Origin of the sequence: Pseudomonas sp. PDM03 (assembly GCF_014852385.1) — a bacterium.
Lineage (GTDB): Bacteria > Pseudomonadota > Gammaproteobacteria > Pseudomonadales > Pseudomonadaceae > Aquipseudomonas > Aquipseudomonas migulae.
Genome location: NZ_JACVBM010000020.1, coordinates 1 through 57,453, shown reverse-complemented (window position 1 = coordinate 57,453; position 57,453 = coordinate 1). Strand labels below are relative to the sequence as shown.

The following is a 57,453-nucleotide window of genomic DNA, read 5'->3' as shown; positions in this document are numbered from 1 at the left end:
AGTCTTGCGGTTCGATGTCGGCCAGCAACTCACGGGCGATCACCGTAGGGAGGTTGCTGAAGGCGTCCTGGAGCGCCAGCACCTGCCGGTTGTCTGTCTGCTGCAAACGGCGATTGAGCGCGTCAAACAAAGGTCCCGGATGACTGCCCGCCCGCCCCGCGAGTTTGTTTTTCAAGGCGTCGATGCGGATACGCTCGTCAGTGGAAATACTCTGTCCGAACAACGCATGGATGTCGGCCTCATTGACAAACTTCACGGCCAGCTCCGGAAGTTTCCCGGCACTGACCTCGGCACGGCTTATCTTCAGCGTATTGGCCGGCGATGCGTCGAGATTGCCGTATTTGATCGAGCGCCCCGACTGCCCGGCGCCGTCAAAAAGCTCGATGCTTTTTTGCTCAGGCCAACCCGGCAGTTCGACCAGCAAACGCGACACCTGCTCGATGAACGCTTCGGGAACCTCATCAAGCACTATCTGCCCGGGGAGTTTTTGCACGTCTGCCCAGTTCTTGAAGCGTTCGATCGTGTCGGTCAGCAGCGCGGGCGGTGGCTCGTTGACGACATGCAACCGGCGCAACAGGTCTTCTTCGACACCGCTGGCGATACGAATCTGCTCCAGCGTGGCCTCGGACAAGTCCTCGACCGCCAGCCCCAGGCGCCGCATGAGCGTGGTTTTGTCCCACTCGACAGGTCGGTCGAGTTCTGTCTTCCACACACCGGCACCGTCGTGTTCGAGTGTGGGCTGATACGCCTGCGGCCGATCCGGATGTTGCACGCGAGGCTGGCCCGTACTCGGATCGTTTCTGACTTCGAAGTATTTGTTTTCATGCTTCAGGATGGCTTTTTCGCTGTGCCGGAACAGCCCCTGTTCGCCTGGCTTCGCCGCTTTGGGCAACGTCAGGTCATGGGCGTAGGGCGACAGGTCTGGCTTCCACAGGCGTGTCTTGCCGTCAGGCAACTCAACCTTTTTCAATTGATCGATAAAGGCCGACGGTTTGACCGACGCCGCCGCACCGGCGGGCAAAACATGCCCTGCCGCCATGATTGCCAGTTGCGCGAAATTGATCATGACACCGGTCAGATGGGCCGCCGCTTCGTCTCTGTCGCCCTTGCTCCACTCCTCGATGCCCTCCATGGTTTCGAACAACATCTGCCCAACCATGACCGCCAGCATCGCTTCGCCCAGGCCGGGAACCAACATCGCGCCGAAGTTGAATACGTTCCAGCCGATGCTCAGATAGCTGGTCAACCGATTCCAGCGGGTGGTAGCGTCTTCATCGTCGGTCGGCACCGCGATGTGCCGCGCATCCGCAATCGCCTTGTCCCTGCGCCAGCGACCGATTTGCGGCCAGAGATCGCCACTAATGATGTTGGTGATGGGCTCTGCGTTGGCGTTTTCAACCGCGGTCTCTCGCCACCACGGCCCCATGTCCAGCGGCTCACGTTGCGTCCAGGTGAACGTGGTGAAACGCTCGCGAACCCGGGCAAAGAATTTGCCATGGTCTTTTTGTGCCACGAATCGGCTGAAAAACTGTTGATAGTCTGGCGAGCGCAACTGGCTCGTCAGCTCCTTCATGAAGTCCGTGAGGGACGCATACTCTTTGAAGGGATGGTCAGGATCATCCGGGACATAAACGATCAACGTTCCGTCGAGACGGCTTTGTTGAAAACCGTCTTCCCTTCGCAACATTGCGTCGACAAGACCGCAGGGACCATTGGCGAAAAACGCTTCGAGTAATTTGAACTGCTCAAACTCCTGGCCCGGTAGCAGCGTCAGACGTCTGGACCATTCCATCAGTGTGCGTTGGTGCCGGGGAACCAGACTGTCGTAAATTCTTTTAACTTCAGTGGGGTCTGCCACTGCACTGAACAACAGGATGCCGGACAACCTGAAGCCCATTAACGAAAGTCGATGGCATTGCAAAGGACGATGATTCCACGCAATGCCTTTTTCATTGTCACGAATTTGCTGAAGTTTCCCGTAGCCATAGGAACTGATGTCGTTTTTCAAATACGCGATCAGCGCAGATTCGTTGAAGATGGCTTTTTCACTGGCCATGCAGTGCCGCTCGATTTTTGCCTTGGCCGCGATATCTTCGGGCATCATTGCTGCCTTGATGTGACGCTGATAGTGCGCGCCGATATCAAGCGTCCGGCACAGGGCCGCGAATTGTTCGACCGTCAGTGCATGCCGCTGTAACTCGTTTTCGTGGTCCCGGGTGAAGATGCCGGAGCCATCGCGAAACGCGCCGGCCTGCGTTTCAGGCGCCTCGAAATTGTGAAGCGCCGCTTCCAGCAACGTCGATTGCCTGAGCCGACTGGCATTGGTATCGATGCCAAAGCCCAGTTTTGCCGGGGTATACAGGCGAATAAGCGTCGTATTGACGTCCAGTTCCAGATTCAGCTGATCCTTTAATGCTTTAACGAGCAAAGGTTCGGCAAAGGCAAGAATGTCACGCTGTACATTCTCCAACACGTCGTCCAACGGGACCTGAACGCGCCAGCGCTCATCCGTCAGTTGCTTGAGGTACTGACGGTCGATGGCGCGTGCATTCAAATACCACGGCGGAACTTCCACGGTCGAATCGGCCATCGCAAGCAGTCGTGAAACAGGTGCGTCTTTTAGCGGCAAAGGCAGTTTGCCCAGCAGATATTCACGATGAACATTGGCTTTGCTTCTTCCATGCCCGGTAATGACTTGCAACGCCGGAGCGTCCGATAGTTCGTTCATTTCGCAAATCCTTATGCGATGAAAAGAACCACCAGACTATTGAGTGCGGTTAAAAACAAAAGACTAAAAAACCACTTGGAAAACCGCACCAGACCGACAATGCATTCAATTTCAGGATCTAAAAAATATTTAATTAGCACCCTGAGGCCACTAAAGAATGGTCACCGGCGCAGTGGTAGTTTTTAGGGAATGCCAAAGGAGCTAAGATGCCTCGGATTGCCATCAGGAAACCGACCATGCGCCTATCCGAATTCATCAGGCAACACGTAGACCGTATCGTCGATGAATGGGAGCAGTTCGCCAGAACGATTACCCCGGCGGCCGAGAATATGGATCGAGTGGCCTTGCGTGATCACGCCAGGGAAATCCTGTTGGCGGCAGCGCGGGACATGACCACCGCGCAAACCGCCAGCGAGCAACTCGCCAAGGCCAGGGGCGAAGGTCCGGAGAAAACCCCGAGCCTGGACGAAGCCGGCGCCAGCCATGGTGAACTGCGCCATACAGTGGGCTTCGATCTGTTGCAGATGACCAGCGAGTTCCGTCACCTGCGCGCCTGTGTGATCCGGTTGTGGGTCAATAGCCTGGAATCACCGGACCTCGCTTACTTCCAGGACATGATCCGTTTCAACGAAGCCATCGACGAAGCCCTTGCCGAATCCACGGCGGCCTATGCCGAACAGGTCAATCATTCGCGGGATATCTTCCTGGCTATTCTCGGCCATGATCTGCGCGCACCCTTGCAGGCTGTGAGCATGTCCACCGAATTGCTGATGCGTAAAGCCACGCTTGAAGGCGATGCCCTGGCTTGTGCGATCAACATCAAGCGCGGCGCGCGGCACATGGCGGTGATGGTCAGCGATTTGCTGGAACTGGTGCGCAGTCGCCTGGGCAAGAGCCTGCCGATTGAACCGCGGCCGATGGACCTGGCCGATGCCGCCCACGCAGCGATTGCCGAAGCCTGTGCCGGTAATCCCGAGTGCGATCCGACGGTTCATGCAGAGGGCGACACGACAGGCGTGTGGGATGCCGGACGCCTGGCTCAACTGCTGCAAAACCTGATCGGCAATGCCTTGCAGCATGGGTCGAACAAACGTGATGTGACGGTGACCCTCACCGGCGAACCAGACACCGTTCGTCTTACGGTGCATAACTTCGGAGCGCCGATTCCCGAGGACGCGATCGGCACGATCTTCGATCCGCTGATACGCAGCGCCGATGAAGAACTCGGCCAGCCGTCCACCAGCCTTGGCCTGGGGTTGTTCATCGTCAAGGAAGTGGTCGATGCGCACGGCGGGACGATCGAGGTCAGCTCGAACGAAACTGACGGGACGCTGTTTACCGTGGTGTTGCCCAGATAGACGGCCGTGCACGGTGATGAACTGTAGGAGCCGGCTTGCTGGCGATGGCGATCATGAAGACGCCATCGCCAGCAAGCCGGCTCCTACAGGAATCGAATTGGCTTCAGCTATTCGACCACTAACCGCGCCAACCGCTGCTTGAGCATCCGGTTCTCGGCCCGCAGTTGCTGCACCTCTTCAAGCAGGTCGAGCGCCAGGGCGACGCCTTCCCACTCCAGCTCCAGATCGTGCCGCAGCTTGGCGGCACGCTTGGCCAGCGCCAGCTCATAATCGGTGAAACGCCAATCCTTGGGCTGCTTGCCCTGAGGTTCGAGGATGCCGTGCTCGACGATTTCGATCACGTAGACGTCCGACAAATCGGTCGCCTCACAGAATTCTGCCATGTCCAGTTGAACGATCAGGGGGTTGCTCATGATGGGCTACTCCGTCTCTTGGATCAGAAGTTTTCTCTCGGGTCGAATGCGGCTTTTTTCGCCAGTTCCTGCCACAACGCCTTGACCTCGTCGCTCGAGGTTTTTGGCATGACCGCCTTCAATTGCACAAACAGATAACCGCGATGACCGGCCTTATTCAGCAAGCCGTGGCCTTTGGCGCGCATACGCTGGCCGTTCTGGCTACCGGCCGGCACCTTGAGGTTGATCTTGCCTGTCAGTGTAGGCACGGCCACTTCGGTTCCCAACGCCAATTCCCACGGAGCCAGCGGCAGCGTAATGATCAGGTTCTCGCCTTCGACGTCGAACTTCGGATGCGGCGCAAAGCGAATGATCAGGAACAAGTCGCCGTTGGCGCCACCACCGATGCCCGGTGCACCCTGGCCTTTGAGGCGGATGCGCTCGCCGTCGGTCACGCCGGCGGGGATTTTCACGTTCAGGCTTTTGCTGGTGTTGCTGACGTGCTGGCCGGCAGCGTTGTACTGCGGCACCTGGAACGTGACCTTCTTCGATTCGTTCGAGAGGGTTTCTTCCAGAAAGATCCCAAGTTCCATTTCCACGTCTTGCCCTCGACGTCCGGCACTGCGACGCGACTCTCCACCACCAAACCCAGGACCGCGGTTACCGAAGATCGAACTGAAGAAATCCGAAAAATCGCCCGCGTCCTGACCGCCACCAAAACCACCGCCGCCACGCCCCTGCCAACCTGGCGGGCCCTGGAACGGTTGGCCGTGCTGGCCGTATTTGCGCAAGTCGTCGTATTCGGCGCGCTTGTCGGCGCTTTTCAGCGCTTCATAGGCTTCGGACGCGTCCTTGAATTTGGACTCGGCGTCCTTTTCCTTGCTGACGTCGGGGTGGTATTTGCGCGCCAGCTTGCGATAAGCCGCCTTGATCGTCTTATCGTCCGCGGTCGGTTCCACACCGAGAATCTTGTAATAGTCTTTGAAGTCCATCGTGGAATCACCATCCATTATCAAAATCGCGCCATCAGCCTCAGCATGCTCTTAATTGCCGCACGAGGTTTGACCGATCTCAAGTTTGTGACCGGACAGCGCATTAGAAGTTTATCGGCAGCGGCGGGCGGTTCTTTTGACCATCCCAATGGCTGCCAGGGCCAATGCAGACAAGTTTGGGGCATCGGGCCGTCTTATCAAGGCGCTAATTACCGAGATTTAGCGGATAGTCGGCCTTCGAATCTGCGCCGCACTGGCATACACTGCGCGGCCGTTTTTTAACCGGAACCTGATAGACATGAAAAACGCATCTCCAGCCCGTGCCTGTGGTATCGACTTCGGCACGTCCAACTCCACCGTCGGCTGGCTGCGCCCCGGCATGGAAACGCTGATCGCGCTGGAGGACGACAAGATCACCCTGCCCTCGGTGGTCTTCTTCAATATGGAAGAACGCCGCCCGGTGTACGGCCGACTGGCGCTGCACGAGTACCTGGAAGGCTACGAAGGCCGGCTGATGCGCTCGCTCAAGAGCCTGCTGGGTTCCAAACTGATCAAGCACGACACCAGCGTTCTCGGCACGGCGATGCCGTTCAAGGACCTGCTCGGGTTGTTCATCGGTCAGTTGAAGAAGCGTGCCGAAAACGCCGCCGGTCGCGAGTTCGATGAAGTGGTGCTGGGTCGTCCGGTGTTCTTCGTCGATGACGACGAAATGGCTGACCAGGAAGCGGAAAACACCTTGGTGGACGTGGCCCGCGCCATCGGCTTCAAGGATGTGTCGTTCCAGTACGAGCCGATTGCGGCAGCGTTCGACTATGAGTCGACCATCGAAAAGGAAGAGTTGGTACTGATCGTCGACATCGGCGGTGGTACGTCTGACTTCTCGCTGGTGCGCCTGTCTCCTGAACGCCGCAATCACGACAACCGTCACGAGGACATCCTCGCCACCGGCGGCGTGCACATCGGCGGGACCGATTTCGACAAGCAGTTGAGCCTGCAAGGCCTGATGCCACTGTTCGGCTACGGCAGCCGCATGAAGAGCGGCGCCTACATGCCGACCAGCCACCACATGAACCTGGCGACCTGGCACACCATCAACTCGGTGTACTCGCAGAAGTCGACCCTGGCCCTGGGCAGCATGCGCTACGACATCGAAGACACCGGCGGCATCGACCGTCTGTTCAAGCTGATCGAGCAACGCGCCGGGCACTGGCTGGCGATGGAAGTGGAAGAAACCAAGATCCAGCTAACCCACGCCGACAGTCGCCATGTGCCACTGGACCGCATTGAGCCAGGCCTGAGCGTGGAGTTGAGCCGGGCGTTGTTCGAATCGGCCATCGACAACTTGCTGGAGCGCGTGCGCAACAGCGTGACTCAGATGTTGAACGACGCCAACGTGCGGGTCGATCAGGTGGATACGGTGTTCTTCACCGGTGGTTCGAGCGGGATTCCGGCATTGCGCAACAGCGTCTCGGCGATGTTGCCGAATGCGCGGCATGTGGAAGGCAACATCTTTGGCAGCATCGGCAGTGGTTTGGCGATTGAAGCGGCCAAGCGTTATGGGCCGATGGACTGATCCGAAACCGAGGTGAGCCCTTCGCGGGCAAGCCTCGCTCCTACAGGAGATCACATTCCAATGTGGGAGCGAGCCTGCTCGCGATAGCGTCAGATCAGGCAATACATATCGACCGGATCAAACCATCCCCACCTGCTTCAACTCACTCTTCAAATACGCGTAATAAATCGGCCCCGCCACCACCCCCGGCAGGCCGAACGCGGCCTCGAACACCAGCATCGCCAACAGCAACTCCCACGACTTGGCACTGATCTGCCCGCCGACAATGCGCGCGTTGAGGAAGTATTCGAGCTTGTGGATAACAATCAGATAACCCAGCGCGGCCACCGCCACCCAGATCGACAGCGACAAGCCGACGATGGTGATCAGCGTGTTCGACATCAGGTTGCCGATCACCGGCAACAGGCCGAGCAGGAAGGTCAGTACGATCAGGGTTTTGGTCAGCGGTAGTTTGATGCCAAACATCGGCAGGACCACCGCCAGGAAAATCCCGGTGAAGAAGGTGTTGAGCAGGGAAATCTTGATCTGTGCGAACACGATGTTGCGGAACGCCTGGACCAGCAGGTGCAAGCGATCAAACAGTGCGGCGGCCAGCGGCTTGCGCTTGGTCAGGTCCGGCACCCGTTGCAGGGCGATGATCGCGCCGAGCACCATGCCGATCAGCAACGTCACGAACATGTGCGCCGCGTCCTTGCCCACCAGTTGCAGGTCGCTGAGGTGTTTGCTCATCCACTCGCCAATCGCCACGCGAAACTCGGCGGCGCTGGCCGGCAGGTAAGCGTCGATGAACGGCGGCAACTGACCGCGAGCGCGGTCGACCACGAGCATGAATTTATCGAGGGAAGCGCCGGGGTTTTCCGCCTCATGCAGCAGGAAACTGAAGGCGCCGGCAAAGATCAGCGTCAGCACACTGACCACTAACGTCCCCAGTAACGCCACCGCCAGCCAGCGCGCACGCCGACCTTCGATCAGTCGCTGCAATTGCGGGGTGAGCATGTTGACCAGTTCGAACACCAGCAGACCGGCCAGCAGGCTTGGCAGCAAGCGCAACGGAATCACCAGCAGCAAACCACCAAAGATGATGACCCAACTGATGAGCAGCAAGACTTGGCGTTGAGAAAACGTTGGCATACAGCCTCAAAACGAACGGCGTAAAAGGATTGGCAGTCTGCCAGCGTTCGGGTGTCAGCACTAGGGATTGTGTGGGGCGACGTTGGTCGGGGGCCGACCTGTTTTTTTCAGTGCCCTTACCGGCCTCATCGCCGGCAAGCCGGTCTCGCTCCCACAATGGATCTGCATACACAGGACAAATGTGGGAGCGAGCCTGCTCGCGATGGGGCCCTCACAATCCCCGCAAATCCGTTTATTTTTTCTTCAGGCAATCACTCATGAACGCCTTGCGCTCATCACCCTTGAGGGCCTTGGTCGCGGCATCGGCATTGCATGTTTTCATCTTCTCTTGCTGAGGGGTCAGGGCTTTCGCGTCATTGGCGGCGGGCGCGGCTTTAAGGCAGGTGCTCATGAAGGCTTTGCGCTCATCGCCCTTGAGGCTTTTCGCGGTAGCGTCGGCATTGCAGGTGGTCATCTTGTTCTGTTGGGCAGTGGCGGCGAAGCCCTGGGAGCAGAGCAGCAAACCGATCATCAACAAAGGGACACGCAACATCGTCATGGAGTTTTCTCCTTGTTGCCGCACCGAGGGGCACGGCCTCGCTCTGGAGTGTAGACAAAGCCTGTTACAGCTTCCTGCCCGGCAGATGGCTTCGGCGATACTGCTCCGGCGTACACCCGGCCTGGCGCTGGAACATGGCGATAAACGCCGACCCGGTGCTGTAGCCCATGTCGAAGGCGATTTCCTGAATGCTGCGATGACTGTCCAATGCTTCAATCGCCGCCAGAAAGCGCAGGCGCTGCCGCCATTCGCCGAAACTCATGCCCAACTCGCGCACAAACTGCCGCGCCAGGGTGCGCTCGCTGACGTGAATCTGCTCGGCCCATGCCGACAACGGCCGGTTATCTCCGGGCTCAACCTGCAAGGCTTCCAGAATCCCGAGCAGCCCGGGACTGCTGGCGTAGGGCAAGTAGCATTGGTGAATGGGCGCCTGCTGCAGCTGATCCACCAGCACCTGGGCCAGGCGTTGGTCGGTCTCTTGCTCGGGAATCTTCACGTCACGGGCAGCGAAGTCCTTGAGGATTGCCTTGAGGATGTCGCTGATCGCCAGGGTGCAGGCCTGCTTCGGCAGCTCGTGGCACAGCGCCGGCGCCAGGCAGACGGCGCGGTAGTTGATCGGTTGATTGCTGTAGAAACTGTGCTCGATCTGCGGCGGCACCCACACGGCGTATTGCGGCGGCGACATGAAACGGCTGCTGCCGATTTCCATGTGCAACACACCGTTGGCCGAATACTCCAGGGTGCCCCAGGGGTGACGGTGGGCCGAGGCATATTCGTGGCTATTGAAGTCGGCGTAGCGGAAGTACACCGGCGCGGGCAATTCGCTGAAATCCAGCAGGTCGATGTGTTTGCTGCTCATGCTGTCTGTCATCAGGGTCAGGTTGTCTGGATCGCAGTATAGGCTTGCATCCGGACAGGCGATAATTCTCCCTCATTAACGTTCTGGTTGTTCCTGATGCAATACGCTTATCCCCTGCTGGCCATTTTCATTTGGGCTGGCAACACCGTGATCACCAAAATGTCGGCCGGGGCGATCTTCCCGGCGGAGATCGGTTTTTACCGCTGGCTGCTGGCCGGATTGTTGTTCACGCCCTTTATGCTCAAACCGGTGATCGTCCATTGGTCGGCCATCCGCCCGAACCTGGGCAAGATTTTCATCCTCGGCGTGCTGGGCATGGCGGTTTATCAGAGCCTGGCGTATTTCGCGGCGACGCTGACCTCCGCCACCAACATGGGCATCATCCTGTCGCTGATGCCGTTGATGTCGCTGGCCATGGCGATCGTCAGCCTCGGCCAGCGCCTGACCGCCGGTGCGCTGGCCGGTGCGGTGTTGTCGTTTGGCGGTGTGTTGGTGGTGGTGTCGTCCGGCAGCCTCAGTGCATTGCTTGAGCACGGGGTGAACCTGGGCGATGCAATGATGCTGATCGCCACACTGGCCTATGCGATTTACAGCACGCTGCTGAAAAAATGGCAGCTGCGTTTGCCACCGCTGGTGTTGTTGTATCTGCAGGTGTGGGTGGCGGTGGTGGTGCTGTTTCCGTTGTTCGCCGTGTCGCCGAAAATCGGCCCGACGCTGCAGAATATTCCGCTGGTTCTGTATGCCTGCCTGCTGGCTTCGATGGTTGCACCGCTGGCATGGATGCAAGCCGTGGTGCGTCTGGGACCGAGCCGGACGACGCTGTTTTTCAATTTGCTGCCGGTGATTACCGCATTGATTGCCGCAGTGGTGTTGCATGAGCAATTGGCGATGTATCACCTGGTGGGCGGGATGTTGACGTTGGGTGGGGTGATTGTTTCGGAGCGTTGGACAACGGTGTTGGGACGTAAGATTAGCGTCGCCTGACCTGACGCCATCGCGAGCAGGCTCGCTCCCACAGGGGAGCGCAATCCAAATGTGGGAGCGAGCCTGCTCGCGATGAACGATGATGCGGTTTAACTGACGTTATACCCCCGCCGCTCTCAATCGCGCCGCATGCTCCACAAACAACCGGATCGGCTCGGCCCCCTTCCCCACCAACCCCAACGATTGGTTGACGATGTCAAAGTGATCCAGCGGATACTCATCGCCAATCACCGTCCCCAGATGCGAGCTGTAACGCCCGACCATCCCGTCGCAATGCCCGACTTCACGCACGAAGGTTTTGGCAAACAGCCGACAACTGCGGTTGGTCCCGTCGAACAGATTGCGCCCGCGATCGGTCTTGCCTGGCTGCAACGTGCCGGACCACGAGTAATAGCGCACGCCGTTGACCTCTTCCGGCCCGTGCCCGCCCCATGTTTCAGGCAAGCCCTGTGGATAACGTTGGTTGAACAACGCCACACCCGCCGTCGTCAGCGACTCATGGGACGCGTGGATGTCCACCGGCAGCTTCGGCCCGCGATAGCCGGTTTCCAGCAAACTCATCAACGCACCGATGATCCGAAGAAAAAACGCCAGCAGCCGCCCCCTCGCGCTGTCCGCCGGGTAATGTTTGTGCAAGTAATCCGCCAGTTCCGAGCCGTGATTGGGGCCTGCCACCGAGGTCACGGAAGCCACGCGATCCGGGCGTTTGGCGGCGGCGTAACGGGCGGTCAGCGAGCCTTGGCTGTGGCCGATCAGGTTGACCTTCTCGGCACCGGTTTCGCGCAGGATTTCATCGATCCGCGCCAGCAATTGTTCACCGCGCACTTCAGTCGAGTGCAGCGGCGACACCTGAACCGCAATCACCGTCGCCCCTCCCTGGCGCAACGCCGCCACGATCCCGTACCAGTACGGATAAAGCACCAGACGGATAAACCCGAGCATTCCCGGGACCAGCACCAACGGATAACGCGTGGCAGAACCTTGCGACATGGGCAAACGTCCTTGTGATCGGTGAGGTGACGCAAGGCTGAAAGCAAGACATCAGCCCAGCATCGACATCGAATGTGACAGCTCGACGACCAGTCTATGACATCCGCTCTATTTCAGCCCCGCCACCCCCGCCACGATCAATCCGACCGATACCAGTTTGACCGCCGTCAGGCTTTCGCCGAGCAACGCAAACCCGAGAAACACTGTGCCCAGCGAACCGATGGCGGTCCAGATCGGGTAAGCGATGCTCACCGGCAATTCGCGCATCGCCAGGGTCAGGAAGTAGATCCCGCCCACCGCCGCCACTACCGTGATCAGCGACGGCCAGAGCCGGGTGAAGCCTTCGGCATACTTCATGCCCATGGCAAAGGTGACTTCGAACCCGGCGGCGATCAGCAAAAACACCCAGGCCATCTAGCACTCCCTGGCCAGCGTCAGCAAACGCTGCTCGGCCTCAGCGACTGAGATTTCAAAGGTGCGCTCGGCGGATTCTTCGCCCTCGGCGGCGACCACGGTGACGTCGGTGATGCCGATGAAGCCCAGCGCCGTGCGCAGCAAGGTATCGGCATGGTTCAGGGCTTCAAGTTCACCCCCGGGACCGAAGCCGAATCCGCCACGGCTGGTGACGATCAGCGCTTTCTTGCCGTGCACCAGCGGCTCGTATTGCGCGACGCCATTGTCCAGCGTGTGATTGAAGGTCAGCCCGAGCCGCACGATTTGATCGATCCACGCCTTGAGGCCGCTGGGCACGCTGAAGTTGTGCATCGGCGTGGAAATCAGCAGCAGATCGTGGCCCAGCAACTCGGCGACCAGTTCATCGCTGAACGCGAGGTCGGCCTGCATCGTCAGCGGCCGCGCCTCGGGCTCGGGGTAAAACGCGGCGGCCACAAACGCTTCATTGACCGGAGGAATCAATGCCCGTCCGACTTCGCGGCGAGTCAGTTGCGCTTGCGGATGGCGGGCCTGCCAGGCGCCGAGAAACACCTCGGCCAGGCGACGGGAGTGGGAACGTTCGCCCCGTGGGCTGGCGTGAATCGCAAGAATTCTGTTCATCTGAATCTCCTGAGGACTAAACTCAAACGGCGTGTGGCATGCAGCTTGTGCTCGTGACCGTCTCGCCTCAAATGAGCAAAAATCAGCTTGGATGAATTCATTTCACCCATGGAGTGTTCAATGTTTGCCTCGCTGCCACTGACCGCCCTGCGCGCGTTCGAATCCGCCTCACGCCTGCTGAGTTTCAAGGCCGCCGCCGAAGAATTGTCGGTGACGCCAACGGCGGTTTCCCACCAGATCCGTTCGCTGGAAACCTGGCTCGGCGTGCCGCTGTTCGAGCGACTGCCACGGCAAGTGCGCCTGACCGAATGCGGCGAGCGTCTGTTCCACAGCCTGCACGGCGCTTTTCTGGAAGTGGCGCAAAGCGTCGACACCTTGCGCCCGCAACGCAGCGGCACCAGCCTGACAATCTCCACCACCGCGGCTTTTGCCGCTTTGTGGCTGGTGCCGCGACTGGGGCGTTTTTACGCCGGGCATCCGAACATCAGCGTGCGATTGGACACCCATTGCGAAGTCATCGATTTGCATCAGGACGCCAGCGTCGATCTGGTGGTGCGCTATAGCCTCGATGACTACCCGAACCTTTATGGCCTGTGCCTGTTCGATGAGTCGTTCGGCGTTTATGGTTCGCCGGAACAGGTTGCCCAGGCCCGCATCCGCGCACCGACGTTGATCAGCGTGCGTTGGCACAACTCGAAGCTGTACGCCCATGGCTGGGAGGCGTGGTGCTCGCAGTCAGCAGAAACCTGGCTGACGGCAAACCCGGCGGTCCGCGAATACGACGAAGAGCATTACGCGCTGCAAGCAGCGATCGCCGGACAAGGCCTGGTGCTGGCGAGCAATATTCTGGTGTCCGAGAGCGTGGCCAGTGGTTTGTTGGTGGCTTACCGGAGTGAAATCCAGGTGAGTGGCGCCGGTTACAGCGCGCTGTGCGTACCGGGTCGAGAACGCCATCCGCCGGTGCGGGCATTTTTTGCGTGGTTGCAGGAGGAAGCTCGATTGTCTGGCCTGTTGCCAAGATCGCAAATCACATCAAACTTTTCGCCGCGCACGTCACTCACACTGGAGTAGCGATCACTTCCCTGTGGCAAACATCCTGAAAGATTTGTAGCGCCTGTCAGACCGTCATCGGTTTATTTGGTGGGCTTAACGGTGACGGGTGCCTTGCCCGCCTTCATCTGCTCCAGCAACGGCGCACACTGATTCGGCTCACCCCCACTCGGCGCCACCAGCGCCAGCAACCCCGCCGCCGGCGCCGCAATCACGCCCAAGGCCACCATCCCCGCCCCGCGCAATATCAGCGGCACCGCCTTCACGCCCGCATCCGGCTTGATGAACTTGCCTCGCACGTACAGCGGCGAACGCAGGGAAATCAGGCGCCAGCCCTTGGATTCCGGGGTGATGGTCAGGTCCAGTTGCTCAGTCGCCATGTTCGCCGTGCCATCGATGTAGATGATCGCGTTCTCGGTATCGAAGACAAACAACCGAGTGGTCGCCAGGCCGGTCTTGATGTCGAAGTCGGCCGCCGCGCAATTGATCTTCACTTCTTTGTCGCCAAAGATTTTGCCGACCACGTAGTTGCCAACATTCAACCCGGCCAGCTCCATCAACTCGCGACTGATGGCACCGTCGTTGATCAGCATCTTCAGATTGCCATTGGCCGTGCCCAGCAACTTGGCCACCGAGTTTCCGTGACCACTGATGTCGGCATCGCCATTGAGCTCGCCGAAACTGGTCTTCATCGGTTCAAAGGTCGGGAATAGCTGCTTGAGTTTGAAACCGCGCCCGGTCAGCTTGGCGTTGCCTTCCAGCGGCTCGGTGCGACCGTTCAGGCGAATCTGCGCATCCAGTTTGCCGCCGGCCACGCCGAAACGCAGGGGTTCGAGGCTGAGCACGCCGTCGGTCAGCACCAGGTGCGTGTAGAGATCGTTGAACGGCAGTTTTTCACTGTGGACGATGCGCTTGCCGGTGAATTCGACGTCGGCGTCCATGTCGCGCCAGCGCTCGGTCTTGAACTCTTCGACCGGTAACACCTTGTCCGCCGGCTGCTTGCTTTCGCCGCCCCGAGCCTTTTGCTTGGCATTGGAGTCGGCGCCGATCAAGGGCGCAAGGTCGGTAAACAACAGTTGATTGGAGAGCAGCGAACCGCTGAGTTTCGGCCGAGGCTGGCTGGCTACGTAGGCCAGGCTGCCATGGATGTCGCTCTCGCCGATCTTTCCGTTGAACGCTTCGTAATGGAACACCGCGCCGCCCGGCTCATGCAGCTTGGCGATCAAGTGGCCGTCGGTGGCGTAGGGCGGTGTATCCGGCAGGGTCACGCCGGTCAGCGGATAGAGGTTGCCCAGGCTGCTGCCGGCCAGTTTCAGCCGCAGGTCCAGCGCACCAAGGTTAAGCGGGTCGGTCAGCGTACCGGCGAGCTCGACGCTGGTGTCGGCAATCTTGACCTGGGCTTGGAGCGGGAACGGCCGGGCCGAATCCTGCAAGGCCAGCAGGCCGCCGATCTTGCCTTCGCCCGTCAGTTTCTGGCCGTGGTATTGGCCTTTGACCTTCAGTGCAAACGCGTAATCCTGGGGAGCCGCGCCCTTCTCCTGCGCAGTTTTCGCGGCTTTGTCGCCGACGATGTCGCTGAACGGTATCGGCTTGCCCAGCGGGTCGATGATCAGGTCGAGCTGCGTTTTCAGGCTCTGGTCGTCGAGGTTGACGTGGCCTTTGTCGAAGCCGATCGCACCGATGTCGACCACCCAACTGGAAGGTTCGGCGTTTGGGTCTTTGGGGTCGAACTTGAAGGTCCAGTTGGCGCGGCCATCGGCCAGGCGCTGGAGGTCTGCGTTCGGTTCGGTCAAGTCAATGCGCGGGATCGTCACCCGTTGCGCCAACAGAGCCAGCGGCGAAATGCGCAGCTCGACGCGTTTGAGCGTGGCCATTTGCGGCTGCTTCGACCAGTCCGGGTTGCCGAGGCTCAGGTCCTGCGCCACCACATGCGGCCACGGCACCCAGGCGCGCCACCCACCTTCGTCAAGCTCACGCCGCCAGACCACCGCGAGGTTGCCATTGATGGCAAACGGTCGATGCAGCTCTTCGGAGACTTTGGCGTTGAGGGTCGGTTTGATCCGGTTCCAATCGAAGAACGCGATGATCAGAACCAGTATCGCCAGTAACACAACCAGGCTGGCAAAGGTCCAGGCAAAAATTTTCGGGGTGCGCGTCATTGCACAGGGCTCCTGAATACGACTGAGCGCCCTGACCGCGACGCGCGTGTGAAACCTCAGGCCAGAACCGGCCTGGCATGAAGCCTAGGACTGGGAAACGGCGCGCAGGTTTAATCGAAATGCGGCTTAACGTTCAAATAATCGGTCGGGGACACCCTGCACTCGAAATCCGGCGTTACCGACCCCGCACTTTTGTGCGACGCACGTGAGTAGAAAATACCCACATCAGTGCAAAAACATCCGCCGGAAAGGCCCGATCTAGAGCCTTCGCACGGAACAATCAATTCTGTTGATTATTACCATTGCGTTTATGAACTTTTATATCGACTTATCGAGAGTAGCATTGGCCTCGTACCCACTTTGCCGCCCTCCCACGGAGCACATGATCATGAAACGCCAACTACTGTTTAGCCTTACCCTCTCCATGCTGGCCAGCACCGCTTTCGCCCTGCCAGCCGCTGACCAGGCCACCCCACAAGTGAAAGACAGCCACTCGGTGTTCAGTCAAACCGTTGCCGAAGGTGGTAATGATCGCCTGAAAGAAAAAGGCCTGATCACTCAAGATGGTTCAGACCGCACTCCACAAGGTCAAACCCTGGCCGCTGACGGCTCCGACCGCACCCCACAAGGCCAAACCCTGGCTGCCGACGGTTCCGACCGCACTCCACAAGGCCAAACCCTGGCTGCTGACGGTTCCGACCGCACCCCACAAGGCCAAACCCTGGCCGCTGACGGTTCCGACCGCACTCCACAAGGCCAAACCCTGGCTGCCGACGGTTCCGACCGCACTCCACAAGGCCAAACCCTGGCTGCCGACGGTTCCGACCGCACTCCACAAGGCCAAACCCTGGCTGCCGACGGTTCCGACCGTACCCCACAAGGCCAAACCCTGGCTGAAGGTGGTGGTGACCGCGTAATCGAACGCAACAGCGCTGTGAGCTAAGCCCATGGCGGCCTTGAAAAAAAGCCCAATCCACGGATTGGGCTTTTGACTTTATAGAAGCGACACATTCCCTCGCATCACTCCCGATAGTCGTTCGACGCCGGCAAAGCCGATTTGCTAGAGTGCGCCGCTGTCTTGTCCAGAAAACACCCTTGCGATGCTGCCCCGCGCCGAACAGAAACAACAAACCCGCAATGCCTTGATGGACGCTGCCCGCCATTTGATGGAGTGCGGCCGAGGATTCGGCAGCCTGAGCCTGCGCGAAGTGGCGAAAACCGCCGGCATCGTCCCCACCGGTTTCTACCGGCATTTCGCCGATATGGATGAACTGGGCCTGGTGCTGGTGAGCGAAGTCGGACAAACCTTCCGCGAAACCATCCGCCTGGTGCGTCACAACGAATTCGTCATGGGCGGCATCATCGATGCCTCGGTGCGGATTTTTCTCGACGTGGTGTCGGCCAATCGTTCGCAATTCCTGTTTCTGGCCCGCGAGCAGTACGGCGGTTCGCTACCGGTGCGCCAGGCCATCGGCCGCTTGCGCGAAGACATCAGCTCGGACCTCGCGGCCGATTTGTCGCTGATGCCAAAGCTGCAACATCTGGACATCGCCGGTCTGAGTGTCATGGCCGATCTCATCGTCAAAAGCGTGTTTGCGACCCTGCCGGAAATCATTGATCCGCCGGCCGAGGCGTTGCCCGCGCATTTGACACCACAAGCGAAAATCACTCAGCAACTGCGCTTTATCTTTATCGGCCTCAAGCATTGGCAAGGCCTGGGCAGCACGGAATAACCCTCCTGCGCGCCGATCCCCTGTAGGAGCCGGCTTGCTGGCGATTCAGACAACACGGTGCGTCTGAACCACCACCTCCTTGTAGGAGCTGGCTTGCCAGCGATGGCGCCCTTCAGCCAATAAAGATGTCGTCTGGTCGACCGCTATCGCCGGCAAGCCGGCTCCTACAAGGTTTGGTGGTGAATGCGGGATCGCGAACAATCTGGAGCACACCCTGCGCCGTCATTTGGTGCGCCCATCACAGCCTCGCACCAAATTGCCGCAACAAACTGAAACGCCATCCATGCGCCGACAGGCATTTCCTACACTTGCGCCGATTGGCAAGCCCCTTGCTCTAGCCTGACTATTGTCCATAGCTGGAAGCTTTCCGATGCTGGTGATTCATCGCAGAATCGACCCTCAACCCGTCTGGGCCGCCGAGTTGCACCTGACCTTCGAAGCCCGGAGCAAAAGCCGTTTGCGCTGTTTCAGTGCCGAGGGTGAAGACGTCGGGTTGTTTTTGGAGCGCGGTCAGTCGCCCCTCACTGATGGCGAATGCCTGCAGGCTGAAGACGGTCGCATCGTCCGCGTCTGCGCCCGCCCCGAACAACTGCTGCACGTCACCTGCGCCAACGCCTTCGAACTCACCCGCGCGGCCTATCACCTGGGCAATCGCCACGTCGCCCTGCAAGTCGGTGATGGCTGGTTGCGTCTGCTCGACGACTACGTGCTCAAGGCCATGCTCGAACAACTTGAAGCCAAGGTCGAAAACATCGAAGCACCGTTCCAGCCGGAGCACGGCGCCTATGGCGGTGGCCATCACCACTCGCGGCATGGCGACGAAGACTTCAACTACCCGCCAAAACTGCACCAATTCGGCGTGCGCCAATGAACCCGGCCTGGGCGCTGTTGCGCCTGGCCAGTCCGCAATTGCCGATTGGCGGCTACAGCTATTCCCAAGGTCTGGAAATGGCGGTGGATAACGGCCGGGTGAATGATTCCGACAGCGCCCGTCGCTGGATCAGCGATCAATTGCTGCTGAACCTGGCACGCTTCGAGGCGCCCCTGCTGCTCGCCCACTGCGTGGCCGCCGCCGCAGAAAACTGGGCCGAACTGCTGCAACGCTGCGAAGAACACCGCGCCAGCCGGGAAACCCGCGAGTTGCATCAGGAGAGCCGACAGATGGGCTACTCCTTACAGCAACTGCTCAACGGTTTGCCGGAACTCGATGCGCCGGCCCGCGCCTTTCTCGAACAACGCCCCGAACCGCACTTGGCCCTCGGCTGGGCGCTGGCCGCACGCGCCTGGCACATCAGCCCGCAAGACGCGCTGGCCGCGTGGCTCTGGAGCTGGCTGGAAAACCAGTTGGCGGTGCTGATGAAAACCCTGCCGCTGGGCCAGCAAGCCGCACAACGCCTGACCAGTGAACTGCTGCCGCTGCTGCAACAAGCCCAGCAGGACGCCACCCGAATCAACCCCGACCACTATGGCAGCGCCGCTTTCGGCCTGTCGCTGGCGTGCATGGCCCATGAGCGCCAGTACAGCCGTCTGTTCCGTTCCTAGGGCCTGTTATTTTGGAGAATCACATGAACACACAACCTCTGCGCGTCGGCATCGGCGGCCCGGTCGGTTCCGGCAAAACCGCCCTGACGCTGGCCCTGTGCCTGGCGCTGCGCGAGCGCTACAACCTGGCGGTCGTGACCAACGACATCTACACCCGCGAAGACGCCGATTTTCTGGTGCGCAACCAGGCTTTGGCGCCGGAACGGATCATCGGCGTGGAAACCGGCGGCTGCCCGCACACTGCGATCCGCGAAGATGCCTCTATCAACCTCGAAGCCGTGGATCAACTGAACCGACGCTTTCCGGGGCTGGACCTGATTCTGGTGGAGTCCGGAGGCGACAACCTTTCGGCTACGTTCAGCCCGGAATTGTCCGACCTGACAATTTACGTAATCGACGTCTCGGCGGGCGACAAGCTGCCGCGCAAGGGTGGGCCGGGGATCTGCAAATCCGACCTGCTGGTGATCAACAAAGTCGACCTCGCTCCGCTGGTAGGCGCGTCGCTTTCGATGATGGACAGCGACACGAAGCGCATGCGCAACGGCAAACCGTTTGTCTTCAGCAACCAGAAAACCGGGCTGGGCCTGGAAGAAATCATCGCGTTCATCGAGCGCCAGGGCCTGCTGACCGCAGCCTGATTACGATCAAACTTATCAACAAGGAAGCTTATCCATGACACTTAAACGCATCCTGGGCGCCATGGCCCTGCTGCTGACGCCGGCCATCGCCTTCGCCCACCCCGGTCACGGCGACAATGGCTTGATCGCCGGCATCAGCCACCCGATCGGCGGCCTCGATCACTTGCTGGCGATGGTTGCCGTCGGGCTGTGGGCGGCACAGCAGAAAGGCGCTGCACGCTGGGCGCTGCCGTGCACGTTCGTTGGCACCATGCTGATCGGCGGCCTGCTCGGTTTTGAAGGGCTGAACCTGCCTGCGCTGGAAAGCGGGATTGCAGCGTCGGTACTGGCGCTGGGGCTGGCGGTGGCGCTGGCGGTACGTCCGCCACTGAGCGTGGCGGTGGGTGCGACGGCGTTATTTGCATTGTTCCATGGCGTTGCGCATGGGCTGGAATTGCCGGACATGTCGAGCCCTTGGGCGTATGCCGCGGGGTTTGTGGCGGCGACGGCGGCATTGCATGCGGCGGGTTATGCGCTGGTTCGCGTGTTGCCGCAAGCAGCGGCGCCGCTGGTTCGTCTGGCGGGTGCGGCGTCGGCGGCGACCGGTGTGTGGTTGTTGGCGGGTTGATTGGGTTTTGCCTGTGATGGCCTCTTCGCGAGCAAGCTCGGCTCCTACAGGATTTGCGTCGTTCACATTATCGCGATCCGACGCAAATCCTGTAGGAGCCGAGCTTGCTCGCGAAGGCGGCCTGACAGACACCACATCTCTCAGGCCTGATAACATGTCGCGCATTCGACCCTGCCGTGACGACGCCAGCCAATGCCTCATGCTCCCCGCTCCGCTTCCCAGCCTGAATTGACCGCTCTGTTTGCCGCGGTGCAACAGCATTTCCAGGACGTGATCGTGCCCCTCTGGCAAGGCCCCGGCTGGAATGCCGAACTGGCGCTGCCCTACGAAGCACTGGATGCCGAGCATCATCCCTTGCCACCGCAACGCTACCGGGCCATGGCCTGCGCGCGGCAGCTGTATCTGTTTTCCAGCCTGATCGGCCAGGTGCCGGGCGCGAAAGAGCGTGCGGCTGCGTTGTTCCGCTCGTTGCAGCAACATTTCCACGATGCCGAACACGGTGGCTGGTTCTACAGCATCGACCCGCAGGGCGCGCCGCTGGATCAGCGCAAAGATCTCTACACCCACGCCTTCATCCTCTTCGCCTGCGCCCATTACTGGCACAAGGTTCGCGAACCGCTGGTGGAGTCAGTGCTCAACGCGGTGCTGGAAGTGCTTGATCAGCGCTTCAGTTCGGGCGACGGCTTGTATGAAGCCTGCCTTGAGCGTGATTGGTCGTTGCTGAACACCGGGCCGCTGCAAAACCCGCTGATGCACCTCGCCGAAGCGTTTCTTGCCACGCTATCCGTGCGTGAAGACCTCGCCGTGCAGCGTGCGCTCGTCGAGTTATGCACAGCCATGCAACAACGCTTTATCGATCCGCAACACAGTGTGTTGATGGAAAAGCCGCTGGGGTCTGTGGATAACTGGTTTGAACCGGGACACCAGTTTGAATGGTATTTCCTGCTGGAGTCTTCGCCGCTGTTGCGCGGTTCGAAACTGCACGCCTCTGTGGAGCGCGCCTTTGCGTTCACCGAGCAACTGGGCGTCGATCAATCGAGTGGCGCCGTGCGCGCGATGCTCACGCTCGACGGGCATTCGAAAGATGCCACTCAACGCATCTGGGCTCAGGCTGAATACCTGCGTGCGTTGACGCTACGCCCGGACAGCGGGGCATCGGTACTGCACCAGTTGCAGGCGCTGCAACAGCGTTCTCTGCATGCGCGCGGCTGGTATGAGTGTCGTGACGAGAACGGTGAAGTGAGCCGGCAGGATATGCCGTCGACTACGCCTTATCACTTGGCGACCTGCTATGGCGGGTTGGCCGACTATCTTCGTTGACTGAAAGATCGCTATCGCCGGCAAGCCGGCTCCTACAAAGGTGAACCTGTAGGAGCCGGCTTGCTGCGGGCGGCGTTCCGACGATTGGCCGTTACGCGGTCTTACGTCTTGTTACGCTCAATCGCAAACCCGGCCCACGTCTGGCTCACCGGCATCAACTCGAGGCTGTTGATGTTGATGTGCGCCGGCGCATTGAGCACCCAGAAAATGGTCTCGGCGATGTCTTGCGGCTGGATCGCCTCGGCACCGGCGTAGGTCGCGTTGTAACGCTCCTGGTCACCGGCAAAGCGCACCAGCGAGAACTCACTCTCACACAGGCCCGGCTCGATGTTGCTGACGCGAACGCCCGTGCCTTGCAGGTCGCAGCGCAGGTTCAGGGAGAACTGTTTGACGAAGGCCTTGCTCGCGCCATACACGTGGCTGCCCGGATACGGGTAGTTGCCGGCAATGGAGCCGAGGTTGATGATGCCGGCGCCACGGCCATGGGCGATCAAACGCGGCAACAGCAAACGAGTGCTGTACATCAGGCCCTTGATGTTGGTGTCGACCATGGTGTCCCAATCATCAAGATCGCACTTCGGCGCCGGATCCACGCCGAGTGCCAGGCCAGCGTTGTTGATCAACCCGCGCAGCTTGGCGAAGGATGGTGGCAGGTTGGCAATCGCCTCCTCCATGGCCTTGCGATCACGCACGTCGAGCACCAGGCCATGGACCTCGGTCTGCTTCGACAACTCGGCGCACAAGGCATTGAGGCGCTCTTCACGACGACCTGTCAGCACCAGTTTCCAGCCAGCCTCGGCAAAACGACGGGCACAGGCTTCGCCAAAACCGGAAGTCGCGCCGGTAATAAACAGGGTGTTGGACATCGTGTTCTCCTTGCTTCGGCCGACGGGCCGCCATTGGATTAGAAAATCAGCTGGCAGCATGCCCGGCCTTGCCGACAGCGGCAACCATCAGAAAATCTGTACGAAAAACAACCAACGCGAGCAACGCCATATACACCGTGGCCTGTAGCTATGTACGCGCACGTTATCCACAGGCCGGTCCACAGTTTCCGGGGGCAAGTGAAAAAGCTGGAAGCCGCTGTGCACAAGGCTTTGCGGGCAGATCATAAAGTTTTTCGCTTGACCCTGAAGTGCTGGCTGTGTAGCCCAAGGCGTTTTGCACGATTGACCGGGTTAGCCAACGATGGCGCCAAGCCAGTAACTACGCACCTTAGCCGAGTCTTTCCAGAGTTTAACCACAGACTTATCCACAGGCTGCCATCGTGTGTTTCAGGCCACTTTCGCAACCAATAAAAAGGTTGACAACGCTGACCTCAAGCCCGGCAAAAACGCCTGATCAAAAAACAACCACATCGCTACAAGCCACGATTTCAAAGGCTCTCAGCCAGCTACTCCCACGTTATTCACAGCCAGTTCCACAGCAAACGGGGACAAGTCAAAACCGTGACAAAACAACTATTTGCAGCGGCTTTATGTCGCGCTTTGAGAGCTTGTGAATATTGTTTTCCACAATTTCCCGAAAGCACACCACAGGCACCTGTGGGAGCGAGCCTGCTCGCGATGGCGGCGGCACAGTCAGCATTGCGGTGACTGACCCACCGCCATCGCGAGCAGGCTCGCTCCCACAGGGTTTGGTGGTGTATTGGAGGCGTAAAAAAGCCCCGGCGATTGCTCGTCGGGGCTTTGGGTATTTCAACAGGACTCAATGCCCGCCGAGATAAGCGTTACGCACCTCTTCGTTCACCAGCAACTCCTTGCCGGTGCCACTGAGGCGGATCTCGCCGTTGACCATCACGTATGCCCGATCCGACAACCGCAGGGCGTGGTTGGCGTTCTGCTCGACCAGAAAGATGGTCATGCCGGTCTTGGCCAGTTCCCGCAGGGTGGCGAAGATCTGTTTCACCACAATCGGCGCAAGCCCCAGGCTCGGCTCATCGAGCAACAGCAGTTTCGGCCGGCTCATCAACGCACGGGCGATGGCGAGCATTTGCTGTTCGCCGCCGGACATGGTCATGGCCCGCTGGGTCCGCCGCTCTTCGAGACGCGGAAACAGCTCGAACATGCGTTGCATGTCTTCCTTGGCGTACTTGTCACCAATCGGGATGGTGCCCATCTGCAGGTTTTCCTCGACGGTCATGTCGGGGAACACGCGCCGGCCTTCCGGTGATTGCGCAATGCCGTTGGACGCAATGTAGTGCGACGACTTATGGGTGATGTCCACGCCCTGATAGATGATCTGCCCGTCTGCCGCGCGCGGCTGGCCGAAGATCGACATCAGCAGGGTCGACTTGCCCGCGCCGTTGGAGCCGATGAGGCTGACGGTTTCCCCTTCGTTGATGTGCATCGAGACTTTTTTCAGGGCCTGGATCGGGCCGTAAAACACGTCCAGGTCTTTGAGTTCGAGGATCGGTTTGCTCATAGCACCACCTCCTCTTCATCGGCGCCCAGATAGGCTGCAATCACTTTCGGATCGTTGCGAATCGCCTCGGGGCCACCCTCGGCGATGACGACGCCGTGGTCCAGCACCACGATGTGGTCGGAAATGCTCATAACCATGCCCATGTCGTGTTCGATCAGCACCACGGTCAGATCGTGCTCGTCGCGCAGCAGCCGGATCATCGCGCTCAGCGCTTCGGTTTCCTGAGGGTTGAGGCCCGCGGCCGGTTCGTCGAGGCAGATGATCTGCGGCCGGGTGCACATGGCCCGCGCAATCTCCAGACGACGCTGCTGGCCGTAGGACAACTCACCGGCCAGACGGTTGGCGCAATCCACCAGGTCCACCACTTCCAGCCAGTAGAAGGCGTGGTCCAGCGCATCGCTTTCAGCCTTGCGATAGCCCTTGGTGTTGAGGATGCCCGCGAGCATGCTGCGGTTGACCCACATGTGTTGGGCCACCAGCAGGTTTTCCAGCACCGACATTTCCTTGAACAGGCGAATGTTCTGGAAGGTCCGCGCCAGGCCGGCACGGTTCACCAGGTGAGTGCCGCCGAACATCTTGTAGTGGAGCCGGCTGATGAAGTTTTTCGGCGATACAAAATCAGTTGCCTTGAACGGTTCACCGAGCATTTTGATGACATCGGTGCGCTCGCCGCGCACGTTGAGTTCGATCTTGCCGCCCGAGGCCTTGTAGAACCCGGTCAGGCAGTTGAACACGGTGGTCTTGCCGGCGCCGTTGGGGCCGATCAGGGCGAAGATCGAGTTGCGCTTGACCTTCAGGCTGACATCGTTCAACGCCTTGATGCCGCCGAAGTGCATCATCAGCTTCTCGACCGAGAGTACGACTTCGCTCATGGCGCTACTCCTTTACGCGGGGTCACACCGGTACGGCTGATCCGAATCAGGCCGCGCGGTCGCCAGATCATCATCAACACCATCAGGATGCCGAACAGCAGCACGCGGTATTCCGCGAAACCACGCAGCAGTTCCGGGGCCACGGTCAGCACGAAGGCTGCGATAACCACGCCGATGGTCGAACCCATGCCGCCGAGCACCACGATGGCGAGGATCAGGGCCGATTCAAAGAAGGTGAAAGAGGTCGGGTTGACGAAGCCTTGGTAAGTGGCGAAGAACACGCCAGCGAGGCCGGCCGTCGACGCACCGATGGTGAACGCCGAAAGCTTGACCAGTACATGGTTCAAACCCATGGAACGGCAGGCGATTTCATCTTCACGCAAGGCTTCCCAGGCGCGACCGACCGGCATGCGAGTCAAGCGGTGCTTGATGTACAGCACGGCCAGCACGACCAGGAACAATACCGCGTAGATGAAGTAGTACTTCACGTCAGGGTTATAGGCGATGCCGAAAAACTCGTGGAACGGAACGCCACCGTCCTTCGCCCTTTTGCCGAACTCGAGGCCGAAGAAGGTTGGCAGGGGCGCCGGCATACCGTTCGGGCCACCGGTCAGGGTCAGCCAGTTATTGAGGATCAAGCGGATGATTTCACCGAAGCCCAGGGTCACGATCGCCAGGTAGTCACCGTGCAGGCGCAACACCGGGAAACCGAGGATGCAACCGGCCAGCCCCGCCGTGATCGCCGCCAGTGGCAGCACCGTCCAGAAACCCAGCCCCAGGTATTGATAACCGAGTGCCAACCCATAGGCGCCGATGGCGTAGAACGCCACGTAACCGAGGTCGAGCAGGCCGGCCAGGCCAACCACGATGTTCAGACCAAGCCCGAGCAGCACGTAGATCAACCCGAGGATGACCACACCCAGCAGGTAGGAGTTGGAGAAGAACGGGAACACCACGGCGATGACGATCATCAGCGGGATGATCCAGCGCAGCCGGGATTTGTAATCGGGTGCCAGTACATGAACCCCCGAACCGGTGGTTTCAAAGCCTTCAAGAATTCTCAGGCCTTTCGGCGTTTGCAGGAACAGGCTCAAGGCAAAGCGGCCGGCCATGACAATGGCGACAATCCACGCCACTCGGGTCGTTTCCAGATTGAAGCCATAGCCGTCGAGGACTATGCCGACAATCGGGCCGAACACGATGAGGGCGACAAGACCGGCAAGAATCGCGTCAACCAGGCTTCTTTTGAGATCAATGGTTTTTTTAGTGGTTGAAGACATCGCTTACACCTTCGACACAAGAGGACGGCCGAGCAGGCCTTGGGGCCGAAAGACCAGAACGAGAACGAGCAGCGAGAAGCTGAAAACGTCTTTGTAGTCCGAGTTGACCAGACCCGAGAACAGCGACTCGGAAATCCCGAGAATGATCCCGCCGAGCATCGCGCCAGGCAGCGAGCCGATCCCGCCGAGTACCGCTGCGGTGAACGCCTTGATGCCGATGACGAAGCCTGCGTAGAAGTCGAACGTGCCGTAGTTCATGGTGATCAGCACGCCGGCCAGGGCCGCCATTGCCGCACCGATGATGAACACGTAGGAAATGACGCGGTCGGTGTTGATCCCAAGGATCGAGGCCATCTTGCGGTCTTGCTGGGTGGCGCGGCACATGCGGCCGAGCTTGGTGTACTTGATGACGTAGGTCAGCAGGGCCATGCCGGCGAATGCGGCAACCAGGATGAAGATCTTGGTATAGGTGAGCTGAACGAAGCCGCTTCCGACTTCCACTCGCCATGCACCGGTCAGCAGGGTCGGTACGCCTTGTTGACGGGCGCCCTGTGCGATCTGTGCATAGTTTTGCAGGATCAGCGAAATACCGATGGCGCTGATCAGCGGTGCCAGTCGGGTGGAGTTACGCAGGGGTTTGTAGGCGACACGCTCGATGACCCAGCCATATACCGCTGTGACGATGATGGTGAAGACCAGTGTGCCAAGCATCAGCAGAGGGAAGGATTCAATACCGAAGTATGCCAGCAGAGCCAGACTGATTGCCGCGAGGTAAGCGGAAATCATGTAAACCTCGCCGTGGGCGAAGTTGATCATGCCGATGATGCCATAGACCATTGTGTAGCCGATGGCGATCAGGCCATAGACCGACCCGAGGGTCAGGCCGTTGACCAGTTGCTGCAGGAAAATACCATCCATAACGCAATCTCACGCATTTGAGAGACTGCACAGAAGCGAGGTGCGACGGACCGGGGTTCAGCCACCCGCGCAACACGGTTGTGTGCAGCTCTACGAGAAAAGACAGGTACTGCACGGACATGTTCTTCGATTGCCCGGCGCTCAAGGCGCCGGGCAGATCAACAGCTCATATCACTTCTGTTTTTCCAGTTGGTGGTATTTGCCATCCTTGTCCCACTGATAAACCACGTAGTCGGAGACTTTCAGGTCGCCCTTGGCGTCCCAGGTCTTCTCGCCCATCACGGTTTTAACCGGGTTTTTCTTCAGCCACTCGGCCGCTTTTTCGCCGCTGTTGGACTTGGCGCCGTTGAAAGCAGCCGCCAGGGTCTGAACCGAAGCGTAGGCGTACAGGGTGTAGCCTTCTGGCTCGGTGCCGGCCTTGCGGAAGGTGTCTACCACGGTTTTGCTGTCTGGCAGCAGGCGTGGGTCGGCACCGAAGGTCATGTACACGCCATCAACGTTCTGCGGGCCACCGGCGGTGGTCACGAGCTCGTCAGTAACGATGCCGTCATCGGACATGAATTTGACGTCCTTGAGGCCTTGTTCACGCAGTTGGCGAACCAGTGGACCGGCTTCCGGGTGCAGGCCGCCGAAATAGACGACATCGGCACCGGCTGCGCGGATCTTGGTTACCACGGCGCTGAAGTCTTTCTCGCCGCGGGTCAGGCCTTCGTACAGAACCGGCGTTACGCCACGTTTGGCCAGTTGAGCCTTGGTGGCATCGGCCAAACCTTGGCCGTAGGTGTCTTTGTCGTGCAGAACCACGACTTTCTTGCCCTTGAGCACGTCGACGATGTAGTCGCCGGCAACGATGCCCTGCTGGTCGTCACGACCGCACATACGGAACATGGCGCTCAGACCACGCTCGGTCACCTGTGGGTTGGTGGAACCCGGAGTGATTGCGATGATGCCTGCTTCGTCGTAGATCTCGGAGGCCGGGATGGTCGACGAGGAGCAGAAGTGACCAACCACGCCTGCCACTTTCTGGTTGGTCAGGTCCTTGGCGACCGTCACAGCCTGTTTCGGTTCGCAGGCGTCATCGCCCTTGACCAGTACGATTTTTTCCCCGTTGACGCCGCCCGACGCGTTGATTGCGTCGGCTGCTGCCTGTGCACCCTTCATGTACTGCTCGCCAAATGCTGCGTTGGCGCCTGTCATAGGACCCGCAACACCGATTTTTACGTCAGCCTGTGCAAACGCAGAAACACCCAGCGCAGCTGCCACTGCGAGGGCCAGAAAGCCTTTCTTGTAAAACGTCTGGGACATGAGGTGGTGCTCCAAGGTTTTTTTTAGTTGGCACTGCGACTTCACTGAATGCTCAGAGCAAGGGCCGTGCCATCGGTTTTTTATTCTGAAAAAAGTCGCTGCTTTATTGTTATTTTGACTGTTTCGAGCCCATTTTCATTGGGCGTGCAACCGTCTAAACCGCGGAAGGTGAAACCATTTATTTTTTAAGGCGCAACCCGCACGCGCCATCATTGCAACCGCGGCGCCAAACGACGTGCAACCAGCCTGTAACAACGTGCGTCACCGAAGTGCACACTGCTGGTGCGGTACTGCTACAACCCGCACCTTTTACAGGCTAGCCGCTGCGCCGAAAAGCGCCGCTTCCAGCAACAAATTTCAACAATCAAATCACGATCCGCAGGCACTGGCCCGCGTGATACAGCGAAAACCCCGCCTCATATAGACAGCTACGCAGCCCCACCCCCGCCAGTGGCTGCATGGGTGCGAAGGGAATCGGCAGCGCCTGAGGATTTCCGTTACACAAATAATCGGCAAAGGCTTTGCCGACGACGGTCCCCGTGGTCACGCCCCGACCGTTGTAACCGGTGACTGCCACTAAACCGGGCGCTGGTTCGAACAGGCGCATCAAATGATCGGGAGTAAATGCGATGCAACCGGTCCAGGTGCACTCCCATTCCACCTGTTTGAGGTACGGAAAATAGTGCTGCTGAACCCGGTCGGCCCAGGCCTTGAGGAACCAGGTCGGCTTCTGATTGCCATTACCCAGACTGCCGAGCAACAGGCGACCGTCTTTGTCGCGACGAATACTGCTGAGCACTTGCCGGGTGTCCCACGACCCCTGGCCACCCGGGAGAATTTGCTTCGCGGCGTCGTCAGTCAGCGGCACCGAGGCCACTTGATAGTAATAACCGGGGAAGAAATTGCGCCGCAATTCCGTCCAGTCACCTTCGGTGTAAGCGTTGGACGCAATCACGACTTGCTCGGCAAGCACCGAACCCTGCGCCGTTTGCACCGACCAGCGCTGGCCCTGACGTTCGAGCCTGGTCACGGGAGAGTGATCGAACAGCCGACCGCCAAGGCCGATAGCTGCTTTGGCCAGCCCTGTGGTGTAAGCCATCGGGTTGATCGTGCCGGCACGCTTGTCGAGCAACGCGGCGGCGATTTTCTTGGTGCCGGTTGCTTGTTCGCAAGCTTGACCGGTCAGCAGTTCCACCGGGGCGCCGCGACGTTTCCATTGCTCTTCACGACTGCGCAAATCCGCTTCGCCACGGGCGTTGTGCGCCATGTGCAACGTGCCTTCGCGGCGTAACTGGCAATCAATGTTGTATTTGTCGACCAGGCTGAACACCAGGGACGGCGCGGCACCCAGCATGCGATTGAGCTGACTGCCCACCGCCTCGCCGAACCCGGCTTCGATCTCGTCCGGTGGAATCCACATGCCGGCGTTGACCAGCCCGACGTTGCGGCCAGAACCGCCATGACCGGCACGATGAGCTTCCAGCACACACACCGTCTTGCCTTGTTCCAGCAGATGCACCGCCGCCGACAGGCCGGTGAACCCGGCACCGATGACGCAGACATCGACCGTCACTTCGCCCTTGAGCGCAGCATTGTCGGGCCTTTGCGGCGTCAGTTTTTCCCACAGACACTCTTCGCGTAACGGCATTGCCAGACTCCAACAGAAACCTAACAAACAGAAAAAGCTTCGCTGGCAAGCCAGCTCCTACAGGTTATGCGCCACGACACAGACCATGTAGGAGCTGGCTTGCCAGCGATGGGGCCCGATCAGTCGAACGTAATCCCCTGCGCCAACGGCAACTCCAGCGAGTAGTTCACGGTGTTGGTCTGGCGGCGCATGTACCCGCGCCAGGCATCGGAGCCCGACTCACGACCACCGCCGGTTTCTTTCTCGCCACCAAACGCGCCGCCGATTTCCGCGCCGCTCGGGCCGATGTTGACGTTGGCGATGCCACAGTCGCTGCCCACTGCCGACATGAACTGCTCGGCTTCACGCACGTCAGTGGTGAAGATGCACGAAGACAGGCCTTGTGGCACGGCGTTGTTCAAACGCAGGGCTTCGTCGAAGTCTTTGTAGCCGATCACATAAAGAATCGGCGCGAAGGTTTCGTGGCAGACCACGTCGCTCTGCTCCGGCATTTCAACAATGGCCGGCGAGACGTAGTAAGCGTTCGGGTATTTGTCTTCCAGCTGACGCTTGCCGCCGAAGACCCGGCCGCCCTCGCTCAGGGCCTGTTCCAGCGCATCCTGCATGTTGTCGAAGCTGTGCTTGTCGATCAGCGGGCCGATCAGGTTGCCTTCCAGCGGGTTGCCGATACGCACTTTCGAGTACGCGGCTTTCAGGCGGGTGACGATTTCTTCTTTCACCGATTCGTGAGCGATCAGGCGACGCAACGTGGTGCAACGCTGACCGGCAGTGCCGACGGCGCTGAACAGGATGGCGCGAACGGCCATGTCCAGGTCTGCGCTTGGGCCGAGGATCATGGCGTTGTTGCCGCCCAGTTCAAGAATGCTGCGGGCGAAACGTGCGGCGATTTTCGGTGCCACTTCGCGGCCCATGCGGGTGCTGCCGGTGGCGCTGATCAGCGCGACACGCGGGTCATCGACCAGTGCTTCGCCGGCATCGCGACCGCCAATGATCACCTGGCTCAGGTGCGCAGGTGCGTCGCTGAAGTTTTTCAGTACGCGGTCGAACAGCGCCTGGCAGGCCAGTGCGGTCAGCGGGGTTTTCTCCGACGGTTTCCAGATCACCGGGTTGCCGCAGACCAGCGCCAGCGTGGTGTTCCAGGCCCAGACCGCGACCGGGAAGTTGAACGCACTGATCACGCCCACAACGCCCAGCGGGTGCCAGGTTTCGCGCATGTGGTGGCCAGGACGCTCGGAGGCGATGGTCAAGCCGTACAGCTGACGGGACAGACCGACGGCGAAGTCGCAGATGTCGATCATCTCCTGAACTTCACCCAGGCCTTCCTGAGTGATCTTGCCCGCTTCCCAGGACACCAGCTCGCCGAGGTCGGCCTTGTATTCGCGCAGGATGTCGCCCAGTTGACGCACCAATTCGCCACGGCGCGGGGCCGGGACTTTGCGCCACAATTCGAACGCATGATCTGCGCGACTGATGTGCTGCTCGACTTCAGCGGCGCCTTCCCAGTTCACAGAGGCGATCTTGCTGCCATCGATCGGCGAATGCACCGGCACTTTGCCGTTCTGGTACAGGGCCGGGTTCACACCAAGACGATCAAGCAATGCGGCAACCATGGGTCACTCCTCGAGCTAAAACAGAAAACGTGCAGCCGGAATATCACGGCTGATCAGACCTGTAGTTTTAGCTCGCCGGAGGTTACCCAACAAACGACCTTTAAGAGAGATATCATTCCGTTTATTCATGCTGCGAATTGCTGGTCAGCAAGAAACAAGAAAAAAGGACAACCCATGCTGAATAAACGCTACCTGCCGTCGATCACCGCGCTGCAGTGTTTCGAGGCCGTGACCCGGCATTTGAGCTTCACGCGGGCCGCCGAAGAGCTGAACCTGACCCAGAGCGCCGTCAGCAAACAGGTCGCGCAACTCGAAGAATTGTTGCAGCACCTGTTGTTCCGGCGGGTACGCCGACGCCTGCAAATGACCCCGGCCGGTGATTTGTATCTGGTTGAGGTACGAAAAATCCTCACGCAAGTCGAGATGTCGACCCATTACCTGCGCTCCTACGGCGGTGAAACCGAAGTCCTGCGCGTCTCGACGCCTCCGACGTTCGGCGCCCGCTGGCTGGTCCCCCGTTTGAAGGGCTGGCGACTGCGCCATCCGTCGATTCATCTGGACCTGTGCAGCGAGCAGGAAGCCGATGACCTGCTGCAAGGTCGCAGCGATCTGGCGTTCTATTTCGGCCAGGGCTCACGACCCCGCACCGAATGCCTGAAGCTGTTCGGCGAAGAGCTTGTTCCAGTGTGTGCACCGAGTAGCCTGCCGGCCACGCCGTTCACCGATCCGACACAACTCACCGACCTGGTCCTGCTGCAAAACGCCTCCCGGCCGCAAGCCTGGCACGACTGGTTCGACAGCCAGGGTTACCACACCGAACACAGCTACCACGGCCCGCGCTTCGAAACCTTTTATATGTGCATCCGTGCCGCACAGGTCGGCTGCGGCGTGGCGTTGTTGCCGCGGTTTCTGGTGGAAGAGGAATTGGCCGACGGCAAACTGGTCATTCCCTGGCAGCATGCAATGCCCAGTTCCGACGCCTATTACCTGGCGTACCCGGAGCATTCGGCGGAAGTGCCGAAGGTGCGGGATTTTGTGAAGTGGATGCTGGAGCAGATCGATAGCCCTGTAATGCCTTGAGGACGCCTTCGCCGGCAAGCCGTGCTCCTACAGGTTTCGGGCCAGACAAAGGTCCTGTAGGAGCCGGGCTAGCCGGCGAAGAGGCCATCGGCAGCGGCACACCCCACACAAAAAAACACTGGCAATACCCCGCGCTGATATGCGCCACTAGCCCCCATCATTGAAACAGCTGCAACGTCGCCGCCACGGGCCGCGGCCAGCCTGGAGAACCCCGTTATGAGCGAGAGTGTGTTTGCCGATCGCATCGTGCAGAACCTGCTCGACACCGACTTCTACAAACTGACGATGATGCAGGCGGTGCTGCACAACTACCCGAACGTGGAAGTCGAATGGGAGTTTCGTTGCCGTAACAGTGAGGATTTGCGCCCGTACCTGGCGGAAATCCGCTTTCAGATCGAGCGCCTGGCCGAGCTGAGCCTGAGCGCCGACCAGTTGAGCTTCATGGAGCGCATCAGCTTCATGAAGCCGGATTTCCTGCGTTTTCTCGGGTTGTTCCGCTTCAATCTGCGCTACGTCCACACCGGCATCGAAAACGGCGAACTGTTCATCCGCCTGCGCGGACCGTGGCTGCATGTGATCCTGTTCGAAGTGCCGCTGCTGTCTATCGTCAGCGAAGTGCGCAACCGTTATCGCTACCGGGAGATCGTGCTGGTGCAGGCGCGTGAGCAGCTCTATCGCAAGTTCGACTGGCTGACCGCGAATGCCAGCAGCGACGAATTGTCCGAATTGCAGGTAGCCGATTTCGGTACTCGCCGTCGCTTCTCTTACCGTGTGCAGGAAGAAGTGGTGAACGTGCTCAAGCACGATTTCCCCGGGCGCTTCGTCGGCACCAGCAACGTGCACCTTTCGCGAGAGCTGGACATGAAACCGCTGGGCACCATGGCCCACGAGTGGATCATGGCCCACCAGCAACTGGGCCCGCGGCTGATCGACAGCCAGATCGCCGCCCTCGATTGCTGGGTCCGCGAGTACCGCGGCCTGCTGGGGATCGCCTTGACGGACTGCATCACCATGGATGCCTTCCTCAACGACTTCGACCTGTTCTTCGCCAAGCTCTTTGACGGTCTGCGACATGACTCCGGAGATCCGGTGATCTGGGCCGAAAAGGCGATCGCCCACTATCAAAAGCTGGGTATCGACCCGATGAGCAAGACACTGACGTTCTCCGACAGCCTGACACTGCCCAAGGCGCTGGAAATATTTCGCGCATTGCGCGGTCGGATCAATGTCAGCTTCGGCATCGGTACCAACCTGACGTGCGATATTCCGGGTGTCGAACCGATGAGCATCGTGCTTAAAATGGCGGCCTGCAACGGCCAGCCGGTGGCAAAGATCTCCGACGAGCCTGGCAAGACTCACTGTAAAGACCCGAATTTCGTCGCCTATTTGCGACACGTTTTCAAAGTTCCTGCCGCCCTTTCCAGCACACCAAGCAAGGAGTGAATTCATGCAAGCCGTACAGCGTGAGATTGCTGAGCAGCTCAAGGTTCAACCGCCATTCGCCGACGAGGCCGCCCTCGAGGCTGAAATCGCGCGGCGCATCAGTTTCATCCAGGATTGCCTGGTCAATTCCGGGCTCAAGACCCTGGTACTCGGGATCAGCGGCGGCGTCGATTCCCTGACCGCCGGCCTGCTGGCCCAGCGCGCCATGTGTGAACTGCGCACCCGCACCGGTGATGACAACTACAAGTTCATCGCCGTGCGCCTGCCGTACGAAACCCAGTTCGACGAACACGACGCCCAGGCCTCGGTGGATTTCATCAAGCCAGACGAGCGCCACACCGTAAACATCGGCCCGGCGGTCAAATCCCTGGCCAATGAAGTGGCAGCGTTCGAAGGCAAGCACGCGGTCTCGGTGGATTTCGTCCTCGGCAACACCAAGGCGCGGATGCGCATGGTCGCCCAGTACACCATCGCCGGCGCGGCCCATGGCCTGGTGATCGGCACCGATCATGCGGCGGAAGCGGTGATGGGTTTCTTCACCAAATTCGGCGACGGCGCCTGCGACCTGGCCCCATTGAGCGGCCTGGTGAAAAATCAGGTCCGGGCGATTGCCCGCAGTTTCGGTGCGCCGGAATCGCTGGTGGAAAAAGTCCCGACGGCGGACCTTGAAGACCTGTCGCCAGGTAAACCGGACGAAGCGTCCCATGGCGTGACGTATGCCGAGATCGACGCGTTTCTGCACGGAGAGCCGGTACGCGAGGAAGCGTTCAAGATTATTTGCGATACGTACAGGAAGACCCATCACAAGCGGGTGATGCCGTTTGCACCATAAATAAGGCGGCGTCTGGACCGACGTCATCGCTAGCAGGCTAGCTCCCACAAGGACAGCGCAGTACCTGTGGGAGCTAGCCTGCTAGCGATGAACGATGACTCGGTCAAACTCCGGGCACAAAAAAAGCGTCCCAAGTGGACGCTTTTTTTATGCGCGCGATTCGCTTACTTCAGCGTAACCGTGCCTTTCATCATCGAAATGTGCCCCGGGAACGAGCAGAAGAAGCCGTATTTCTCGGCAGCATCAAGCTTGGACACATCGAAGGTCACCGAGTCGGTTTCCTTGGAGCCGATGATTTTGGTGTGAGCGATAATGCGCGCATCACCTTCTTTCAGGTAGTTCTTGTCGATGCCGGCAGACAGGCCATCGGTAGCGATCGGCTGCATGTCCGCTTCTTTGCTCAGCACCCAGTTGTGGCCCATGACGTTTTTCGGCAGGTTGCCGGAGTGGGTCAGTTCAACGGTGAAGGTCTTGCAGCTTTTGTCGATTTCGATGGCCTTGGTGTTGAAGGCCATTTGGTCGGTGGAATCGATGGTCGTCTTGCACTCGGCAGCCATCAATTGACTGCTGGCCAGTGTCAGCAGGGATACCGCAACAAGTTTGGCAAACATGGTGAATCTCCAAGGCAGGGTTAACAAAAGTGCGAATGGACAGAAGACTGCCTGAAAACTTCGCAAGTTCCTATGACCTGAATCAAAAATTGTATACAACTTTCGGGCTATGACACCTATCGAAACAATCTACCAGCCAGACGTCTAGGGCGGCCCTATCATCAGGTCGTCATCACTTATACGGAGCGTCTGTCATGTCCATCAATAGCCTGTTGTGCAGTTTGCTCGCCGCTTACGCCTGTGGCGCCAGTGGCACCTGTGAAACGTCTCGGCGTGAAGTTTAGACCTTGGAGCATAGCGCCTCTGCCTTTACTCTGTGGCCATCCTGACCATGGAGTAAGGCATGTCTTTAGCGTCCGTTTGTGTATTTTGCGGTGCCAGCACCGGCACCAACCCGGCTTATCGTGAAGCCGCTGTCGCCCTCGGGCGAGCATTGGCCGAGCGCAAGCTGACCCTGGTCTATGGCGGCGGTGCCGTCGGGCTGATGGGGATCGTCGCCGACGCCGCACTGGCGGCCGGCGGTGAAGTGATCGGGATCATCCCGCAAAGCCTCAAAGACAAGGAAATCGGTCACAGCGGCCTCACGCGCCTGGAAGTGGTCGACGGCATGCATGCGCGCAAGGCGCGGATGGCCGAGCTCAGCGACGCTTTTATCGCGCTGCCCGGTGGCCTGGGCACTCTGGAAGAACTGTTCGAAGTCTGGACCTGGGGCCAGCTCGGCTACCACGGCAAACCGCTGGGACTGCTGGAAGTGAACGGTTTCTACAGCAAATTGACCGGTTTTCTTGATCATATCGTCGGCGAAGGCTTCGTTCGCGAAGCACACCGTGACATGCTGCAAGTGAGCGAATCGCCGCACACCCTGCTCGATGCACTGGACGCCTGGCAGCCCTCGGTACTGCCAAAATGGGCCGAGCAAAAACCCAGCTAACGGCTAGGCACCGATACAGGGCAGAATATGCGCCGCTCAACCTCACCTTCGACCCCAGAGGATCGCCCATGGCTAAACCTAATTATTCCTTCGCCAAACGTCAGAGAGACTTGGCCAAGGAGCAGAAGAAAGAGGAAAAGCTTCAGCGCAAGAAAGCTTCAGCTGAAGAAGACGCCGCCGCACTGAACCCGGAAGCAGACGGTGAAGTGACCGCAGAAAGTGATGTTGAAGCACCGAAAGATCAGGCGCCCGACGCCTGAGACCCTCAGGGCCCGATGATCTGATCAGGCCCACCGGATCTGTGTCCAGGGTCAGCAGCGATGTTGCTGACCCTCACAATCCCCTCTGAAATATCCTATTCCCAAATAACTGCACATCCGCTTTTGTAGGAGCAAGCTTGCTCGCGATTGCGATCTCCCAGCGACATTAATGTTGAATGATAAGCCGCTATCGCGAGCAGGCTCGCTCCTACAAGGGATCTGCGTCAGTCCAGTGGCATCACGGTGACGCGGACTTCCGGATCGTGATTTCCGCCCCCCAGAATCACCCCGCGCAACGGCGATACATCGGAGAAATCCCGGCCCCAGGCCAGGGTGATGTGTTCGAGCGCCGGTTGCACATTGTTGGTCGGATCGAAATCCACCCAACCCAACACCGGGCAAAACACTGAAACCCAGGCGTGTGATGCATCGGCACCGATCAGCCGTGGCTGGCCCGGTGGCGGCTGAGTCAGCAGGTAGCCGCTGATGTAACGCGCCGCCAACCCACGGGAACGCACGCAAGCGAGCATCAGGTGAGCGAAGTCCTGGCACACCCCGCGACGGCGCTCCAGCACTTCCACCAGAGGCGTTGCCACTTGAGTGGCTTCGGCGTCGAAGGTGAATTCGCTGAAGATTTTTTCCATCAACGCCTGGACGCCGAGCAACAGCGGCCGCCCCGCCGGAAAACAACTTTCCGAGAACTCGACGAAGTTGCGCTTCAAATGCACATAGGGCGATTCGAACCGGTAACGACACGCTTCGAGCACGTCGAGCGAAAGCGGCTGGCTGCTGTAGGTCAGTGCGTTGCGGGTTTCTTCCCAGGCCGGCGATTGAGTGAAATCCAGCGTTGGCCGGGCCAGCACTTCGACGGTAAGACTGGCGTTGACCAGTAACTCATCGTGAGGCCGCTCGAACGCCAGCCGGGTCAGTGGATTGCCGAACACATCCAGTTCGTCGCGGCGCGCCGTCGGGTCGGGGCTGATCTGCAATTGTTGCGCAGTACAACGCTGCCAGGCGCACGAGCGCGGCCACAGATGCGCCAACTGCTGGGCGAGGGACACCGGGCTGTCGTAGTGATAATGGGTGTCATGGAAAATCTGGTAATGGGCGCTCATCAGACGGACACCGTGCGTTGGCTGACATCATCGACGTGGGCGAAATGGCGCAATGCCAAACGATCCGACACCTGCCCGCTCGCATCGGCGATCTCTTGCAGCAGGTCGGCCAGGCCATTGATGGCAGCGCGTACGCTGACTTCACCGAACAGCGAATTCTCCAGACACCCCAGATCAAAGCGCGCCAGACGCTCCACCAGAAACGGCAAGCCGGCTTCGCGCGGCGCACCAAAATCATCGTTCAAACGTTTGAGGGTGCGGGTCACCAGCTTCAACTGGAACAGCACCGCGTGCGGGTTTTGTTCGTCGAGCAGCAACAGGTCCAGCACCGGAATCAATTGCGCCACCGCCAGATACCGCGAGCGGTAGGTGATGCTGCTGTTACCCAGTTCCAGCAGCCACTCCAGCCCGGCCTGATCAAAGGCGCCGCTACCGCGCAGAAACGCCGCAAGGCTGCCGCTGAGAAATTGCAGGCGCTCGATCCGTCGACCGATCATCAGGAAGCGCCAGCCTTCGTCCCGGGTCATGTCGTCCAGTGCAAAACCCGACAGCGCTGCCAGCGACATCACCAGACGGTTGAGGAAATCCAGCAACTCGCCGAAATCCGGTTCTTCGGTCTCCAGTTCGACGGCCTCACGCTGCAACTCCACCAGCGCCTGCCAGTTTTCCCGCGAGAGCTTGCCGCGCACTTGCGACGCCGCCCACTGCAAGCGTTGCAGGTTGGAACGCAGGCTGAACGGCCAGTCATCACCAAGCAGCGCCGCCAACAACCGTTCAGGCAGCTCGCCTTCATCGGGCAGCAACATCAACCGCTCACCCAGATCGACCGCGGCCTCCAGCGCTTGCGGGTCATCGCCATCGACGTAGCGCGCCAGCATGATCCGCAGCAACCGCGCACTGTCATCGCAACGCTCGCAGTAACGGCCGAACCAGAACAGGTTTTCCACCACCCGCGACGGCAAATACGGATCGCGTCGCACCAGATCGTGCACGCCAATGTTGCGCTGGGCTTTCCATTGTTCGCCGCTGGGTGGCCGATCCCCTAGCACCCAAGTGTCCTTGCTCGCACCGCCGCGTTGCATCGACACCACTTCAGCGTCGGCCTCGGCGGCCACTCGGGTCAAACCGCCGGGCAGAACCCTATACCCGTCGCGACTCGCCACCGCGTACACACGCATGCCGATGGCTCGAGGTTGCAACTGGCCACCCTCGGCCTGCCAGATCGGCGCCTGGGACAATTGCGCAAGTTCTTGCGCCACATAGGCATAAGGTCGTGCCTGCATGCGCTCGGAAAGCGCCAGACGCTGTTTTTCACTCAAATCGCGGCCAAACACCGGCGCGAAGCTCTGTGAAGGGAACGCTGGCTTGATCAGCAATTCCGGCAGTTTTTCCAGCGCCTGGGCCAGCACCGGCGCTTCGCCGCACCACCACGTGGCGATAGAGGGCAGGATCAGCTCTTCGCCGAACAGGAATTGATTGATCTTCGGCAGGAAGCCCAGCAACCCCGGCGATTCCAGCACGCCGCTGCCCAACGCGTTGGCCACCAGCACCCGTCCTTGTCGCACGGCTTCGAGCAGGCCCGGCACACCGAGCGCTGAGTCGGTGCGCAGTTCCAGCGGATCGCAGAAGTCGTCGTCGAGCCGACGCATGATCGCGTGGACCCGACGCAGGCCGCTCAAGGTTTTCAGGTAAACCGTGGCATCACGCACCGTGAGGTCGCCGCCCTCCACCAACGGATAACCAAGTTGCCGCGCCAGATACAGATGCTCGAAATAGCTTTCGTTAAAACGCCCCGGTGTCAGCAGCACCACCAACGGCACTTCATCGTCGCTTGGCGCCTGACGGGCCAGGGTTTCCTGAAGCGTGCGGAAGAACCCGGCCAGATGTTGCACCTTCAAATCGCGGTACAACTCGGGAAAGGCCCGGGACACGATCGTGCGGTTTTCCAGCGCATAACCGGCACCGGACGGTGCCTGGGTCCGATCCGCCGTCACCCACCAGCGACCGTCGGGCGTGCGCGCCAGATCCACGGCATACAGATGCAGAAAGGCCCCGTCGGGCGGCGAGATGCCCTGACAGGGCCAGAGGAAGTTGTTGTGGCCGAATACCAGCTCAGCCGGCAACAAGCCTTCAGCGATCAACCGTTGCGGGCCATACAAGTCCGCCAGCACAGCATTCAACAGTCGAGCCCGCTGGGCGATCCCGGCCGACAAGTGCTCCCATTCGTCCGCAGCGATCACGTGCGGCAGCAAGTCCAGCTCCCACGGCCGATCGGCCCCCTTGGGATCGGCATAGACGTTGTAGGTCACGCCGTTTTCCTGGATCTGCCGGGTCAGCAGTGCCTGACGCTGCACCAGCTGCGCGGGCGTGCTGCGTTGCAACTGGTCGAACAACCGGCGCCAGTGCGGACGTACGGCGCCACAGTCGTCGAGCAGTTCGTGATAAGTGCCCGCCGTCAGCGGGTAGCGGTCAAGCAGGTCAGGCATGGAAAGCTCGGCAGACAGCAAGGAACGGTCAGACTAACGCACGCTCATGACGCCCGGATATACGAAAAATCCGAGCGTCGCGTACGGTTTAGAAACGTCGCAAATCGAGAGTCATCGGCAGCTCGTCGTTTATTTCCAGAATCGGTATAGGAAGTTTCCCCGGGCTGTGTCCGATGCGGAAGAAACGCGCCATCCTCCGACTCTCGGCTTCATTGGCGTTCACCGGCAAGCTGTCGTAGTTGCGCCCGCCCGGATGGGCGACGTGGTACTGACACCCCCCCAGCGAACGCTGCATCCAGGTGTCGAGCAGGTCGAACACCAGCGGCGCATGGACCGGGATCGTCGGTTGCAGACAGTTGGCCGGCTGCCAGGCACGAAAGCGCACGCCTGCGACGAATTCGCCAACCCGGCCGGTCGGCTGCAAAGGCACCGGAACGCCGTTGCAGGTCAGCAAATAGCGCTGCGGTGCCAGGCCGGTGAGCTTCACCTGCAAGCGCTCCAGGGATGAATCCACGTAGCGCACCGTGCCGCCGACCGCGCCCTCCTCGCCCAGTACATGCCAAGGCTCCAGAGCCTGACGCACTTCCAGCTCGATGCCGCTGACGGCGTAATCGCCGACCTTGGGAAAGCGAAACTCAAGATGCGCGGCAAACCACTCGGCCCGCACCGGATAACCCGCGGCATTGAGGTCGATGATGACGTCAGCGAAATCCTGCTCGATAAAGTGTGGCAACAGAAACCGGTCGTGCAATTCCGTGCCCCAGCGCGCCAGTTTCGGCGGCGCGTAAGGCTCGCGCCAGAACCGCGCAACCAGCGCTCGCAGCAACAACTGCTGAGCCAGGCTCATGCGCGCGTGGGGCGGCATTTCAAAAGCGCGCAACTCCAGCAAGCCAAGGCGCCCCGTTGCGCCATCGGGCGAATAAAGCTTGTCGATGCAGAATTCGGCGCGATGAGTGTTACCCGTCACGTCGATCAACAGGTTGCGCAGCAGCCGGTCGACCAGCCACGGTGCGCATTCCTCGCCGGGTTGAGGCATCTGGGCGAAGGCGATTTCCAGCTCGTACAACGCATCGTTGCGCGCTTCATCGACGCGTGGCGCCTGGGACGTCGGGCCGATGAACAATCCGGAAAACAGGTAGGACAACGACGGGTGGTTATGCCAGTAACTGATCAGGCTGCGCAGCAAATCGGGACGGCGCAGGAACGGTGAGTCGGCCGGTGTCGCACCGCCCAGTACGAAATGGTTACCGCCGCCGGTGCCGGTGTGTCGGCCGTCGATCATGAATTTTTCAGTGGTCAGCCGCGTCTGGCGCGCTTCTTCGTAGAGAAACTCGGTGCGCTCGACCAGTTCATCCCAGGTGGCGGACGGCTGCACGTTGACCTCGATCACGCCTGGGTCCGGGGTGATGCGGAAGTTGCTCAGGCGCGGATCGCTTGGCGGTTCATAGCCTTCCAGCAGCACCGGACAATGCAGCTCCTCAGCCGTGGCCTCGATTGCAGTGACCAGCTCCAGATAATCCTCGACCCGCTCCAGCGGTGGCATGAACAAGTACAACCGCCCCTCCCGCGCCTCGGCGCAGAACGCGGTGCGCGTCAGCCAATCGGCGGATTCATCGATTTCCAGATCACGCTCGACCACTTCGGCCGCGGCGGCGGGGCGGCTCAACTGCTGAGTATCCGGGAGCGCCGGGAATTCCTGATTGGGGTCGTTGGGATAGATAAAGGGATACTCGGCGGCTTTCACCCACGGCTGCGAGCCCAGCGGCAAGCGATAACCCAGTGGCGAATCGCCCGGCACCAACCGGCAGTGCTCGTCGCGCAGGTACCAGCGGCCGCTTTGCCACTGATCGCCCTTGGCCGTGCGCGCCAGTGGCAACACCTGGCCGATCACTTTATCCAACCCCTGACTGAAGACTTTGCGCAGTCGCGCACGCTCCAAGGGTTCTTCCAGACGCGAATCTTCGGCGCTGACGTTCTGCGGCAAAGCGCCTTCGCGCCAGAGGTAATAGAAATTGTCTTCGTAGGCTGGGAACACAAAGCGTGTCGGAATTTTCAGGCGTTCGGCAACACTCGCCAGAAAACGCCCGGCCAGTTCGCCATCGGCACCGTAGTCTTCCTGCTCATCGGCAATCAGCGCGCTGTTGTGCCAGATCGGCACGCCATCGCGGCGCCAGTAGCAGTTCAGCGACCAGCGCGGCAGTTGCTCGCCGGGGTACCACTTGCCTTGACCGAAATGCACCAGTCCTTTGGGTGCGTAATGCTTGCGCATGCGCTGGAACAGCTCGGCGGACAAACGCCGCTTGTCTGGCCCCAGCGCGGCGGTGTTCCACTCGGCGCCGTCCGGATCGTCGATGGAGACGAAGGTCGGCTCGCCGCCCATGGTCAGGCGTACGTCGCCGTCCAGCAGGTCGGCATCAATCTGCCGGCCCAACGCCTGGATCGCCAGCCACTGTTCTTCGGTGTAGGGCTTGGTGACGCGCGGCGCCTCCCAAATCCGCTCAACGGACATTTCGTGGGTGAATTCGCACTCGCACGGTTCCACCAGGCCACTGATCGGTGCCGCAGAGCCCGGATCGGGACTACACGCCAACGGAATGTGTCCTTCACCGGCAAACAGGCCTGAGGTCGCGTCCAGGCCGATCCAGCCGGCACCGGGCAAATAGACCTCGCACCAGGCGTGCAAGTCGGTGAAATCCACTTCGGTGCCCGACGGGCCGTCGAGGCTTTTGACGTCGGCGGTCAGTTGAATCAGATAGCCGGAGACAAAACGCGCCGCCAGGCCCAGGTTGCGCAGCAGCTGCACCAGCAGCCACGCCGAGTCGCGGCAGGAACCGGAGGCATGCTCGAGTGTGTGTTCGGGCGTTTGCACGCCCGGCTCCATGCGGATCAGGTAGCCGATGTCCTCGCTCAGGCGCTGATTGAGCGCGACGAGGAAATCCACGCTGGGTAGCGGCGTGCGGTCGATGCCTTCCAGATAGGCCTTGAATTTCGGCGTCAGCGGCAGGGTTTCCAGGTACGGCGCCAGTTCCTTGCGCTCGTCCGCGGCATAGGCAAACGGGATTTTTTCCGCGTAGGGTTCGAGGAAGAAGTCGAACGGATTGAACACCGCCATTTCCGCCAGCAGATCGACCTCGATCCGCAGTTCCTCGGTTTTCTCCGGGAACACCAGACGCGCCAGATAATTGCCCTGAGAGTCCTGCTGCCAGTTAATGAAATGCTGCTCGGGCGAGACTTTCAGCGCATACGACAGTATCCGCGTACGGCTGTGGGCGGCCGGGCGCAGGCGAACAATCTGCGGACCGAGCTCGACAGCGCGGTCGTAGCGGTAATGCGTGACGTGGTGCAATGCGACATGAATCGACACGGCGTGCCTCCTGCGAGCCTTAAGCGTTATCGAAAGCGCGCAAGACTTATGCCATCCAGTGGCGCTGGCGCTTTCTCCGGTTGCTTGAGGCAGTACAGCACCAAAATCGGGCGATGCAGGAAATTGGTTTGGGGGCGTTGCACGCAAATGTGGCGACCAGTGGGCTGTCAGCTGGAATTGGCTGCGGCTGTAGTGGCCTCATCGCGAGCAGGCTCGCTCCCACAATGATCTCTGTCGTTCACAAATTCTGCATCCAAAGAAAAACCTGTGGGAGCGAGCCTGCTCGCGATGAGGCCAGTAGCTACAACCCATTATCTGACTCTGAAAACGCCCGCTTGGTTGCCGCACACAAAAACGCCAACCCGAAGGTTGGCGTTCTGTTCAGCTCAAGTGAGGCTTAGCGCGGCACAACCGGCTTGCGCGCAGGCTTCGGCCCTTTGCCTTTGGCTGCATCCTTGCGTTCCTTGGCCGCCTGCTGGTTGCGGGCGAATGCCGCTGCCTTGGCCTGTTCACGCTTGTCCCACGGGTTACCGCCATCGCTGGCACGTGGTGGCAGACCGGTGTGCTGGGTCAGGATCTTGGTGGTCTTCTCACCCGCGACCTTGTGACTGCCGGCCGGCGTCGAGTTCTTGCGACGGGCGCTCTGGTAGCTGTCGCTCGCTGGCTGATGCAGCGGGATCAACTGGTTCTTGCCCGGCCCGATCAGGTCGGCGCGGCCCATGCGGGTCAGCGCTTCACGCAGCATCGGCCAGCCTTTCGGGTCGTGGTAACGCAAGAACGCCTTGTGCAGACGACGCTGCTCTTCGCTCTTGACGATGGTCACGGCGTCGCTCTTGTAAGTGACCTTGCGTAGCGGGTTCTTGCCCGAGTGGTACATCGCGGTGGCGGTGGCCATCGGCGACGGGTAGAACGCCTGCACCTGGTCGGCACGGAAGCCGTTGCCCTTGAGCCACAGGGCCAGGTTCATCATGTCTTCGTCGGTGGTGCCCGGGTGAGCGGCGATGAAGTACGGAATCAGGTACTGCTCTTTCCCGGCTTCCTTGGAGTACTTCTCGAACATGCGCTTGAACTTGTCATAGCTGCCGATGCCCGGTTTCATCATCTGATTGAGCGGACCTTCCTCGGTGTGCTCCGGGGCGATCTTCAGGTAACCACCGACGTGGTGGGTCACCAGCTCCTTGACGTATTCCGGCGACTCGACGGCGAGGTCGTAGCGCAGACCGGAAGCGATCAAAATCTTCTTCACACCCGGCAACGCACGGGCGCTGCGATACAGCTGGATCAGCGACGAGTGGTCGGTGTTCAGGTTCGGGCAGATGCCTGGGAACACGCACGATGGCTTGCGGCACGCGGATTCGATTTCCGGGCTCTTGCACGCGATACGGTACATGTTCGCGGTCGGACCGCCGAGGTCGGAAATGACGCCGGTGAAACCTGGGACCTTGTCGCGGATCTCTTCGATTTCGCGAATGATCGACTCTTCGGAACGGTTCTGGATGATCCGGCCTTCGTGCTCGGTGATCGAGCAGAAGGTGCAGCCGCCGAAGCAGCCACGCATGATGTTCACCGAGAAGCGGATCATGTCGTAGGCCGGGATTTTTTCCTTGCCGTACGCAGGGTGCGGAATACGTGCGTAAGGCATGCCGAACACGTAGTCCATTTCTTCGGTGGTCATCGGAATCGGCGGCGGGTTGAACCAGACGTCGACTTCGCCGTGCTTCTGCACCAGCGCGCGGGCGTTACCCGGGTTGGTTTCCAGGTGAAGCACGCGGTTGGCGTGAGCGTAAAGCACCGCATCGCCACGAACCTTCTCGACCGACGGCAGACGGATCACCGTCTTGTCGCGGGTCATTTTCGGGCTGGCCAGAATCTGTACGACTTTGGCTTCGCTCGGGTCTTCAACCGGCCCCTTTTCCTGCTCGATGGCGCAGGCCTGGGTGTCCTGGGTGTTCACGTACGGGTTGATGATCTTATCGATCTTGCCCGGACGGTCGATGCGCGTGGAGTCGACTTCGTACCAGTCTTTCGGCGTATCGCGACGGATGAACGCGGTGCCGCGCACATCGGTGATGTCTTCGATCTTGTGGCCGTAGGACAGGCGCTGGGCGACTTCGACAATCGCACGCTCGGCGTTGCCGTAGAGCAGGATGTCGGCACAGGCGTCGATCAGGATCGAGTTGCGCACCCGGTCCTGCCAGTAGTCGTAGTGGGCGATGCGGCGCAGGGACGCTTCAATACCGCCGAGCACGATCGGCACGTTCTTGTAGGCTTCCTTGCAGCGCTGGCTGTAAACCAGGCTCGCGCGATCCGGACGTTTGCCCGCCAGGCCACCGGGGGTGTAGGCGTCGTCGGAGCGGATCTTCTTGTCGGCGGTATAGCGGTTGATCATCGAGTCCATGTTGCCGGCCGCGACACCGAAGAACAGGTTCGGCTCGCCGAGCTTCATGAAGTCGTCTTTGGACTGCCAGTTCGGCTGGGCAATGATCCCGACGCGGAAGCCCTGGGACTCCAGCAGCCGGCCGATGATCGCCATGCCGAACGACGGATGGTCAACGTAGGCATCACCGGTGACGATGATGATGTCGCATGAATCCCAGCCAAGCTGATCCATCTCCTCCCTGCTCATTGGCAGGAATGGCGCTGGACCGAAGCATTCGGCCCAGTACTTGGGATAGTCAAATAACGGCTTGGCTGTTTGCATGACGATGACCGGTGTTGAGATGAAAAATCGCGGGCGCGGAATATAGCACAAAAAATGACCAATTCCGACGGTTATGGTCGGAAATTATCAGGCCCCATCGCCGGCAAGCCGGCTCCTACACAATCATTGTAGGAGCCGGCTTGCCGGCGATGAGGCCCAAAAAAACAACAAATAACTTACTCGTCGTCGAAGTTGTAGCTACCCGGTGCCAGGTTTTCGAAGCGGGTGTACTTACCGATGAACGCCAGTCGCGACGTGCCGATCGGGCCGTTCCGCTGCTTGCCGATAATGATTTCGGCGATGCCTTTGTGTTCGGTTTCCGGGTGATAAACCTCATCCCGGTAAACGAACATGATGACGTCGGCATCCTGCTCGATCGCTCCGGATTCCCGGAGGTCGGAGTTGATCGGCCGTTTGTTCGGTCGTTGCTCCAGGGAGCGGTTGAGCTGGGACAGCGCCACCACCGGGCAATTGAATTCCTTGGCCAGGGCCTTCAAGGAACGCGAGATCTCGGAAATCTCGTTGGTCCGGTTGTCACCACCGGAGCCCGGAATCTGCATCAATTGCAGGTAGTCGATCATGATCAGGGCGACATCGCCGTGCTCACGCACCAGACGCCGGGTCCGCGCGCGCATTTCCGACGGGCTGATGCCCGCCGTATCGTCGATGAACAGCTTGCGGTCGTTGAGCAGGTTGACCGCCGATGTCAGGCGCGGCCAATCGTCGTCGTCCAGGCGACCGGCACGGACCTTGGTCTGGTCGATACGGCCGAGGGACGACAACATACGCATGATCAGCGATTCGCCTGGCATCTCGAGCGAGTAAACCAGTACGCACTTGTCGCTGCGCAACACGGCGTTTTCCACCAGGTTCATCGCAAAGGTGGTTTTACCCATCGACGGACGGCCAGCGACGATGATCAAGTCGGCCGGCTGCAGGCCGCTGGTCTTCTCGTCGAGGTCGGTGTAACCGGTGGACAAGCCAGTGATGGCGTTATCGGTGTTGAACAAGGTGTCGATGCGGTCGATGGCCTTGGTCAGCAGGTCATTCACGCTCACCGGGCCGCCGGTTTTAGGCCGGGCCTCGGCGATCTGGAAGATCTGCCGCTCGGCTTCGTCGAGAATCTCTTCAGCAGTGCGACCTTCCGGGTTGAAGGCGCTGTCGGCAATCTCGGTGGCGATGCCGATCAACTGCCGCAACGTCGCTCGCGCGCGAACGATCTGCGCATACGCCTTGATGTTGGCGACGGACGGCGTGTTTTTCGCCAGTTCACCGAGGTAACCGAGGCCACCGACCTGCGAGGTCTGACCTTCCTTGTCCAATTGCTCGGCAAGGGTCACGACGTCGATCGGGGAGTTCTGGTCGGCGAGCTTGGCGATCGCGCGGAAAATCAGGCGGTGGTCATGTCGATAGAAATCGCCGTCGGAGACTTGATCAAGCACGCGCTCCCAGGCGTTGTTGTCCAGCATCAGACCACCGAGCACGGCCTGTTCGGCCTCGATGGAATGCGGCGGCACCTTCAGGGAAGCGGTTTGCAGATCGTATTGCTCGGGAGCGGAGATATCGTTCATGGCCACTTGAATAGTTGTGAAAATCAGGAACTGCAGAAAGACAAAGGGCACGACCTGTAAACAGGATCGTGCCCGATGTTACCGGCAAGCACCCGAGGGTGCCAGCCGACAAGTGCTGCTTAAGCTGCTACCACGACAACGCGTACGGTGGCTTCAACTTCGGCGTGCAGGTGCACGGCTACGTCGAATTCGCCTACGTTGCGGATGGTGCCGTTCGGCAGACGAACTTCGCTTTTTGCAACTTCAACGCCAGAGGCGGTCAGTGCATCAGCGATGTCGTGAGTACCGATCGAACCGAACAGCTTGCCTTCGTCACCAGCGGTGGCAGTGATAGTCACTTCCAGCTCAGCCAGTTGGGCGGCACGGCTTTCAGCCGAAGTTTTACGGTCTGCTGCGGCTTTTTCCAGCTCAGCGCGACGCTCTTCGAACGCAGCCAGGTTGGCTGGGGTCGCGGCGGTAGCTTTGCCGTAAGGCAGCAGGTAGTTACGACCGTAACCAGCCTTAACGTTTACTTTGTCACCCAGGTTGCCCAGGTTGGTGACTTTTTCCAGAAGGATCAGTTGCATGTGAAAATCCTCTTAACTTTTAACCTTCACCGTTCGCGCTATCGACGTCTTTCGGCGTCGAACGACCGCGAAAATCAATCAGGCTGTCGACGATGGCCAGGACCACCAGCAACGGATAGATCAGCTGCATGAACAGCAACAGCGTGACGTACAACCCCACCAGCCAGAATCTGGCCAGTCGCTTTTGCGCCACCAGCCCGTGAATCAGGGCCAGCCCGGCGAACACCAGCGGTACACTGCACAACGGCGTCAACATGGCCATCTGCGGGCCGATGTTCGGCCCCAGAAGCATGAACGCCAGCAGTAACATCGCCAGCCCCAGCGGGAATCGGATGGCGCGAAATTCGCGACCAAAACCACCCGGGTTGTACAACAACGCCTGCCAGTAGCGCCCGACAATCAGGCTCAGCACACTGACGATTTGCAACAAGGCCGCAATCAGGCCAGTCAGGACCGGTGCAATCAGGGACGCAAAATGCGCTTGCTCGTCTACCGACAACTTCTGGTAGACATCACCGAGTAGCGACGGCATGACCTTTATCAAGGCCTGCGCCAGCATCTCGATTTGGGGAGCAAAAACTGTCCCCAGCACCACTGCAAACACCACTCCCATCGCTATGCTGACCAGCAGCACGCGGTTCCAGGACTCGCTTGCGCGCAAAACCAACGCAAGGCTCGAAGACCCCAGCAGCACCAGAAGTGCCCGTGGGTCATCGGAGTAAAGCCACCAGATCAACGCCGGCAGCAGTCCCAGAGCAAGTACGCCAAGGGCGTCCTTCAATCCGCGCCGCAGGAGCACAAGGCAACCGGCGGCAGCACCCAACCAATACAACAACGGCAATGTTGCGCATCCGGCCACTACGAGAGTGGCCTGCATACGGCCGCGCATGATGAACTCAGCTATGGCACGCATGCATTCAATCCTTTGCTACGTGTCGACTGCCCGGTCTCAGCGGCCGTGGCTGTCGGTGTAGGCCAGCAGGGCCAGGAAGCGGGCGCGCTTGATAGCGGTGGCCAGCTGACGCTGATAACGAGCTTTGGTACCGGTGATGCGGCTTGGAACGATTTTGCCGGTCTCGGATACGTAGGCTTTCAGAGTGTTGAGATCTTTGTAATCGATCTCTTTCACGTCTTCAGCGGTGAAGCGGCAGAATTTACGACGACGGAAGAAACGTGCCATGTAATAGGCTCCTCAAAAGGTCCGTGGATTACTCGTCAGCGTTATCGCTGTTGTCGCTGTCATCACCATCAACGCCTTCGGCGTCGGAGTGCTCAGGACGGTCGCGACGCTCACGGCGCTCACTGCGGTTTTCTTCAGCCTTGAGCATCTCGGATTGGCCGGTAACGGCTTCTTCGCGACGGATGACCAGGTTACGGATCACTGCATCGTTGTAGCGGAAGTTGTCTTCCAGCTCGGCCAGGGCCTTGCCAGTGCACTCAACGTTCAGCATCACGTAGTGAGCCTTGTGAACATTGTTGATTGCGTAGGCCAGTTGACGACGGCCCCAATCTTCCAGACGGTGGATTTTGCCGCCGTCTTCTTCGATCAGCTTGGTGTAACGCTCAACCATGCCGCCGACTTGCTCGCTTTGATCCGGGTGGACCAAAAAGATGATTTCGTAATGACGCATGAATGCTCCTTACGGGTTGTAGCCTGCCGCTCAAAAGCGGTCAGACAAGGAGTGAATGACACTTATGGACTTGCTTGCGATAGACACATGCGTGCCTGCCGTCACAGCAAGGGGCGCAATTGTAGAGAAGGGACAGAAGAGGTGCAAGGCAATTGGTGATTATTTGAACAACCACCAACAACCCCGCTTCTGTAGGAGCCGGCTTGCTGGCGATCCGTGCGACGCGGTCTGTCAGATGGACCGCGTCGCCTGGATCGCCAGCAAGCCGGCTCCTACAAGGGAGTGTCAGGGCTTCTTGCCAGTGGCGGCTTTTACGCTGCGTTGGCGCTGGGCCTCGAACAGGCAGACACCGGTGGCCACGGACACATTGAGACTGCTGACGCTGCCGGTCATCGGCAGGTGCACCAGGTAGTCGCAAAGATCGCGGGTCAGGCGACGCATGCCGCTGCCTTCCGCGCCCATGATCAGGATGGTCGGCCCGGTCATGTCTTGCTGATACAGGCTCTGCTCGGCTTCGCCCGCCGTACCGACGACCCACAAGCCGCGCTGCTTGAGTTTTTCCAGGGTGCGCGCCAGGTTGGTTACGGCGACCAACGGAATCACTTCCGCCGCGCCACACGCAACCTTTCGTACCGTCGGGGTCAGCGTGGCCGACTTGTCTTTCGGCACGATCACCGCCAGCGCACCGGCCGCATCGGCCGAGCGCAGGCAAGCGCCGAGGTTGTGCGGATCGGTCACGCCGTCGAGCACCAGCAACAGCGGTGCGCCATCGGTGCGATCGAGCAGCTCGTCGAGCATTGCCTCGCCCCAGACCTGGCTCGGACTCACGTCCGCCACCACGCCCTGGTGCACGCCTTCAACCCAGGCATCCAGCTCGCGACGTTCGGCATTGCCGACGGCCACGCGGTTTTCGGCCGCGAGCGCGATCAGCGTCTGAACCCGCGGATCACTGCGGCCTTCTGCCAGCCAGATCTGCTTGACGCGTTTCGGGTGGTGACGCAGCAATGCTTCTACCGCATGCACGCCGTAGATTTTTTCCAACTGACTCATGACTTGGCCTTAGGTTTACGCGCCCCGCCGCTTTTGGCTGGGGCCGAGCCCGCTTTCGGCGGGCCTTTACGGTGTTTGCTCGGCTTGCTGCCGGGAGCCTTGTCAGGCGCCGACCGTCCGGTCTTTCCCCCAGACGCCGCTTTACCGCCGCTTTTCGCTTCAGACAGCAACGCCTGCTTCATTTCACGGCTTTTGCGCAGCTCAGCATTTTTCGCTGCCGCATCGCTTGGGCGATAGGCTTCGACCGCTTTTTCCTTGGCAGGACGACGACCGGTTTTCGCCGGCGCCGGCTCTGCTGCGGTCTTGCCAGCAGGTGCAGCGGTTTCAGCCCCGCGCTTTTTGCGGCCGATCGGTGCGCTGATGGTTTTTTCAGCCATCTCGAAGTCGATCTTGCGCTCGTCGAGGTCGACGCGCATCACGCGCACCTCAACGGTGTCGCCAAGGCGGAAGCTACGACCGGTGCGCTCACCGGCGAGGCGGTGATGCACAGGGTCGAAGTGGTAGTAGTCGCCCGGCAGCGCGGTGACGTGCACCAGGCCTTCGACGTAGATATCGGTCAGCTCGACGAACAGGCCAAAGCCGGTCACGGCGGTGATCACACCCGGGAACGACTCGCCCACGCGGTCTTTCATGAACTCGCACTTGAGCCAGTTCACCACGTCGCGAGTCGCTTCGTCGGCACGGCGCTCGCTCATCGAGCACTGCTCGCCGAGCCGCTCCAGCGCGGCTTCGTCGTACGGATAGATGCGCGCCTTCGGAATGGTCATCGCACCGGCACGACGAACGTGCGGGGTGTCCATTTTCGAATGAATGACGCTGCGGATCGCCCGGTGCGTGAGCAAGTCCGGGTAGCGGCGGATCGGCGAAGTGAAGTGGGTATAGGCTTCGTAATTCAGGCCGAAGTGGCCCTGGTTATCAGCGCTGTACACCGCCTGACTCAGCGAACGCAGCATGACGGTCTGGATCAGGTGGAAATCCGGACGGTCCTTGATGCTTGCCAGCAAGGCCTGGTAATCCTTCGGCGACGGGCCGTCCTTGCCTTTGTGCAGGGACAGGCCGAGCTCACCAAGGAAGGCGCGCAGTTTTTCCAGACGCTCCGGTGGCGGACCATCGTGGACGCGATACAGCGCAGGAATTTCGTGCTTCTTCAGGAATTCGGCAGTGGCCACGTTGGCCGCCAGCATGCATTCCTCGATCAGCTTGTGTGCATCGTTGCGCACGGTCGGACGGATTTCGGCAATCTTGCGCTCGGAACCGAAGATGATCCGGGTTTCCTGCGTTTCGAAATCGATCGCACCACGCACATGACGGGCCGCCAACAGCACCTTGTACAGCGAATACAGCTGCTTGAGGTGTGGCAGAACGTCGGTGTATTCGCCGCGAAGCTGGCGAGCCTCGGTAACTTTCGGCGTTTCCAGCATGGTGCTGACCTTGTTATAGGTCAGACGGGCATGGGAGTGAATCACTGCTTCGTAGAAGCAGTAGTCGGTCATCTCGCCGGATTTGGAGATAGTCATCTCGCAGACCATGGCCAGACGATCGACATGTGGATTCAGCGAGCACAAGCCATTGGACAGCTGCTCAGGCAGCATCGGCACTACGCGCTCCGGGAAGTAAACGGAGTTGCCGCGAACCTGGGATTCGTTGTCCAGCGCGGAACCGATTTTCACGTAGCTGGAAACGTCGGCAATCGCCACGTACAACTTCCAGCCACCGGAGAACAGGCGCAGCTTGCCCGGTTTGGCTTCGCAGTAGACCGCGTCATCGAAGTCACGCGCATCTTCACCGTCGATGGTCACGAACGGCAGATGGCGCAGGTCGATGCGCTTCTCTTTGTCTTTCTCTTCGACTTCCGGCTTGAGCTTGGCGGCTTCTTTCAAGACCGCTTCAGGCCAGACGTGCGGAATATCGTAGGTGCGCAGGGCGACATCGATTTCCATGCCCGGCGCCATGTAGTTGCCCACGACTTCGACCACGTCGCCTTGCGGCTGGAAGCGTGGCGTCGGCCAGTGAGTGATCTTCACTTCGACGAACTGACCGACTTTGGCGTTGGCATTGCGGCCCGGGGTAACCAGCACTTCCTGCTGGATTTTCGGATTGTCCGCCACCACGAAGCCGATACCGCCCTCTTCGAAGTAACGGCCGACAATGGTTTCGTGAGCGCGGGACACCACTTCGACGATCATGCCTTCGCGGCGACCGCGACGGTCCAGACCGGAAACACGGGCCAGGGCACGGTCGCCATCGAACACCAGACGCATTTGCGCCGGGCTCATGAACAGGTCGTCACTGCCGTCGTCCGGGACCAGGAAGCCGAAGCCGTCACGGTGACCGCTGATGCGGCCCAGGATCAGGTCGAGCTTGTCCACCGGCGCATACGTGCCACGACGGGTATAGATGAGTTGAGCGTCGCGCTCCATGGCGCGCAGGCGGCGGCGCAGGGCTTCGATCTGGTCTTCTGTGACCAGACCAAACTCTTCGACCAGTTGCTCGCGGTTAGCAGGCGAACCCCGATCAGCAAGGTGCTGAAGGATCAGTTCGCGGCTAGGAATAGGGTTTTCATATTTTTCCGCTTCACGAGCGGCCTCGGGATCGAGGGACTGCCAATCGGCCATTAGAGAGTTTTCACCTTGTCTATATGCGGGTTAGTTTGGCATAGGCGTAATGAAACGGGAAATTTCAGGCTACGAGAGCCCATCTAAAGCCCTTTATCGACAGCGCAAAGCTGATTTAAATGCCGCTGGTAAAATTTTCCAGGTTTTTTTGACGCTGGGGGTTTACAGTTAAAAAGACGCTCCGTATAGTGCGCGCCATCGACGACGGAGACGTTGCCGATACTGCCCAGATGGTGAAATTGGTAGACACGCCAGCTTCAGGTGCTGGTGACCGCAAGGTCGTGGAAGTTCGAGTCTTCTTCTGGGCACCAATTCAGAGCTTGAGATTAGATCAATTTCAAGGCTCGCACAAAAACCCGCGAAAGCGGGTTTTTTGCATTCTACGGTTCTGATTTATTAAAACCAAATCAGGGGTTTACAGATCAAACTGCTCTCCGTATAGTGCGCCACATCAACAGCGGCAACGCTGAAGATTATGCCCAGATGGTGAAATTGGTAGACACGCCAGCTTCAGGTGCTGGTGACCTTACGGTCGTGGAAGTTCGAGTCTTCTTCTGGGCACCAATTCAAATTTCAGAGCCCGCTCTGGAATTTCACAAAAACCCGCGAAAGCGGGTTTTTGCGTTTCTGGCATTCGAAAAACCACACACCCTCTGCTTGCGATGAACTCACAGGCGCCCCGTTTAGCCAGACAACACGCGTCATCGTTCACGTCCATCGCGAGCAGGCTCGCTCCTACAGGAGTCAGGCCACCCTCCGCAAGGCGCACTTGAGAAACAATATCGTTTATCATTGTTTCAAGTTTTTGCAATGCGACAGTGAGGAACCCTGCGAATGACGTTTCGAAATACCCTGCGCCGCGGCCTGACCATCACCCTGCTCGGCCTGGCACTCGCTACCCCCCTCACCCAGGCTGCTGATACAGTTTCCCTGACACTCTACAACGGTCAACACAAGGAAGTCGGCGACGCCGTCGCCAAAGCTTTCGAAGCCAAGACCGGCATCCACGTCAACGTGCGCAAAGGCAGCAGCAACCAGCTTGCCAGCCAGATCGTCGAAGAAGGCGATCGCTCCCCGGCCGATGTGATCTACACCGAAGAATCGCCACCGCTGAACAAACTCGGCGAGCAAGGCCTGCTGGCGCAAACTGATGCCGCCACCCTCGCCGTACTGCCAAAAGACTACGTCGCCGGCAATAGCACCTGGATCGGCATCACCGCGCGAGTCCGCGTGGTTGCATTCAACCCCAAACTGATCGATGAAAAAGACCTGCCCAAATCGGTGATGGAATTCTCCGACCCGAAATGGCAAGGCAAGGTTGGCTTCGTGCCCACCAGCGGCGCGTTCCAGGAACAGGCTGTGGCAATCATCAAAGTGCACGGCATGGATGCAGCTGAAGAATGGCTGACCGGCTTGCGCGCATTCGGCAAGACCTACAGCAACAACATGGTCGCCTTGAAAGCCGTGGAGAACGGCGAAGTCGCGACTGTGCTGGTGAACAACTACTACTGGTTCGCCCTGCAACGCGAAAAAGGCCAGCTCGATTCGAAACTGCATTACTTCACTGGCGGCGACGTCGGCGGGCTGATCACCGTTTCCAGCGCAGCCGTGCTGAAGTCCAGCAAACATCCAAAAGAAGCCCAGCAATTCCTCGCCTACATGGCCAGCGAAGAAGGTCAGCGCGTGATCACCCAGACCACCGCCGAATACCCGCTGCACAAAGGCATGGAATCGGACCGCGGCCTCAAGCCGTTCAGCGAGCTTGAAGCACCGAAAGTCACGCCAGCCGACCTCGGCAACGCCGAAGAAGCCCTGGACCTGGAACGCGACGTTGGCTTGAACTGATGAGCGCACCGCTATCTGCCCCAGCCGTGCGCGGAAGTTACGTTCCACGGCGCAAGCGGCCGTCGATCTGGCTGCTGCTGCCGGTTTTGCTGTTGGTACTGCTCAGCGTATTGCCGCTGGTGTATGTCGGGCTCAAGACCTGGCAGGCCGGTTGGGCCCAGGCATTGCATTTGCTGTGGCGGCCCTACGTGTTTGGCTTGCTGCGCAACACCCTGGAGCTGATGGTCGGCGTAACGGTCGCCTGCGGCGTGATCGGTTTGTCGCTGGCCTGGCTGCTGGAACGTAGCAATCTGCCAGGCCGACGATTGTGGGGCGTGATCCTGTGCTTGCCGTTTGCGGTGCCGGCGTTTGTCAGCAGCTTTACCTGGGTCTCGCTGAGCGCGCACTTCGAGGGTTTGGGCGGGGCGATTCTGGTGATGACCCTGTCCAAGTACCCGCTGATTTTTCTGCCGGTGGCGGCGACCCTGCGCAATCTCGATCCTTCGCTTGAAGAGTCCGCACGCACGCTCGGGCAGAATCGCTGGGGCGTGTTTTTCAGGATCACCCTGCCACTGCTGTGGCCGTCGCTGCTCGCCGGTTCACTGCTGATCGCATTGCACATGCTCGTTGAGTTCGGCGCGTTGTCGATTATTGGCTTGCAGACGTTCACTACGGCGATCTATCAGCAATTCGAACTGGAATTCAGCAATGCCAACGCGGCGATGCTTTCCGCTGTTTTGCTCGCGCTGTGCCTGATGCTGTTGTGGCTTGAGCTGCGAGCCCGTGGCAAGGGTCGGCACGTGCGCACCGGCCAGGGCGCGGCGCGGCAGGCGGAACAGGTGCAGCTGGGACCTTGGGCGGCCGTTGGGCAGATTTATTGTCTGGCACTGGCGATCATCGGCAGCGGCATTCCACTGGGGATGCTGGTGTACTGGCTGGCGGTAGGTTCGTCGGCAGCGTTTCCGGTGGCGGCGATCAGCGAGGCGCTGCTGTCGTCCCTTGCGCTTTCGCTGGGTGGCGCCGCGCTGTGCCTGGTGCTGGCGGTGCCGGTGGGCTTGTTGGTGGTGCGCTACAAAGGCCAATTGGCGATCTGGGCCGAGCGCTTGCCGTACCTGTTGCATGCGCTGCCAGGGCTGGTGATTGCGCTGACGCTGGTGTATTTCGCCCTGCACTATGTGCCGGCGCTGTACCAGACATCGGCGTTGCTGCTGATCGCTTATGCGCTGCTGTTTCTACCCTTGGCGCAGGCACCGATTCGCACGGCACTGAACAAGGCTGCTCCGCAGCTGGAAGAGGCGGCTCGCACGCTGGGCGCCTCGTCGTTCAGCGCGTTTTGTCGGGTGACGCTGCCGATCATCTTCCCGGCGCTGGGCGCTGCGTTTGCGCTGGTGTTTCTGGATGCGATGAAGGAGCTGACGGCGACGCTGCTGCTGAGTCCGACCGGGCTCAATACGCTGGCGACAGAGGTTTGGGCGCATACCGCGAATGTGGAGTTTGCGGCGGCGGCGCCTTATGCGGCGCTGTTGATATTGGTGTCGGGGTTGCCCGTGTACCTGTTAACAACCCGGATGTATTTGAGCCGTTGAAAAGCTTCGCGGGCAAGTCGGATCGCCGCACCGCTCGCTCCTACAGGGGGTTACACAACCCTTGTAGGAGCGAGCGGTGCGGC

General features: G+C 59.9%; 48 protein-coding genes and 2 tRNA genes (1 of these 50 only partly in view). 20 read left to right on the top strand and 30 right to left on the bottom strand.

Annotated features, from left to right (window positions below):
* A protein-coding gene (locus tag IB254_RS23625) for a dermonecrotic toxin domain-containing protein (protein WP_192419704.1) crosses the window boundary here: on the bottom strand, positions 1-2,728 show its 5' portion. The gene continues 2,555 nt to the left of window position 1, outside the view; 2,728 of the gene's 5,283 nt are visible here — the first part of the coding sequence; its start codon is at positions 2,726-2,728; its stop codon lies off the left edge, out of view.
* A 236-nt stretch (positions 2,729-2,964) separates the two neighbouring features.
* Between IB254_RS23625 and IB254_RS23620 the strand changes: the two genes are divergently transcribed.
* Positions 2,965-4,086: a sensor histidine kinase gene (locus tag IB254_RS23620; RefSeq protein ID WP_192419702.1), complete on the top strand. Its 1,122-nt coding sequence runs from the start codon at positions 2,965-2,967 to the stop codon at positions 4,084-4,086.
* A gap of 107 nt (positions 4,087-4,193) precedes the next feature.
* On the opposite strand, the gene IB254_RS23615 is transcribed toward IB254_RS23620, so the two are convergent.
* Positions 4,194-4,499: a chaperone modulator CbpM gene (locus IB254_RS23615; protein ID WP_008038687.1), complete on the bottom strand. Its 306-nt coding sequence runs from the start codon at positions 4,497-4,499 to the stop codon at positions 4,194-4,196.
* A 23-nt stretch (positions 4,500-4,522) separates the two neighbouring features.
* Entirely contained in the window at positions 4,523-5,470 is a 948-nt protein-coding gene (locus IB254_RS23610; protein ID WP_192419700.1) for a DnaJ C-terminal domain-containing protein, read from the bottom strand.
* 298 nt (positions 5,471-5,768) lie between these two features.
* Between IB254_RS23610 and IB254_RS23605 the strand changes: the two genes are divergently transcribed.
* On the top strand, positions 5,769-7,043 hold the full coding sequence (locus IB254_RS23605) for an Hsp70 family protein (RefSeq protein ID WP_192419698.1): 1,275 nt from the start codon (positions 5,769-5,771) through the stop codon (positions 7,041-7,043).
* 117 nt (positions 7,044-7,160) lie between these two features.
* Here IB254_RS23605 and IB254_RS23600 read toward each other — a convergent pair whose 3' ends face one another.
* From IB254_RS23600 to IB254_RS23590, 3 genes are all read right to left on the bottom strand, one after another.
* A complete protein-coding gene (locus tag IB254_RS23600; RefSeq protein WP_008038685.1) occupies positions 7,161-8,174 on the bottom strand; it encodes an AI-2E family transporter in 1,014 nt (337 codons plus the stop codon).
* Between the two features lie 232 nt (positions 8,175-8,406).
* On the bottom strand, positions 8,407-8,712 hold the full coding sequence (locus IB254_RS23595; RefSeq protein ID WP_008031179.1) for a PsiF family protein: 306 nt from the start codon (positions 8,710-8,712) through the stop codon (positions 8,407-8,409).
* A 64-nt stretch (positions 8,713-8,776) separates the two neighbouring features.
* Complete coding sequence (locus tag IB254_RS23590; protein WP_192226946.1) at positions 8,777-9,571, bottom strand: AraC family transcriptional regulator; 795 nt, start codon at positions 9,569-9,571, stop codon at positions 8,777-8,779.
* Between the two features lie 96 nt (positions 9,572-9,667).
* Here IB254_RS23590 and IB254_RS23585 point away from each other — a divergent pair, with 96 nt between their 5' ends.
* Entirely contained in the window at positions 9,668-10,555 is an 888-nt protein-coding gene (locus tag IB254_RS23585; protein ID WP_192419696.1) for a DMT family transporter, read from the top strand.
* Between the two features lie 99 nt (positions 10,556-10,654).
* Here IB254_RS23585 and IB254_RS23580 read toward each other — a convergent pair whose 3' ends face one another.
* The 3 genes from IB254_RS23580 to IB254_RS23570 form a co-directional block, all read right to left on the bottom strand.
* On the bottom strand, positions 10,655-11,545 hold the full coding sequence (locus tag IB254_RS23580; RefSeq protein ID WP_192419694.1) for an esterase/lipase family protein: 891 nt from the start codon (positions 11,543-11,545) through the stop codon (positions 10,655-10,657).
* A 108-nt stretch (positions 11,546-11,653) separates the two neighbouring features.
* A complete protein-coding gene (locus IB254_RS23575) occupies positions 11,654-11,959 on the bottom strand; it encodes a DMT family transporter (protein WP_008031171.1) in 306 nt (101 codons plus the stop codon).
* Positions 11,960-12,598, bottom strand: coding sequence for an FMN-dependent NADH-azoreductase (locus IB254_RS23570; protein WP_192419693.1), 639 nt, complete (start codon positions 12,596-12,598; stop codon positions 11,960-11,962).
* 108 nt (positions 12,599-12,706) lie between these two features.
* Here IB254_RS23570 and IB254_RS23565 point away from each other — a divergent pair, with 108 nt between their 5' ends.
* Positions 12,707-13,669: a LysR substrate-binding domain-containing protein gene (locus IB254_RS23565; RefSeq protein WP_225602479.1), complete on the top strand. Its 963-nt coding sequence runs from the start codon at positions 12,707-12,709 to the stop codon at positions 13,667-13,669.
* Positions 13,670-13,731: 62 nt separating this feature from the next.
* On the opposite strand, the gene IB254_RS23560 is transcribed toward IB254_RS23565, so the two are convergent.
* Complete coding sequence (locus IB254_RS23560; RefSeq protein WP_192419691.1) at positions 13,732-15,807, bottom strand: AsmA family protein; 2,076 nt, start codon at positions 15,805-15,807, stop codon at positions 13,732-13,734.
* 388 nt (positions 15,808-16,195) lie between these two features.
* Between IB254_RS23560 and IB254_RS23555 the strand changes: the two genes are divergently transcribed.
* The 7 genes from IB254_RS23555 to IB254_RS23525 all read left to right on the top strand — a co-directional run bounded on the left by IB254_RS23555 (position 16,196) and on the right by IB254_RS23525 (position 21,647).
* Positions 16,196-16,750 carry a hypothetical protein gene (locus IB254_RS23555; protein ID WP_192226941.1) on the top strand — a complete coding sequence of 185 codons (555 nt, stop codon included), beginning with the start codon at positions 16,196-16,198 and terminating at the stop codon, positions 16,748-16,750.
* 157 nt (positions 16,751-16,907) lie between these two features.
* Positions 16,908-17,540: a TetR family transcriptional regulator gene (locus IB254_RS23550; protein WP_192419690.1), complete on the top strand. Its 633-nt coding sequence runs from the start codon at positions 16,908-16,910 to the stop codon at positions 17,538-17,540.
* A 370-nt stretch (positions 17,541-17,910) separates the two neighbouring features.
* A complete protein-coding gene (ureE, locus tag IB254_RS23545) occupies positions 17,911-18,411 on the top strand; it encodes an urease accessory protein UreE (RefSeq protein ID WP_008035414.1) in 501 nt (166 codons plus the stop codon).
* A complete protein-coding gene (locus IB254_RS23540) occupies positions 18,408-19,082 on the top strand; it encodes an urease accessory protein UreF (RefSeq protein WP_192419689.1) in 675 nt (224 codons plus the stop codon). Before ureE ends, IB254_RS23540 begins: the two co-directional genes overlap by 4 nt.
* Positions 19,083-19,105: 23 nt before the next feature.
* Positions 19,106-19,720, top strand: a complete 615-nt coding sequence (gene ureG / locus IB254_RS23535; protein WP_008035409.1) for an urease accessory protein UreG — start codon at positions 19,106-19,108, stop codon at positions 19,718-19,720.
* A gap of 34 nt (positions 19,721-19,754) precedes the next feature.
* Positions 19,755-20,327: a HupE/UreJ family protein gene (locus IB254_RS23530; protein WP_192226939.1), complete on the top strand. Its 573-nt coding sequence runs from the start codon at positions 19,755-19,757 to the stop codon at positions 20,325-20,327.
* Between the two features lie 192 nt (positions 20,328-20,519).
* Positions 20,520-21,647, top strand: coding sequence for an AGE family epimerase/isomerase (locus IB254_RS23525; RefSeq protein ID WP_192419688.1), 1,128 nt, complete (start codon positions 20,520-20,522; stop codon positions 21,645-21,647).
* 101 nt (positions 21,648-21,748) lie between these two features.
* On the opposite strand, the gene IB254_RS23520 is transcribed toward IB254_RS23525, so the two are convergent.
* From IB254_RS23520 to IB254_RS23485, 8 genes are all read right to left on the bottom strand, one after another.
* Entirely contained in the window at positions 21,749-22,513 is a 765-nt protein-coding gene (locus IB254_RS23520) for an SDR family oxidoreductase (protein WP_192419685.1), read from the bottom strand.
* Positions 22,514-23,354: 841 nt separating this feature from the next.
* Entirely contained in the window at positions 23,355-24,071 is a 717-nt protein-coding gene (locus tag IB254_RS23515; protein ID WP_008035391.1) for an ABC transporter ATP-binding protein, read from the bottom strand.
* The gene (locus IB254_RS23510; protein ID WP_192226937.1) at positions 24,068-24,943 is read right to left on the bottom strand and encodes an ABC transporter ATP-binding protein; all 876 of its coding nucleotides are present in this window, start codon (positions 24,941-24,943) and stop codon (positions 24,068-24,070) included. Before IB254_RS23510 ends, IB254_RS23515 begins: the two co-directional genes overlap by 4 nt.
* Complete coding sequence (gene livM / locus IB254_RS23505; protein WP_008035387.1) at positions 24,940-26,223, bottom strand: high-affinity branched-chain amino acid ABC transporter permease LivM; 1,284 nt, start codon at positions 26,221-26,223, stop codon at positions 24,940-24,942. The genes IB254_RS23510 and livM overlap by 4 nt, the downstream gene beginning before the upstream one ends.
* 3 nt (positions 26,224-26,226) lie before the next feature.
* On the bottom strand, positions 26,227-27,141 hold the full coding sequence (locus IB254_RS23500) for an ABC transporter permease subunit (RefSeq protein ID WP_008035385.1): 915 nt from the start codon (positions 27,139-27,141) through the stop codon (positions 26,227-26,229).
* Positions 27,142-27,312: 171 nt separating this feature from the next.
* Entirely contained in the window at positions 27,313-28,446 is a 1,134-nt protein-coding gene (locus IB254_RS23495) for a branched-chain amino acid ABC transporter substrate-binding protein (RefSeq protein WP_008035383.1), read from the bottom strand.
* Between the two features lie 364 nt (positions 28,447-28,810).
* Positions 28,811-30,094 carry an NAD(P)/FAD-dependent oxidoreductase gene (locus IB254_RS23490; protein WP_192419684.1) on the bottom strand — a complete coding sequence of 428 codons (1,284 nt, stop codon included), beginning with the start codon at positions 30,092-30,094 and terminating at the stop codon, positions 28,811-28,813.
* A 119-nt stretch (positions 30,095-30,213) separates the two neighbouring features.
* A complete protein-coding gene (locus tag IB254_RS23485) occupies positions 30,214-31,704 on the bottom strand; it encodes an aldehyde dehydrogenase family protein (RefSeq protein ID WP_008043154.1) in 1,491 nt (496 codons plus the stop codon).
* A gap of 174 nt (positions 31,705-31,878) precedes the next feature.
* Between IB254_RS23485 and IB254_RS23480 the strand changes: the two genes are divergently transcribed.
* The 3 genes from IB254_RS23480 (at position 31,879) to nadE (ending at position 35,059) form a co-directional block, all read left to right on the top strand.
* Positions 31,879-32,784 (top strand): LysR family transcriptional regulator, encoded by a 906-nt coding sequence (locus IB254_RS23480; protein ID WP_008043152.1) that lies wholly within the window; start codon positions 31,879-31,881, stop codon positions 32,782-32,784.
* A gap of 216 nt (positions 32,785-33,000) precedes the next feature.
* Positions 33,001-34,227, top strand: a complete 1,227-nt coding sequence (gene pncB, locus IB254_RS23475) for a nicotinate phosphoribosyltransferase (RefSeq protein WP_008035375.1) — start codon at positions 33,001-33,003, stop codon at positions 34,225-34,227.
* A gap of 4 nt (positions 34,228-34,231) precedes the next feature.
* Positions 34,232-35,059, top strand: coding sequence for an ammonia-dependent NAD(+) synthetase (gene nadE / locus IB254_RS23470; RefSeq protein WP_192226935.1), 828 nt, complete (start codon positions 34,232-34,234; stop codon positions 35,057-35,059).
* A gap of 164 nt (positions 35,060-35,223) precedes the next feature.
* Here the strand turns inward: nadE and azu are convergent, their stop codons facing one another.
* Positions 35,224-35,670 (bottom strand): azurin, encoded by a 447-nt coding sequence (gene azu / locus IB254_RS23465; RefSeq protein WP_008035372.1) that lies wholly within the window; start codon positions 35,668-35,670, stop codon positions 35,224-35,226.
* Between the two features lie 343 nt (positions 35,671-36,013).
* Here azu and IB254_RS23460 point away from each other — a divergent pair, with 343 nt between their 5' ends.
* Positions 36,014-36,601, top strand: coding sequence for a TIGR00730 family Rossman fold protein (locus tag IB254_RS23460; protein WP_008035363.1), 588 nt, complete (start codon positions 36,014-36,016; stop codon positions 36,599-36,601).
* Positions 36,602-36,669: 68 nt separating this feature from the next.
* Positions 36,670-36,861: a hypothetical protein gene (locus IB254_RS23455; RefSeq protein WP_008035362.1), complete on the top strand. Its 192-nt coding sequence runs from the start codon at positions 36,670-36,672 to the stop codon at positions 36,859-36,861.
* A 224-nt stretch (positions 36,862-37,085) separates the two neighbouring features.
* Here IB254_RS23455 and IB254_RS23450 read toward each other — a convergent pair whose 3' ends face one another.
* The 11 genes from IB254_RS23450 to rnr all read right to left on the bottom strand — a co-directional run bounded on the left by IB254_RS23450 (position 37,086) and on the right by rnr (position 53,960).
* Positions 37,086-37,976 carry a transglutaminase family protein gene (locus IB254_RS23450; RefSeq protein WP_192419683.1) on the bottom strand — a complete coding sequence of 297 codons (891 nt, stop codon included), beginning with the start codon at positions 37,974-37,976 and terminating at the stop codon, positions 37,086-37,088.
* Positions 37,976-40,462 (bottom strand): circularly permuted type 2 ATP-grasp protein, encoded by a 2,487-nt coding sequence (locus IB254_RS23445; protein WP_192419682.1) that lies wholly within the window; start codon positions 40,460-40,462, stop codon positions 37,976-37,978. Before IB254_RS23445 ends, IB254_RS23450 begins: the two co-directional genes overlap by 1 nt.
* 88 nt (positions 40,463-40,550) lie before the next feature.
* The gene (locus IB254_RS23440; protein ID WP_192419681.1) at positions 40,551-43,826 is read right to left on the bottom strand and encodes a DUF2126 domain-containing protein; all 3,276 of its coding nucleotides are present in this window, start codon (positions 43,824-43,826) and stop codon (positions 40,551-40,553) included.
* 397 nt (positions 43,827-44,223) lie between these two features.
* Positions 44,224-46,527 carry a YgiQ family radical SAM protein gene (locus IB254_RS23435; protein ID WP_192226931.1) on the bottom strand — a complete coding sequence of 768 codons (2,304 nt, stop codon included), beginning with the start codon at positions 46,525-46,527 and terminating at the stop codon, positions 44,224-44,226.
* A 176-nt stretch (positions 46,528-46,703) separates the two neighbouring features.
* On the bottom strand, positions 46,704-48,098 hold the full coding sequence (gene dnaB, locus IB254_RS23430; RefSeq protein ID WP_008035349.1) for a replicative DNA helicase: 1,395 nt from the start codon (positions 48,096-48,098) through the stop codon (positions 46,704-46,706).
* Positions 48,099-48,217: 119 nt separating this feature from the next.
* Positions 48,218-48,664 (bottom strand): 50S ribosomal protein L9, encoded by a 447-nt coding sequence (gene rplI / locus IB254_RS23425; RefSeq protein WP_008035347.1) that lies wholly within the window; start codon positions 48,662-48,664, stop codon positions 48,218-48,220.
* 19 nt (positions 48,665-48,683) lie between these two features.
* Positions 48,684-49,577, bottom strand: coding sequence for a hypothetical protein (locus IB254_RS23420; protein ID WP_008035345.1), 894 nt, complete (start codon positions 49,575-49,577; stop codon positions 48,684-48,686).
* A gap of 36 nt (positions 49,578-49,613) precedes the next feature.
* Positions 49,614-49,844 (bottom strand): 30S ribosomal protein S18, encoded by a 231-nt coding sequence (gene rpsR, locus IB254_RS23415; protein ID WP_002551829.1) that lies wholly within the window; start codon positions 49,842-49,844, stop codon positions 49,614-49,616.
* A 28-nt stretch (positions 49,845-49,872) separates the two neighbouring features.
* Positions 49,873-50,295, bottom strand: coding sequence for a 30S ribosomal protein S6 (rpsF, locus tag IB254_RS23410; RefSeq protein WP_008035342.1), 423 nt, complete (start codon positions 50,293-50,295; stop codon positions 49,873-49,875).
* Between the two features lie 285 nt (positions 50,296-50,580).
* On the bottom strand, positions 50,581-51,345 hold the full coding sequence (gene rlmB, locus IB254_RS23405) for a 23S rRNA (guanosine(2251)-2'-O)-methyltransferase RlmB (protein ID WP_192419680.1): 765 nt from the start codon (positions 51,343-51,345) through the stop codon (positions 50,581-50,583).
* Positions 51,342-53,960, bottom strand: a complete 2,619-nt coding sequence (gene rnr, locus IB254_RS23400; RefSeq protein ID WP_192419679.1) for a ribonuclease R — start codon at positions 53,958-53,960, stop codon at positions 51,342-51,344. The genes rlmB and rnr overlap by 4 nt, the downstream gene beginning before the upstream one ends.
* 224 nt (positions 53,961-54,184) lie before the next feature.
* Between rnr and IB254_RS23395 the strand changes: the two genes are divergently transcribed.
* The 4 genes from IB254_RS23395 to IB254_RS23380 all read left to right on the top strand — a co-directional run bounded on the left by IB254_RS23395 (position 54,185) and on the right by IB254_RS23380 (position 57,370).
* Positions 54,185-54,271: transfer RNA gene (locus tag IB254_RS23395), tRNA-Leu, on the top strand.
* Positions 54,272-54,437: 166 nt separating this feature from the next.
* Positions 54,438-54,524: transfer RNA gene (locus tag IB254_RS23390), tRNA-Leu, on the top strand.
* Positions 54,525-54,794: 270 nt separating this feature from the next.
* A complete protein-coding gene (locus IB254_RS23385; RefSeq protein ID WP_192419678.1) occupies positions 54,795-55,805 on the top strand; it encodes an extracellular solute-binding protein in 1,011 nt (336 codons plus the stop codon).
* On the top strand, positions 55,805-57,370 hold the full coding sequence (locus IB254_RS23380) for an ABC transporter permease (RefSeq protein ID WP_192419676.1): 1,566 nt from the start codon (positions 55,805-55,807) through the stop codon (positions 57,368-57,370). The genes IB254_RS23385 and IB254_RS23380 overlap by 1 nt, the downstream gene beginning before the upstream one ends.
* Positions 57,371-57,453 lie beyond the last annotated feature (83 nt).

What these genes read in the sequence shown, in the direction of transcription:
- IB254_RS23620 (WP_192419702.1), top strand. Translation starts at nt 2,965, where the DNA reads ATGCGCCTATCCGAATTCATCAGGCAACACGTAGACCGTATCGTCGAT.
- IB254_RS23615 (WP_008038687.1), bottom strand. Translation starts at nt 4,499, where the DNA reads ATGAGCAACCCCCTGATCGTTCAACTGGACATGGCAGAATTCTGTGAG.
- IB254_RS23610 (WP_192419700.1), bottom strand. Translation starts at nt 5,470, where the DNA reads ATGGACTTCAAAGACTATTACAAGATTCTCGGTGTGGAACCGACCGCG.
- IB254_RS23605 (WP_192419698.1), top strand. Translation starts at nt 5,769, where the DNA reads ATGAAAAACGCATCTCCAGCCCGTGCCTGTGGTATCGACTTCGGCACG.
- IB254_RS23600 (WP_008038685.1), bottom strand. Translation starts at nt 8,174, where the DNA reads ATGCCAACGTTTTCTCAACGCCAAGTCTTGCTGCTCATCAGTTGGGTC.
- IB254_RS23595 (WP_008031179.1), bottom strand. Translation starts at nt 8,712, where the DNA reads ATGACGATGTTGCGTGTCCCTTTGTTGATGATCGGTTTGCTGCTCTGC.
- IB254_RS23590 (WP_192226946.1), bottom strand. Translation starts at nt 9,571, where the DNA reads ATGAGCAGCAAACACATCGACCTGCTGGATTTCAGCGAATTGCCCGCG.
- IB254_RS23585 (WP_192419696.1), top strand. Translation starts at nt 9,668, where the DNA reads ATGCAATACGCTTATCCCCTGCTGGCCATTTTCATTTGGGCTGGCAAC.
- IB254_RS23580 (WP_192419694.1), bottom strand. Translation starts at nt 11,545, where the DNA reads ATGTCGCAAGGTTCTGCCACGCGTTATCCGTTGGTGCTGGTCCCGGGA.
- IB254_RS23575 (WP_008031171.1), bottom strand. Translation starts at nt 11,959, where the DNA reads ATGGCCTGGGTGTTTTTGCTGATCGCCGCCGGGTTCGAAGTCACCTTT.
- IB254_RS23570 (WP_192419693.1), bottom strand. Translation starts at nt 12,598, where the DNA reads ATGAACAGAATTCTTGCGATTCACGCCAGCCCACGGGGCGAACGTTCC.
- IB254_RS23565 (WP_225602479.1), top strand. Translation starts at nt 12,707, where the DNA reads ATGGAGTGTTCAATGTTTGCCTCGCTGCCACTGACCGCCCTGCGCGCG.
- IB254_RS23560 (WP_192419691.1), bottom strand. Translation starts at nt 15,807, where the DNA reads ATGACGCGCACCCCGAAAATTTTTGCCTGGACCTTTGCCAGCCTGGTT.
- IB254_RS23555 (WP_192226941.1), top strand. Translation starts at nt 16,196, where the DNA reads ATGAAACGCCAACTACTGTTTAGCCTTACCCTCTCCATGCTGGCCAGC.
- IB254_RS23550 (WP_192419690.1), top strand. Translation starts at nt 16,908, where the DNA reads ATGCTGCCCCGCGCCGAACAGAAACAACAAACCCGCAATGCCTTGATG.
- ureE (WP_008035414.1), top strand. Translation starts at nt 17,911, where the DNA reads ATGCTGGTGATTCATCGCAGAATCGACCCTCAACCCGTCTGGGCCGCC.
- IB254_RS23540 (WP_192419689.1), top strand. Translation starts at nt 18,408, where the DNA reads ATGAACCCGGCCTGGGCGCTGTTGCGCCTGGCCAGTCCGCAATTGCCG.
- ureG (WP_008035409.1), top strand. Translation starts at nt 19,106, where the DNA reads ATGAACACACAACCTCTGCGCGTCGGCATCGGCGGCCCGGTCGGTTCC.
- IB254_RS23530 (WP_192226939.1), top strand. Translation starts at nt 19,755, where the DNA reads ATGACACTTAAACGCATCCTGGGCGCCATGGCCCTGCTGCTGACGCCG.
- IB254_RS23525 (WP_192419688.1), top strand. Translation starts at nt 20,520, where the DNA reads ATGCCTCATGCTCCCCGCTCCGCTTCCCAGCCTGAATTGACCGCTCTG.
- IB254_RS23520 (WP_192419685.1), bottom strand. Translation starts at nt 22,513, where the DNA reads ATGTCCAACACCCTGTTTATTACCGGCGCGACTTCCGGTTTTGGCGAA.
- IB254_RS23515 (WP_008035391.1), bottom strand. Translation starts at nt 24,071, where the DNA reads ATGAGCAAACCGATCCTCGAACTCAAAGACCTGGACGTGTTTTACGGC.
- IB254_RS23510 (WP_192226937.1), bottom strand. Translation starts at nt 24,943, where the DNA reads ATGAGCGAAGTCGTACTCTCGGTCGAGAAGCTGATGATGCACTTCGGC.
- livM (WP_008035387.1), bottom strand. Translation starts at nt 26,223, where the DNA reads ATGTCTTCAACCACTAAAAAAACCATTGATCTCAAAAGAAGCCTGGTT.
- IB254_RS23500 (WP_008035385.1), bottom strand. Translation starts at nt 27,141, where the DNA reads ATGGATGGTATTTTCCTGCAGCAACTGGTCAACGGCCTGACCCTCGGG.
- IB254_RS23495 (WP_008035383.1), bottom strand. Translation starts at nt 28,446, where the DNA reads ATGTCCCAGACGTTTTACAAGAAAGGCTTTCTGGCCCTCGCAGTGGCA.
- IB254_RS23490 (WP_192419684.1), bottom strand. Translation starts at nt 30,094, where the DNA reads ATGCCGTTACGCGAAGAGTGTCTGTGGGAAAAACTGACGCCGCAAAGG.
- IB254_RS23485 (WP_008043154.1), bottom strand. Translation starts at nt 31,704, where the DNA reads ATGGTTGCCGCATTGCTTGATCGTCTTGGTGTGAACCCGGCCCTGTAC.
- IB254_RS23480 (WP_008043152.1), top strand. Translation starts at nt 31,879, where the DNA reads ATGCTGAATAAACGCTACCTGCCGTCGATCACCGCGCTGCAGTGTTTC.
- pncB (WP_008035375.1), top strand. Translation starts at nt 33,001, where the DNA reads ATGAGCGAGAGTGTGTTTGCCGATCGCATCGTGCAGAACCTGCTCGAC.
- nadE (WP_192226935.1), top strand. Translation starts at nt 34,232, where the DNA reads ATGCAAGCCGTACAGCGTGAGATTGCTGAGCAGCTCAAGGTTCAACCG.
- azu (WP_008035372.1), bottom strand. Translation starts at nt 35,670, where the DNA reads ATGTTTGCCAAACTTGTTGCGGTATCCCTGCTGACACTGGCCAGCAGT.
- IB254_RS23460 (WP_008035363.1), top strand. Translation starts at nt 36,014, where the DNA reads ATGTCTTTAGCGTCCGTTTGTGTATTTTGCGGTGCCAGCACCGGCACC.
- IB254_RS23455 (WP_008035362.1), top strand. Translation starts at nt 36,670, where the DNA reads ATGGCTAAACCTAATTATTCCTTCGCCAAACGTCAGAGAGACTTGGCC.
- IB254_RS23450 (WP_192419683.1), bottom strand. Translation starts at nt 37,976, where the DNA reads ATGAGCGCCCATTACCAGATTTTCCATGACACCCATTATCACTACGAC.
- IB254_RS23445 (WP_192419682.1), bottom strand. Translation starts at nt 40,462, where the DNA reads ATGCCTGACCTGCTTGACCGCTACCCGCTGACGGCGGGCACTTATCAC.
- IB254_RS23435 (WP_192226931.1), bottom strand. Translation starts at nt 46,527, where the DNA reads ATGCAAACAGCCAAGCCGTTATTTGACTATCCCAAGTACTGGGCCGAA.
- dnaB (WP_008035349.1), bottom strand. Translation starts at nt 48,098, where the DNA reads ATGAACGATATCTCCGCTCCCGAGCAATACGATCTGCAAACCGCTTCC.
- rplI (WP_008035347.1), bottom strand. Translation starts at nt 48,664, where the DNA reads ATGCAACTGATCCTTCTGGAAAAAGTCACCAACCTGGGCAACCTGGGT.
- IB254_RS23420 (WP_008035345.1), bottom strand. Translation starts at nt 49,577, where the DNA reads ATGCGTGCCATAGCTGAGTTCATCATGCGCGGCCGTATGCAGGCCACT.
- rpsR (WP_002551829.1), bottom strand. Translation starts at nt 49,844, where the DNA reads ATGGCACGTTTCTTCCGTCGTCGTAAATTCTGCCGCTTCACCGCTGAA.
- rpsF (WP_008035342.1), bottom strand. Translation starts at nt 50,295, where the DNA reads ATGCGTCATTACGAAATCATCTTTTTGGTCCACCCGGATCAAAGCGAG.
- rlmB (WP_192419680.1), bottom strand. Translation starts at nt 51,345, where the DNA reads ATGAGTCAGTTGGAAAAAATCTACGGCGTGCATGCGGTAGAAGCATTG.
- rnr (WP_192419679.1), bottom strand. Translation starts at nt 53,960, where the DNA reads ATGGCCGATTGGCAGTCCCTCGATCCCGAGGCCGCTCGTGAAGCGGAA.
- IB254_RS23385 (WP_192419678.1), top strand. Translation starts at nt 54,795, where the DNA reads ATGACGTTTCGAAATACCCTGCGCCGCGGCCTGACCATCACCCTGCTC.
- IB254_RS23380 (WP_192419676.1), top strand. Translation starts at nt 55,805, where the DNA reads ATGAGCGCACCGCTATCTGCCCCAGCCGTGCGCGGAAGTTACGTTCCA.